We start from the raw sequence: 47,793 nt of genomic DNA, 5'->3' as shown, positions 1-47,793 counted from the left end.
GCCGGCGCCGATCGGCAAGCGGCCGGCCAAGCCGAAGTCGCCGCAGGTCAAGGCGGCCCGCGCCGAGCGCGCGGCGGCCCCGGCCAAGCGTGGCGGCGGTGGTGGCAGCAAGCCGTCGCCGGCGGGGGCGAAACGTACGAAAAAACGGCATTGAGCGGTTCGCGCCGCCGGCATCGCGTGGGCGGCGCGCACAACCTTCCGGTCCGATCGGACCGGGCGAGCGGCGGCGGTGACGCATGGCGGACCGCCGCCGTTTGCTTGCAGAGGCTCGATGCCGCAGGATGAATTAACAGGATGTCACGATGAGTCAATTGAAACTGCTGTTCGGCTTCCATGCCGTGACGGCGCGCCTGCGTCATGACGCAGGCAGCATTGAAGAAATTTTTTTCGACCCGACGCGCCGCGACCGGCGCATGACGGATTTCCTGAAGCACGCGGAAGCATCGAAGGTCCGCCTGATCCAGGCCGATGCGCAGCGCCTGTCCGGCCTCGCGGGCGGCGCTCGCCATCAAGGCGTCGTTGCGCGCGCGCGCGAAGTGTCGCTGGCGCTCAATCTCGACGAATTGCTTGACGGTATTTCGGGGCCGCCGCTGCTGTTGATTCTCGATAGCGTGACGGATCCGCACAACCTCGGGGCGTGTCTGCGCGTGGCTGACGGTGCCGGCGCGCATGCCGTGATCGCGCCGAAGGACCGCGCGGTCGGCCTGAACGCGACGGCCGCCAAGGTGGCGAGCGGCGCGGCGGAAACCGTGCCCTACATCACCGTGACGAACCTCGCGCGCACCCTGCGCGAATTGCAGGAACGCGGGATCTGGGTGGTGGGAACGTCCGACGACGCGCCGCACGACCTCTATCACACCAAGCTGACGGGGCCGCTCGCGATCGTAATGGGGGCGGAGGGCGAAGGCATGCGCCGTCTTGTGCGCGAGAATTGCGATGAGTTGACCAGCATCCCGATGGCGGGCGGTGTGGAAAGCCTGAATGTGTCCGTGGCCAGCGCCGTATGCCTTTACGAAGCGGTGCGTCAGCGCACGGTCACGGCGAGCTAGGCCAGCGAGGGACGCCCCGGCGCGGCACGCCGGCCGGGTTCGTCCACGGGGACAGTCTGGCGCCGCCCGGCGCTCAGCGCAGCGCCGCGATCAATCCTTCGAGCTTGGCCGCGTCGGCCGCAAACAGGCGGATTCCTTCGGCGAGCTTTTCCGTGGCCATTGCGTCGTCGTTCAACTGATAGCGGAACGACGGCTCATCGGTCGCCACGCGCTCGATCGTGGCGTGGCGCGCAGCTTCCGGATCGAGCTGACGCGGCGCGTTGCCTTCGGCCTGCTGGAGTTGTTCGAGCAGGTCCGGGCTGATGGTCAGCAGATCGCAGCCCGCGAGCGCCAGGATCTGGCCGGTCGATCGGAAGCTTGCGCCCATCACTTCGGTGTCGTGGCCGAAATGCTTGTAGTAGCGGTAGATGGCCGCGACGGAGCGAACGCCCGGATCATTGGCGCCGGCATTGGCGGCTTCGTCCCAGTTCGCGCCGGCGGACTTCTTGAACCAGTCGTAGATCCGGCCGACGAAGGGCGAAATCAGCTGCGCGCGTGCTTCGGCGCATGCAGCGGCCTGCACGAGCGAGAACAACAGGGTCATGTTGCAGCGAATGCCGTCGCGCTGAAGGATCTCGGCCGCGCGAATGCCTTCCCACGTGGAGGCAATCTTGATCAGCACGCGTTCGCGCTTCACGCCTTCGGCTTCGTACATGGCGATGAGCTTGCGCGCGCGTGCCACGCTGCCCTCGGTATCGAATGACAGGCGCGCATCGACTTCGGTGGACACGCGGCCCGGTACGATATCGAGGATTTCGCGGCCGAAGGCGATAAGCAGGCGGTCAATGATGTCGTCCGCCGAGGCGCCGCGGTTGGCTTGAACGGTACGCGCCAGTATCGGCTTGTACGCGTCCTTCTGCACGGCCTTGAGGATCAGCGACGGATTGGTGGTGGCGTCTTGCGGCGCGTACGCACGGATGGCCTGGAAATCGCCGGTGTCGGCGACCACGATAGTGCTCTGCTTGAGCTGATCGAGTTGGTTCATGACGACATGCCTGGGTTGCGATGGCCGGTGTCCGGAGGACGTTGGCCGGATAAAAATCGAGCGATGCGACGGAGCGCCCGCACCACGGGATGCATCGAAAGCGGCGACGAAAAGCGGCGCAGCCCCGGCGACTCCGGTAAACTTCCGACTTTACCAAACTTTGCCGGAAATCCCCATGACCCAGGACGAACTCAAGCGCTTGGTCGGCCAGGCTGCCGCCGACTATGTGAAACAACACGTGCCCGAAGGCAGCGTGATCGGCGTGGGCACGGGCTCCACGGCAAACTGTTTCATCGATGCGATCGCCGCCGACCGTGCGCGCTACCGCGGTGCAGTCTCCAGTTCGGAGGCGAGCACGGAGCGCCTGCGCGGCCACGGCATCGAGGTGTTCGACCTCAACCAGATCGACAGTCTGCCGGTATACGTGGACGGCGCAGACGAAATCAACGCGCTCGGCCACATGGTCAAGGGCGGTGGTGGGGCGCTCACGCGCGAGAAAATCGTGGCGTCGGTCGCCATGACGTTCGTGTGCGTCGTCGATGCGTCCAAGCGGGTGCCGGTGCTGGGCCTGTTCCCGCTGCCCGTCGAGGTGATCCCGATGGCGCAGGCGAGCGTGGCGCGCGCATTGACGGCCATGGGCGGCACGCCGCAGGCGCGCGTTCGCGCAGACGGCAGCCCGTACGTGACCGACAATGGCTGCACGATCCTGGATGTGCGCGGGCTGCAGATCCTCGATCCGGTGGCGTTCGAGACGTCCGTCAACCAGATTCCGGGGGTGGTGACGGTCGGCCTGTTTGCGCAACGCGGCGCCGATCTGTGCCTGATGGGCACGACGGCCGGCGTCGAGATGACCGACTATCGCAACTGATCGCTTCGGCGCAACGCGGACGATGAGGTGACCTGATGGCCCAAGCACGCCGACTTCCCGAAACGTGGTTCCGACGCGGTCTCTGGCTGATCGCGATCCTGTTCGCGCTGTTTCTTATCGGCCTGGGCGGTCTGGTGGTGGACCGTCTGCCGGGCGTCGCGCCTGCGCCGACACTCGAATCGTTCATCGACAAATCGCGGGCCGACGCCGCCGATGCGGCGATCAAGACGGCGCAAAAAAGGCTCGAAGACACGGAGGCGTCCCTCGAGACGGCGCGGCTGCAGTTGAAGGCGCGCCGCACGGCGTATCAGGGCGGTCGTGAAACGTTCGACAATTGGGTCGCGACGCGCACAGCGACCGCGCTCGCGAGTCAGGATGCCGAGCTGCTGTCCCGCACGCGTGAGCTCGATGCGCTCAAATCGGCGGAGCGCACATCGCAGGAGGCCGTCGACGCGCTCGAAACGCAGCGTCTGAACGGGCAGCGCGCGCTGCAGGCGGCCCGAGCGGCCCGCTTTGCGCTCGACGCGGCGGCGCGCGAGCAACTCGACGGGGTGCAGCGCACGCGTCAACTCCAGGTGTTCGGGGTGCGTCTGGCGATCACGCTGCCGCTGTTGATTGTGGCGGGCTGGCTGTTCGTGAAGCAACGCAAGAGCCTGTATTGGCCGTTCGTCTGGGGCTTCATTTTCTTCGCGCTTTTCGCGTTTTTCGTCGAACTCGTGCCGTATCTGCCGGATTACGGCGGCTACGTGCGATATATCGTGGGGATCGTGCTGACGGTACTGATCGGGCGGTATGCGATCGTTGCGCTGCAACGCTATCTCGCGGCGCAAAAGGCCGCCGAGCAATTGCCCGATGCCGAGCGGCGCAAAGGGCTCAGCTATGACCTCGCGCAGGCGCGTTTGGCGAAATCAGTGTGTCCAGGCTGCGAGCGGCCGGTCAAGCTGGACGACACGGAACGCAATTTCTGTATGCATTGCGGGATTTGCCTGTTCAATCATTGCGGGGTCTGCAAGACGCGCAAGAACGCTTTCGCGCATTTCTGTCACAGCTGTGGCACTGCGGGCGGGGTGTCGCCGCTGGATGTTTGATGGGGGATGCGGGTTACCGCAAACCGGCGGGGCTTGGGCGGTGTCGCAATGATTTGATGCCCGGAGGCCGCCAACGGGGCTAATTTTGCTTCGCAAAATCAGCCCCGTTACCGGCGTCATGCGCCCGGAATCGCCCACGATTTTTACCGCGTTGGCAGTGATTGACGCGGTGTCGGGCGGGCTTGTTGCGGAGACTTTGCCCTTATTCCTGCGTCGGCGGCACGTAGCCTTGCGCCGTGTCAGCGCCTTCGCCGAAGAAGTACTTTTCCGTCTGCTTGAGCAAATATTGACGGGCGCGCGGATCCGCCATGTTCAGACGGTTCTCGTTGATCAGCATCGTCTGCTGTTTCAACCAGGCAGCCCATGCCTCCTTCGACACGTTCTCCCACAAACGCTTGCCCAACTCGCCGGGCACCGGCGGGAAGTCGAGACCTTCAGCCTCGTGGTTGAGTTTGACGCATTGAACCATGCGTGCCATAACTTGCTCCTTCAGATGATGTGTGGGGTAATAAGGGCGCCTTGCCGCGGCAATCCTTGTCGCGGTGACGCACTCAGAGTTTCTTGATCAGGACGAGCGACCGGCGTTGCCAGTTGTACAAGCGACGGCGGTCGGCCGGCAAGTCGTCTACGCCAGCCTTCACGAACCCGCGCTTGAGGAACCAATGCTCGGTCCGGGTGGTGAGTACAAACAGCCGCTCCAGGCCGCGCGCGCGTGCGCGCTGCTCGATGTGGCGGAGCAACCGTTCGCCGTCGCCGGTGCCTTGCGCTTCCGGGTCAACCGTCAAGCATGCCATTTCGCCGACTTTTTCGCTTGGATACGGATAGAGCGCGGCGCAGCCGAACAGGCGTCCATCGTGCTCGATGACAGAGAAGTGGTCGATGTCGCGTTCCAATTGATGGCGGCCACGGCGTACAAGCGTGCCGTCGGCTTCCAGCGGCTCGATCAGTTGCAAGATGCCGCCGACGTCGTCGACGGTCGCTTCGCGCAGGCTCTCCAGGTTCTCGTACGAGATCATGGTGCCCACACCATCGTGCGAGAACAGCTCGAGCAACATGCTGCCGTCGAGCGCGAACGGCACCACGTGCGCACGGCCCACGCCGGCACGGCAGGCGCGCGTGGCGTATTTGAGGTAGAAGGCCGAATCGTGGTCGAGTTGCCCCAGCGCTTGCATGCGCTGGGCATCTTCAAGCGTCAGTTCGCGCTGCAGTTCGTTGTGTTCGTTGAGAATGCCGGGCGCTTCGGTAATGAATATGAGCTTGTCGGCGCGCAGCGCAATCGCGGCGGACGACGCCACGTCTTCCATCGTCAGGTTGAACGACTGGCCGGTGGGCGAGAAGCCGAGCGGCGAGAGCAGAACGATCTTGCCGTTATTGAGCGACAAACGGATCGATTCGGCATCGATCTTGCGCACGACACCGGTATGCTGGAAGTCGACGCCGTCGAGAATCCCGACCGGGCGGCCCGTGACGAAGTTGCCGGAAACGACGCTGATGCGCGCGTTGCTCATCGGTGTGTTCGGCAAGCCCTGGCTGATGGACGCCTCGATGTCGAGACGCAGCTCGCCGGCCGCTTCCTTCGCGGCCTCGAGCGCGGCCGCATCGGTGATTCGCATCTGCTGGGAAAAATGCGACTCGATATTCCGAAGCCGCATCTGTTCCTCGACCTGGGGCCGCGAGCCGTGTACGAGCACGATGTGCATGCCCATGGCGCGCAACAGGGCGACGTCCTGGATCAAGGAGTCCAGTCCGCCGGCCATGACCAGTTCGCCGCCGAAGGCTACGACGAAGGTCTTGTCGCGAAACGCATGGATGTAAGGGGCGACCGATCGCAGCCAGTCCACGAACTGGGCTTGGCGGGCGGTTTCTTCGTCTTCTATGGCGGGGTCGGGTTCGGTCAGCATGATTGTACGTAGGCAAACATCCGGAGATTATAATGCGCGCCCATGGCAATTGAAGAACGCAATCCACATTCGAAGTCCCCGCGTCCCCACGCGCGTCCGTCCGCGACGCCCGATGGGCAGGCGCCGGCACGCCGGAAAACGCTTGACACCCGCATGCCGCCGGCCGAACGCGCCGCGCGCGACGCCGAACGGCTCGCCGCGCGGCAAGCGGCCGCCAACCCCGTGCGCGACATTACGTTTCCCGAGGCGCTGCCCGTGTCCGGCCGGCGCGATGAGATTGCCGAGGCGATCTCGAAGCATCAGGTCGTGATCGTCTGCGGCGAAACGGGCTCGGGCAAGACGACGCAACTTCCCAAAATCTGTCTGGCGCTGGGCCGCGGGCTGGGGGCCGGCGGTGCAGGGCTGATTGGCCACACGCAACCGCGCCGGATTGCCGCGTCGGCCACCGCACGCCGGATTGCCGAGGAACTGAACTCGCCGCTCGGCGAGATCGTCGGCTTCAAGGTGCGGTTCAACGACACGTTGTCGAGCGGTGCGTCCGTCAAATTGATGACGGACGGGATCCTGCTCGCGGAAACCCAATCGGACCCGTTGCTGCGCGGCTACGACACGCTGATCATCGACGAGGCGCACGAACGCAGCCTGAACATCGATTTCCTGCTCGGCTACCTGAAGCAGTTGCTGCCGAAGCGTCCCGACCTGAAGGTCATCATCACGTCGGCGACGATCGATGCGGACCGGTTCGCCCGCCATTTCGGCAGCGGCGACCGCCCGGCGCCGGTGATCGAGGTCAGCGGCCGGCTGTATCCGGTCGAAGTGCGCTACCGTCCGATTCAGGACGACGCGCGCCAGGCCAACGCGGAAGGCAGCCGCACGGCTGCGCGCGACCGTGATCGCGATCTGCTCGACGGCATCGTCGACGCGGTGGACGAACTGTGCCGCGAAGGACCGGGCGACGTGCTCGTGTTCCTGCCGGGCGAGCGCGAGATTCGCGATACGGCCGAAGCGCTGCGCAAGCATCATCCGCCGCATACGGAAATCCTGCCGCTGTTCGCCCGTCTGTCGGGCGCCGAGCAGGAGCGCGTCTTCAAGCCATCGAATGCACGCCGTATCGTGCTGGCGACGAACGTCGCGGAAACGTCGCTGACGGTGCCCGGCATCCGTTATGTGGTGGATGCCGGCACGGCGCGCGTGAAGCGGTATTCGTACCGCAACAAGGTCGAACAGCTGCAGATCGAGCCGATTTCACAGGCGGCGGCCAACCAGCGCGCGGGCCGTTGCGGCCGCGTCGCCGACGGCATCTGCGTCCGGCTGTACGACGAGGCTGATTTCCAGGCGCGCGTGCGTTTCACGGATCCCGAAATCCTGCGTTCGTCGCTGGCCTCGGTGATTTTGCGCATGCAGGCGCTGCGTTTGGCGAAAGTCGAGGAATTCCCGTTCATCGAGCCGCCGCCGCCGCGGGCGATCGCGGACGGCTATCAGTTGCTCGGCGAGCTGGGCGCGGTCGACGAGGTCAACCGGCTCACGCCGCTGGGCCGGGAGCTGGCGCGTCTGCCGCTCGATCCGCGCGTGGGCCGCATGATCCTTGCCGCGCGCGACCAGCAGGCGCTGCGCGAGGTATTGATCATCGCCAGCGCACTGGCGGTGCAGGATCCACGTGATCGACCGCAAGAGGCGCAAGACGCCGCAGACAACGCACATCGTAAGTTTGCGGATGAAAAATCCGAATTCCTGGCGTGGCTCAAGATCTGGAAGTGGTTTGAAGAGGCCATCGCGCACAAGAAGTCGAACCGGCTCCTGGCGCAGGCGTGCCGCGACAATTTCCTGTCACAACTGCGGCTGCGGGAATGGCGGGACGTCCACAGCCAACTGCTCACGGTGGTGCGCGAGCAGGGCTGGCGCCTCAACGAGGTCGATGCCACCTACGAACAGGTCCATCTGGCGCTCCTCTCGGGCCTGCTCGGCAACATCGGCTGCAAGGCGGACGACGATCCCCATTACCTCGGCGCGCATGGCATCAAGTTTCACATCTGGCCGGGCTCTCCGTTGGTGAAGAAGGCGGGACGCTGGATCGTAGTGGCCGAGCTGGTCGAAACCAGCCGTCTGTTCGGCCGTTGCGTTGCGAAGATCGAGCCGGAATGGATCGAGCGCGTCGGCCGCCACCTTGTGAAGACGTCGCTGTCCGATGCGCATTGGGAAAAGAAGGCGGCGCAGGTTGTCGCCTTCGAGCGCGGTACTTTGTACGGCCTGACCATCTACGGACGCCGCCGCATGCACTTCGGCCCGCGCGATCCGAAGCGCGCGCGCGAAATCTTCATCCGCAGCGCGCTGGTGGAGGGCGAGTGGGAAACGCGCGCGCCATTCTTCGCGCACAACCGCAAGCTGATCGCGGACATCGAACAGCTCGAACACAAATCCCGCCGGCAGGACGTGCTCGTCGACGACGAACTGATCTACGCGTTTTACGACCAGCATTTGCCGGCTGACGTTTACGAGGGCGTCAGTCTGGAGCATTGGTACAAGGAAGCGTCGCGCGGCCATCCGAAACTGCTGTACCTCGTGCGCGATGACCTGATGCGGCACGAGGCCGCCGGCGTCACGACCGATCTGTTTCCGAAGAAGACGTCGATGGCAGGCATCGACATGGCGCTGACGTACCATTTCGAGCCGGGCTCGCCGCGCGACGGGGTGACGCTCGCGGTGCCGCTGTACGCGCTGAACCAGGTGGACGCGCGCCGCTGCGAATGGCTGGTGCCGGGAATGCTGAAGGAGAAAGCGCATCTGTTGCTGAAATCGCTGCCGCAGAAGCTGCGCCGACATTGTGTGCCGCTGCCGGAATATGCGGCGGGCTTCGCCGGGCGTGCGCACTTCGGTGGCGGCGCGTTGCTCGATGCGTTGATTGCCGATGTGCGCGAGCAGGTCACGATCATGCTCAAGCCGAGCGATTTCAAGCTCGAACAGCTGCCCGTGCATTTGACGATGAATTTCAAGATCGTCGACGAGCACGGCCGTCAGCTCGCCATGGGCCGGAACCTCGCGCAACTGCGCGCCGAGCTTGGCCAGCAGGCACAGCGCACATTCCAGCAGATGGCGGCCGATAGCGGGGCGGCCCCGGTGGCGGGCACGGCAGGCACGGTGGGTGCAGCCACCGCAAATGCCGGCGCCGGCGCGGCCAAACTGGCCGCCAATGCCGCCCGGACCGACCGTTCGGGCAACGCGAACGCCATGGCGAAAGGCGGTGCCGCCGGTGCAGGGAGTGGGGCCGCAACGCCTGCCGTCGAGCCGGGGCGTTACGACAGCCTCACGACGTGGAGTTTCGGCGAATTGGCGGAAATGCTCGAGATTCGCCGCGGCGGTCAGACGTTGTTCGGCTATCCGGCGCTCGTCGATCGCGGCGACCATTGCGATCTGGAGGTGTTCGACGATCCGGACGAGGCCCGGCGTCAACACCGCGCCGGCCTGCGCAAGCTGTTCGCGCTGCAATTGCGCGAGCAGGTCAAATACCTGGAAAAGAATATTCCGGGCTTGCAGCAGATGGCGATGCAATATATGACGCTCGGCACGCAGGAAGAGCTGCGCGCCCAGATCATCGATCTGGCGCTCGAGCGGGCCTGTCTGGCCTTGCCGTGGCCGACCGATGCCGCGTCGTTCAATACGCGCAAGGACGAGGGCAAGGGGCGCCTGAATCTGCTCGCGCAGGAGATCGCGCGGCTGGCGGGCCAGATCCTGACGGAATACGCGGCGATTCTGAAGAAACTGCCGCAATCGAAGCCGTTTGCGCAGGCGCATGCAGACCTGACGGCGCAGCTGCAACGCCTGATCGGCAAACGCTTCATGGTTGACACGCCTTATGCCCAGCTCGCGCACTTCCCGCGCTACCTCAAGGCGATGGCAGCACGCATCGACAAGCTCAAGGCCGATTCGGCCCGGGACGCGCGCGCGATGTCGGAAATCGGGCCGTTGCTGCAGAATTGGCAGCGGGCGGCGGCGCAGCGGCGCGATCAGGGCGACGCCCGTCTCGACGAATTCCGCTGGCTGCTGGAAGAATTGCGCGTTTCGCTGTTCGCGCAGGAACTTCGAACCCCGATGCCCGTCTCTGTCAAGCGGTTGCACAAGGTCTGGGAGGCGCTCCAGCGCTGAGGTGTGCGCGAACGGTGGCAGGATTGCCGTTTGCATCGCCGGCGGGTGTCAACGCGAAGGGGGCGCCGGGCGTTGAACACTCAGGCGCCGGGCAGGTGTCCGGTGGCGCTCGCCCGTCGAATTGATCGAAATCGAAGCGCGCGAACGCCGAATCCGGGCCTACAATAGCGGAAGTTCAACGAGAGAATGTGCAATGCGTAAAGTTTTGATCTCCGCCGGGATGGCGTTTTCCCTGGGCCTGGCCGCACTGTCCGGCCAAGTTGCGGCGGCGGCCGCGTCTGACGGCACGGTGGTCGTGCTGAATTCGGGCGACGCAAGCGTCAGCCTGATCGATAAAGACACCCAGAAGGTCATCCAGACGTTTCCTGTGGGCAAGGAACCGCACCACTTGATGGCCACGCCCGACAACCAGTCGTTGATCGTGGCGAATTCCGTCGGCAACAATCTCGTTTTCCTCGATCCCAAGACCGGCCAGGTCCAGCGCAAGATCGACAACATCGAAGATCCGTACCAGATCGGCTTTTCGCCGGACAAGAAGTGGTTTGTTGCGAACGGCCTGCGCCTGGACCGCGTCGATATCTACAAGTTCGACGGCAAGAACCTGACGATCGCCAAGCGCCTGCCGCTGGCGAAGATGCCGAGCCATCTGGTCTTCACCGAAGACAGCAAGACGGTGTTCGTCACGCTGCAGGAATCGAACGAAGTCGCCGCCATCGATCTGGCGACGCAGACCGTCCTGTGGAAGCTGAAGGTGGGCGACAGCCCGGCCGGCGTGTGGCTGACGCCGCATGACAAGTTCATGCTCATCGGCATGACGGGTGCGGATTACGCGGCCGTGGTCGATTGGCGCAACCGCAAGATCGTCAAGACGATTCCGACGGGCAAGGGCGCGCACAACTTCCGCTCGCTCGCCGACGGCCGCCACGTGCTGATCTCGAACCGCGTGTCGAACACGATCAGCATCATCGATCAGGAGTCGCTGACGAACGTCGGTGACATCACGGGATTGCTGGCGGGGCCGGACGACATGGAACTGTCCGCCGATCGCAAGACCCTGTGGGTGACGTTCCGCTGGGCGCGCAAGGTCGGCATCATCGACCTCGCCACGCGCAAGCTGATCAACACGATACCGGTCGGCCGTTCGCCGCACGGCATCTATTTCTATGACCGCGCACCGGTGCTGTAAGAAGCCCGCCGGTCTTCGTGAAGCGACGTAAAGCAGCCTTATGCTCGACACTTTGATCAACGGTTTCAATGCTGCCTTCTCGGCGGTGCAGACCGAGATCTACACCGTTGTGGTGCAGCCTTTGCTGTACCACGTCGGCCTGATGGATTACGACGACGACGCGTACGACGCGGTGCAGTTTTTCATGATCGGCGTGGTGCAGATCGTTCTGATGCTGCTGATCCTGCGCCCGCTCGAAGCATTGCGCCCGGTGGAGGCTTGGAAGGACCGCAAGGCCGTGAGGGTCGACGTCCTTTACACGTTGATTCACCGGTTGGGCCTGTTCAATCTCGTCTTCTTCTTCGCGTTCCAGCCATTGCTCGACAGCCTGCAGGGGTGGCTGAGGCTCGAAGGGTTCGTCAACATCAATATCGAAGATGTGTGGCCCGGCGTGACGTCCCATGCGCTCGTGAGTTTCGCGGTCTATCTCGTGATCCTCGATTTCGCGGGCTATTGGTATCACCGCTGGGAACACGGTTTTCGCTGGTGGTGGGCGTTGCACGCGGTGCATCACAGCCAGCAGCAGATGTCGCTATGGGCGGATAACCGCAATCACCTGCTCGACGATCTGATCCAGGCCGGTTTCTTCGCGTTGATCGCCATCGCGATCGGCGTGACGCCGATACAGTTCGTGTTGCTGATCGCCGTGTCGGAATGGCTGCAAAGCATGCAGCACACGAATGCGCGGCTGCACTTCGGCTGGTTGGGTGAGCGGTTGTTGGTGAGCCCGACATTCCACCGTCGCCATCACGCCATTGGCGCAGGGCACGAGGGCAGGCATCGCGGATGCAATTTCGGTGTCCTGTTCCCGTGGTGGGATGTCCTGTTCGGTACCGCCGATTTCTCCCGGCAATTCGTGGCGACCGGCATTCGCGACCAGCTTGCGCCGCCGGCCGGACGCGGCGTCGAGTACGGGCAGGGTTTCTGGGCCCAGCAATGGTATGGACTGGGCCGGATGGCGTCGGCATTGCGCCCGCGCCGCCGCCGCGAAACACCGCGCACGGAATCGATATGAACGACATCCTTCGCGCGCTTGGCCGCGCGCTGGTCAGCCTGTTGCATCCGCGGATGCTCTGGCTGACCGCGATGCCGTTCGTCGTCTCGGGGCTGATCTGGGGCGCTGTCATCTGGTTCGGCTGGGAACCGTTCACGGATTTCCTGCGGCTGTGGCTCGAGCAGTGGCAATTTACGCACTGGATCTACCGCTTTTTCGGCTATTTTGGTGCCGACAGCGTGCGCATGACGCTGGCGCCGTTCATCCTCGTGGCGTTGCTTGTGCCGCTGATCGTGGTGACCGCGCTACTGTTGATCGCCGGCGGGTCGATGCCGGCCGTGCTGCGGCACTTGTCGAAGCGTCACTATCACCATCTGGAAGCCCGCCGAGGCGGGTCGTTCTGGGGCAGTCTCGGCCAATCGCTCGGCGCCACGGTCATTTTCCTGATCGCGGCGCTTGTCACGCTGCCGTTGTGGCTCGTGCCGCCGTTCTTTGCGATCGTGCCGCCGCTGTTGTGGGGCTGGTTGACTTATCGCGTGATGACCTATGATGCATTGGCGGAACATGCGACAGCCGATGAACGCCGCCGCATCGTCCGCCAGAAGCGCCTGCCGTTGCTGGTGATCGGCGTGGCGACGGGGCTGCTCGGGTCGTTGCCGACATTGCTTTGGGTATCGTCGGCGATCATGGTCGTGCTGTTCCCGGTCATCGCGCTGGTGGCGATCTGGATGTACGTTGTGATTTTCGTATTTTCGGCACTCTGGTTCGCGCATTACTGCCTGCGGGCGTTGTCGCGCCTGCGCGCCGAGGACGCGGCGCGTCACGAGGCGCCCGACGCGACCGTGCTGCCGCTGCCCCGCTAAAAAAAGGAATGGCCATGGCTGTCGGTCTCATCATCATCGGCGACGAAATCCTCTCCGGTCGGCGCCAGGACAAGCATCTGCCGAAGTTTATCGCGCTGCTCGCCGAGCGCGGCATGCAGCTCGACTGGGCCGAGTATCTCGGCGACGACCCCGAACGCATCACCGCGACCCTGCGCCGTACCTTCGCCGGCGACGACGTGGTGTTCGTCACCGGCGGCATCGGCGCCACGCCCGACGATCACACGCGCCAGTGTGCGGCGGCGGCGCTCGAGGTGCCGGTCGCCCTTCATCCGGATGCCGAGAAGTTGATCCTGGAACGGATCGCCGATACGAGCCCGGGCGGCATGCCCGACATGAGCCAGCCCGACAACCGCCATCGTCTGAAGATGGGTGAATTTCCTATCGGCGCGGTGATTCTGCCGAACCCGTACAACAAGATTCCCGGGTTTTCTGTGGCCAATCACCATTTCATGCCCGGTTTTCCTGTCATGGCATGGCCGATGATGGCGTGGGTGCTCGATACGCGTTACGCCGATATGCATCACCTTCGTGCCCACGGCGAGCGTTCCGTGCTTGTGTTCGGCCTGGCCGAATCGACGCTCACGCCGCTGATGGAGACCATTGAAGCGGAATATCAGGGGATCAAGGTATTCAGCCTGCCGAGCGTGGGGGATGCCGAGCGCGGCGAAATCTATGCACGTCGCCACATCGATCTCGGCGTAAAGGGCGATCCATCGCTGCTGGGTGCTGCGTTTGAACGGCTGCTGGCCGGCGTGACGGCATTGGGCGGAGAGATCGTTCATCCGGCCGACGCGGTGCCGGTCCCTGCGGGGACCCTGCCCAAACAGGACTGAGCGCACTCCGGCGGCAAAAAAAGGCGGCGGCCGCCGCAAAGGGCGGCCGGCCAGCCGTGCCGGCTTAATGCAGCCGGTGCGAGTGCGTGCCCGTGGGGGCCGAGTCTTCGTGCCCGATGGCGGGGCTCGCGTGATGGAGCACCAGGCGCCAGCCGTCGGCTTCCTTGAGGTAGACGTTGGTGGCGAGCACGAACGCGAAGCGCAGCGTGGGTTTGCTTTCGACGAGGATCTGCTCGAGCACGTTATGGACCGCGCACAGCGGATTGTCGGCAACGCGCAGATGATTGGCCGTGATTTGCAACCCGCCTTTGTCGAGAATCTGCTCCCAACTGGCGCGTACGGGGGCAGGGCCTACGTGGCGCGGGCCATTCGGGTGGACACAGACAATCTCCTCGTCTTCGGACCAGATCTCCATGACGGCATCGACGTTGCCCGAGCGCAGGGCTTCGTAGAATGCCTGTTCGGCGTCGTCGGGCGTAAGGAACATGACGGAAGGCATGGCGTCTCCCCGGGGCGAGATACGGCAAGCGTGAATCGGTGGATCGGGCAGCGCGCCATCGCGCGGCCACGCATGGCGGCGCATTTGGCGGCGGACGAAGCGATTATGGAGCGTTTGCCGGGCTTTGTCGAATAAGGCGGAGCGCCCCCCAAGACTCGCCGCGGCCCCTGTCAGGGCGTCCTATTGCGAGGTTTCCGATTGTTTTGCAACTTATCAGGGCGATGCCACCATTGCGAACCGCTTTACGGGCGTCGGTGTTTCAGTGATAATTGCGACATACCGGACGTCCGTCATGCCGTATCGAGGCTTGGGCGATCCCGGCAGGTCGTTTCGAAGCATCCAGGTCGCGCCGCCGTCACTACGACCGAACACAAAAGGGCGCGCGCATATGCGAAGTGGTTACGACCGCTTCTAACGTTCCAGCATCTTATTCCTGAGGCCGGGTTGCCAAGCCCCCGGTTTGCTTAGTCGCACATGAATACCCAAGAGGCGAAACTCGTCCTCGAGACCGCGTTGATTTGCGCGCAGGAGCCGCTCAAGGTGAGCGACCTGCGCAAACTCTTCGTCGACACCGTATCGGGCGATACGGTGCGATCGTTGCTGGAAGAGATTCGCGCGGACTGGGACGGTAAAGGCGTGGAGCTGGTGGCATTGGCCACGGGCTGGCGTTTTCAGAGCCGTCCGCGCATGCGTGAGTATCTCGACCGCCTGAATCCGGAAAAGCCGCCGAAGTATTCGCGCGCTGTCATGGAGACGCTGGCGATCATTGCCTATCGTCAACCGGTGACGCGCGGAGATATCGAAGAGATTCGTGGCGTTACGGTGAATACGCAGATCGTCAAGCAACTCGAGGATCGCGGCTGGATTGAAGTGATTGGACATCGCGACGTGCCGGGCCGCCCCGGTCTGTACGCGACGACCAAGACGTTCCTCGACGATCTCGGATTGCGCGCGCTCGACGCCTTGCCGCCGCTCGAAGACCCGGCAGCGCAGGCGCAAATCGATTTGCTGGCGCAGCAGACGATCGAATTTGGTGAGGCTGGCGGCGAGCCGGAAGATGAGGTGGCGCCGACCGGCGAACTCGATGCGGCACCCGAAGCCTTGGCGCGCCTTGCGCAGGTGCGGGCCGATGCGTTGGCGCTGGCCGACGGCATGCCGGCCGATCAGGCGCCTGCGCTGTCCGAGGAGGCTGAACCGGTTGAAGCGGCTCGCCCGATCGAGGCGGCCGAACCGGTCGAAGTGGCTGATGTGGCGGATCCGGCCGAGATGGCCGAGATGGCCGAGACGGCTGAAGTGGCGGAGCCGGTTGCGCTGAGTGAGCGACAAGCATCGAACGATTTTGCTGATCAGGCGTCCGACGAACCGTCGAACGACGAACCGCCCGCTCACGAAGCGGCGGAGGAAGTGCCGGACCATGTTGTCTCCTCCATCGATGAGATGAAGGACACCGCGGCCGGAGAGCATGTCGGCGATCCGGCAATCGAAGCGGCTGCCGTATCCGCTGCCGAAGGGGCGCATGCGGACGATGTCCGTGTGCATGAAGTGACGGCAGAGGAAACGGCTGCCAACGAGCGTCACGCGGCCGGTGACGACGAAGATGACGAAGGCGATGAAGATTTGGTGACCGGCACGTGAGCCAGGCCATCGGTGTGTAAGTGCCGGCCGAGCCACTCGGCATGTGACAAATCGATACCAACGACGCCGTGGCGGGCCACTGCCGCGCGATACAGAATGAACGGACCTGGGGCAGCGCCATTGGGCTGCCCGCGACGGGCCGGTTTTCCAACGAGGTTGTGTTGAAGCAGAACGTAGAATCCCAGGACCCGCACGCGCGCGATGCCGGCGGCGAGCCTCTTGCCACGCCGGACGCCGAAGGCGGCGCCGATGACAAACAATCGCGCCGCGGCTTGCGCCGTGGTCCGCGCAGCTTGATTGCCCGCCGTCGTGCGGCGCAGCAGGCCAAGCGTGAGGGCGACGACGCCGCGCCGGGCGAAAGCGTGTCCGACGACGTGCAGAGCGCGCCGGCAGAGGCGTCCGACGGCGCACCTGCGGCCGCGCAGGCTCGCCCGCGTGGCCGCGCCCGTCCGGCGCCCGCTGCGGATGCTGCGGATGCTGACAAGGATGCCCCTCGCCGTGCCCCCGCCCGCGGCAAGCGCGGCGCCGGCGCCGGCGCCGGTGCGAAGAAGGCCGCCGCAGGTGGCGGCAAGGCTGCTGCGGATAACGACCTGTTCAGCTTCGTGACGTCGGGCGGTTTTGACAGCGACGACGAGGGCGACGCCGACAAGGGCCCGCGCCGTGGGCGCAAGCCGGCCGAGCGGCGCGTGCTGTCGCCGGACGACGAAGCGCCGAAGCTGCACAAGGTGCTCGCGGAAGCCGGTCTGGGCTCGCGTCGCGAGATGGAGGAGCTGATCCTGGCGGGGCGCGTGTCCGTGAACTCGGAACCCGCACACATCGGCCAGCGTATCCTGCCGACCGACCAGGTCCGTATCAATGGCAAGCTGATCAAGCGCCGCATCACAGCCAAGCCGCCGCGCGTGCTGCTTTATCACAAGCCGTCCGGCGAAATCGTCAGTCATTCCGACCCGGAAGGCCGCGCTTCGGTCTTCGATCGCCTGCCGCCGATGAAGACGGCGAAATGGCTGGCCGTCGGCCGTCTCGACTTCAATACGGAAGGCCTGCTGATCCTGACGACGTCGGGCGACCTCGCCAACCGTTTCATGCATCCCCGCTACGGCATCGAGCGCGAGTACGCGGTGCGTACCGTCGGCCAGTTGACCGAAGCATCGCGCCAGCAACTGCTGCGCGGCATTGAGCTCGATGACGGCATGGCGAACTTCCTGCGCGTGCAGGACGGTGGGGGCGAAGGTTCCAATCATTGGTATCACGTCGCGCTGACCGAGGGCCGTAACCGTGAAGTGCGCCGCATGTTCGAAGCGGCCGGCCTCATGGTGAGCCGTCTGATTCGTACGCGCTACGGCCCGCTGACGCTGCCGCGCGGCCTCAAGCGCGGGCGTTATGAAGAGATGGACGACGCACAGGTGCGTGCGCTGTTCAACTCGGTCGGCATGAAAATGCCGGGCGCCGCCGGCGACGATGCGAAGGGTGGCCGTGGCCGGAGCGCCGCAGCCCCCGCGCCGCGCCGTCAACCGGATCCGATGCAGACCGCGCTGGGCGTATTCAGCCGCGAACAGGGCTATGGCCAATCGCGCCGCCCGCGTGCCAACCCGCTCACGGCCTATGTCGGCCCGAGTGGCGAGCCGGGGCAGTCGTCGATGCGAGGCTTGCCGGGCCAGTCGCGCGGCGGGGAAGGCCGCGGCCGCTTCGGCGGCAAGGGCGGTGGCGGCGGCAGCTTTGGCGGCGCCGGCAACAGCTACGGCGGCGGCAACTACGGCAATGGCGGCAATGGCGGCAACGGTGGTGCCAACGGTGGCGGTAACGGTCCGCGCGGTGGTAACCGCGGCGGCCGCGGGGGTCCGCGGGGCGGCAATCGCGGCGGCCAGGGCGGTCAGGGCGGCGCCGGCGGTCAAGGCGGCAATCGGGGTAACCGGTCACGCTGATCTTGCGTTGCAAAACGTGCCAAAAGCATATAAAATCAACGGAATAAGCTAGTTTGCGCGTAGAACATTATTGGGGCGCGCACCTCATGCGCAAAGAGGCTGTAAGAAATGGGCGTTTCCGCCCATTTTTTTTTGCTTCGCGCGTTTCGTCACGGCCTGTCCGCTGACGAACGGCCGCACTGGCGCCGGGCATGCTCCCGGCGAATCTACCCGTGCCGCAAGAACGCCTGAGGTGCGAGGTGCGCCGATGCGCGCGAGTTTTTCAAGGGTGAGTTAATTTGCAACTGCCAGAACTGATCGAGACCACGGTCGTGGGCCTGGGTTACGAGCTGGTCGATCTGGAACGTGCCGGCGGCGGACTGCTGCGCGTTTATATCGACAAGCCGGAGGGCATCACGATTGACGACTGCGAGACGGTGAGCCGTCAGTTGTCGCACGTGCTGACGGTCGAGAACGTCAATTACGACCGCCTCGAGGTGTCGTCGCCGGGGCTTGACCGTCCGCTGCGCAAGCTGTCGGACTTCGAACGCTTTGCCGGCGCCGAAGTGAGCCTGACATTGCGCGTGCCGCTCGATGGCCGCAAGCAGTTCCGCGGCGTTCTGCAGGCGCCGGACGGCGACAAGCTGAGCCTCGAATTCGAAGGCAAGGGTGGTCCTGCGTTGCTGGAATTCACCCTCTCGGATATTGACCGTGCGCGCTTAGTGCCGCAGATTGATTTTAGGAGTCGCAAACGATGAGTCGCGAAGTATTGCTGTTGGTCGATGCGCTCGCGCGCGAAAAGAACGTCGACAAGGACGTCGTGTTCGGCGCGCTGGAAGCGGCGCTGGCTTCGGCCACCAAGAAACGCTACACCGAGGATGTCGATATTCGCGTTGCGATCGATCGTCAGACGGGCGAGCACGAAAGTTTCCGCCGCTGGCTCGTGGTGCCGGACGAGGCCGGTCTGCAAGAGCCGGACAAGCAGATCCTGCATTTTGAAGCGAAGGAAGACATTCCGGAAATCGAAGTCGGCGCGTTCATCGAGCAGCCGGTGGAGTCGGTCGAATTTGGCCGTATCGGCGCGCAAGCCGCCAAGCAGGTGATCCTGCAGCGTATTCGCGATGCCGAGCGTGAGCAGATCCTGTCCGACTTCCTGGAACGCGGCGAGAAGATCATGACCGGCACGGTCAAGCGGCTCGACAAGGGCAACCTGATTGTCGAATCGGGCCGTGTCGAAGCACTGCTGCGCCGCGATCAATTGATTCCGAAGGAAAACCTGCGTATCGGCGACCGCGTTCGCGCGTACATCGTGAAGGTCGATCGTACCGCGCGCGGCCCGCAGATCGAATTGTCGCGCACGGCGCCGGAATTCCTGATCGAGCTGTTCGGCATGGAAGTGCCTGAAATCGAACAGGGCCTGCTCGAGATCAAGTCGGCCGCCCGCGACCCGGGCGTGCGCGCCAAGATCGCCGTCGTGGCTTACGACAAGCGTATCGACCCGATCGGCACGTGCGTGGGCATTCGCGGCACGCGTGTGCAGGCCGTGCGTAACGAATTGGGCGGTGAAAACGTCGATATCGTGCTGTGGTCGGAAGATCCGGCGCAGTTCGTGATTGGCGCGCTGGCGCCGGCGGCGGTACAGTCGATCGTCGTGGACGAAGAGAAGCACAGCATGGATGTCGTCGTCGACGAAAACGAACTGGCGGTGGCCATCGGCCGCAGTGGCCAGAACGTGCGCCTGGCGTCGGAGCTGACGAGCTGGCAGATCAACATCATGACGCCGGACGAATCGGCCGAGAAGCAGAATGAAGAGCGCGGCACGTTGCGCACGTTGTTCATGGCGCGACTCGACGTCGACGAGGAAGTGGCCGACATCCTGATCGAGGAAGGTTTCTCGAGCCTGGAAGAAATCGCCTATGTGCCGCTGGGCGAGATGCTGGAGATCGAGGCGTTCGACGAGGACACCGTGCATGAGCTGCGCAACCGCGCACGCGACGCACTGTTGACCCAGGCGATCGCCACCGAGGAAAAGGTCGAGGGCGTTGCCCTGGATCTGAAGAGCCTGGACGGCATGTCGCCCGAGCTGCTGGCCAAACTGGCCGAGCACAACATTCAGACGCGCGATGATCTGGCCGAACTGGCCGTCGACGAATTGACCGAGATGACCGGTGTCGACGACGAAGCGGCGAAAGTCCTGATCATGAAAGCGCGTGAGCATTGGTTCCAATAATGACCTGCTAATGGCATGCATATGGAACAGTGATTTCGAAGTTAACCGCAAGGCGCGTGGCCTTGCTTGAAGAGGTTTGAATGGCGAGCATCAACGTAGCCCAATTTGCCGCAGAACTGAAAATGCCGGCCGGCGTGTTGCTGGAGCAATTGAAAGCCGCCGGCGTGGACAAACTCAGCGCCGACGATTCCCTGACGGAAGCCGACAAGGCCCGCCTGCTGGAACACCTGCGCCGGTCGCACGGCGCCGGTGACGGCGACAAGAAGAAGATTACCCTGACGCGTCGCCAGACCTCGGAAATCAAGCAGGCCGACTCGACCGGCCGCGCGCGCACCATCCAGGTGGAAGTGCGCAAGAAGCGCGTATTCGTGAAGCGTGACGAGGCGGGCGGCGAAGGTGCCGATGTCGCGGCGTCCGCCGAAGACGAAGCGCTGCGCTTGCGCGAGGAAGAGGCGCGCCTCGAAGCCGAACGCCTGGCCGCCGAAGCTGAAGAGCTCAAGCAACGCCAGGAACAGCTCGAGCGCGAGGAAGCCGAGCGCCGCGCCCGCGAAGAGAAGGAAGCGGAGGAGCGCCGTGCCCGCGAGGAAGCCGAACGTGCCGCTGCACAGGCATTGGCTGCCGAACAGGCCGCTGCCGCAGCCTCCGCGAAGGCGGAAGCCGCGCAGGTGAACGCCGCCATTTCCGACGCCGCCAAGCCCGACACCGCGCAGGCCGATGCCGCCAAGGCCGAAGCCGCCAAGGCCGAAGCCCAAGCCCAAGCGCGTGCCGACGCCGAACGCGAACAGGCCCGCCGCGCCAGCGAGGAAGCGCGTGCCGCTGCCGAGAAGGCCAGCGCCGCAGCCGACAAGGCGCGCGCCGAAGAGGAAGCCATTCGCAAGCGCCGTGCGGCCGCCGAAGCGGAAGCACGCGCCATTCGCGAAATGCTGAACGCGCCGCGCCGCGTGCTGAAGGCGCCGGAACCGGCGCCGGCTGCCGCACCGGCTGCCGCTGCCGCCGCGAAGCCGGAAGCCAAGGGCACGCTGCACAAGCCGGCCAAGCCGGCAGGTGCGGAAGGCGCCAAGCCGGCCGAGAAGAAGGCTGCCGCTGCGCCGTCGACGGCGACGGCCACGGACAAGAAGGACAAGAAGCCCGGCGCATGGGCCAAGGACGACGCCAACCGCAACAAGCGCCCCGGCATGAAGACGCGCGGCGACGCCTCGGGTGGTGCCGACGGCTGGCGCGGCGGTGGCCGCGGCCGCCGCGGCGACCGTCATTCGCAAGACGACCGCAACGCCTTCCAGGCGCCGAGCGAGCCGATCGTGCGTGACGTGCACGTGCCGGAAACCATCAGCGTCGCCGACCTGGCGCACAAGATGTCCGTGAAGGCCTCGGAAGTCATCAAGTTGATGATGAAGATGGGCCAGATGGTCACCATCAACCAGGTGCTCGATCAGGAAACCGCGATGATCGTGGTCGAGGAACTCGGCCACAAGGCGATCGCCGCGAAGCTGGACGATCCGGAAACGATGCTCGACCTGGGCAACGAACAGACCGACGCTGAATTGCTGCCGCGTCCGCCTGTCGTCACGGTCATGGGTCACGTCGACCACGGCAAGACCTCGCTGCTCGACTACATCCGCCGTGCCAAGGTGGCTGCCGGCGAAGCGGGCGGGATCACGCAGCACATCGGCGCGTATCACGTCGATACGCCGCGCGGCACTGTCACGTTCCTCGACACGCCGGGTCACGAGGCCTTTACGGCCATGCGTGCCCGCGGTGCGCAAGCGACGGACATCGTCATCCTGGTGGTGGCTGCCGACGACGGCGTGATGCCGCAGACGAAGGAAGCCATTGCCCACGCCAAGTCGGCCGGCGTGCCGATCGTCGTGGCGATCAACAAGATCGACAAGCCGGATGCCAATCCGGAACGCGTCAAGCAGGAACTCGTCGCCGAGAGCGTCGTGCCGGAAGAATACGGCGGCGACTCGCCGTTCGTGGAAGTGTCCGCCAAGGCCGGTACGGGTATCGATGAACTGCTCGAGAACGTGCTGCTGCAAGCCGAAGTGCTGGAGTTGAAGGCACCGGAGGAAGCGCCGGCCAAGGGTATCGTCATCGAAGCCAAGCTCGACAAGGGCAAGGGCCCGGTGGCCACGATCCTCGTGCAGTCGGGCACGCTTCGCCGTGGCGACATGGTCCTGGCAGGTCAGGCTTACGGCCGTGTGCGCGCCATGCTGGACGAAACCGGCAAGCCGACGAAGGAAGCCGGGCCGTCGATTCCGGTCGAGATTCAAGGTCTGTCGGAAGTGCCGGGTGCCGGCGAAGAAGTGCTGGTGTTGCCGGACGAGCGCAAGGCGCGTGAAATCGCGCTGTTCCGTCAGGGCAAGTTCCGCGACGTCAAGCTGGCCAAGCAACAGGCCGCCAAGCTCGAGAACATCTTCGAGCAGATGGGCGAAGGCGAGGTGAAGAACCTGCCGTTGATCGTCAAGGCGGACGTGCAGGGCTCGCAGGAAGCGCTGGTTCACGCGCTCAACAAGCTGTCGACGCCGGAAGTGCGCGTGCAGATCGTGCACGCAGCAGTCGGCGGCATCAGCGAAAACGACGTCAACCTGGCGACGGCTTCGAAGGCGGTCATCATCGGCTTCAACACGCGTGCCGATGCGCTGGCCCGCAAGCTGGCCGAGTCGAACGGCATCGATATCCGCTACTACAACATCATTTACGACGCCGTGGATGAAGTGAAGGCAGCCATGTCGGGCATGTTGTCGCCGGAGAAGAAGGAAGAGATCACGGGTCTGGCCGAGGTGCGTCAGGTCATCCGCGTGCCGAAGGTGGGTGTGGTCGCCGGCTGTATGGTGCTCGAAGGCACGGTCAAGCGTTCGTCGATGGTCCGCGTGTTGCGTGACAATGTGGTCGTCCACTCGGGCGAACTCGAATCGCTCAAGCGCTTCAAGGACGACGTCAAGGAAGTCAAGCAGGGCTTCGAGTGCGGTATGTCGGTCAAGAACTTCAACGACATCCAGGAAGGCGACCAGCTCGAGGCGTTCGAAATCACCGAAGTCGCGCGCACGCTGTAAGCAGCGCGCGATGCCGGCGGCAGGCTGTCCGGGGGGACCCGGGCAGCCAGTTCCACCGAGTTTTACATGCCCAAGAAACGTAGTATCCCCGATCGTAACCTGCGTATCGCCGACCAGATCCAGCGCGATCTGTCGGCCCTGATCCAGCGTGAGATCAAGGATCCGCGAATCGGCCTCGTCACGCTGCAAAGCGTGGCGCTCACGCCCGATTACGCGCATGCCAAGATTTACTTCACCACGCTTACCGGCGACCCCGACGCGACGCGCGAAGCGCTGACCGAAGCGGCCGGCTATTTGCGTAACCTGCTGTTCAAGCGCCTGCACATCCATACCGTGCCGACGCTGCACTTCCATTACGATCAGTCGATCGAGCACGCGATCCAGATGTCGCACCTGATCGACACGGCCAACGCCGATCGCGCCAAGGATGACGACGGCGCCGACGATGAAGGCACGGCCGACGCCCGCGGCGATAAGTAATTCCATTTCCAGACATGACGGATTCCCGCGCCAATGCGCCCCGCCAGCGCCTGCCGCGCTTCCTGCTCGACGGCGTGCTGCTGCTCGACAAGCCGCTGGGCCTGTCTTCCAACGATGCCCTGATACGGGCCAAGCGTTTGCTGCAGGCCTTGAAGGCCGGTCACACCGGCACGCTCGATCCGCTCGCCACTGGTTTATTGCCGTTGTGCTTCGGCGAAGCGACGAAGTTCTCGCAGGATCTGCTCGAGGCTGACAAGACGTATGAGGCGCGCGTGCGCCTTGGGGCGACGACCACGACCGGCGATGCGGAAGGGGAAATCGTCGAGACCCGGCCGGTGACGTGCGACGCTGCGGCGATCCGCGCCGTGCTGCCGCGTTTCACCGGGCCGATCTCGCAAGTGCCGCCGATGTACTCCGCGCTCAAGCGCGACGGCAAGCCGCTCTATGAGTACGCGAGGGCTGGTCAGACGGTCGAACGCGCCGCGCGTGAGGTCACGATTCATCGCCTCGAAATGCTCGACTGCGCGTTGCCCGAGGCGCCTGAATTCACCTTTCGCGTGACTTGCAGCAAAGGCACCTACGTGCGTACGCTTGCCGAGGACATCGGTACGGCGCTTGGCTGTGGCGCGCATCTCACCGGCTTGCGCCGCACGGCCGTCGGCCCGCTCGATCTGGACGGCGCCGTAACGCTCGAGACGCTTTCGGCGTTGGACCATGCCGATCGCGTCGCGCGCCTCGCGCCCGTCGATGCCTTGCTGAAGACTTTGCCGACCGTCTGGCTCGACGAAGCCTTGGCCAGACGTTTTGGCCACGGCCAACGCTTGCGGCTGGATGGCGCGCGTTGTCCCGATGCACTGCGTGCCCTGGCGGAAGCGGGCGACATCGACGTGCGCGTGTACCGCGAAGCGGGGGGGGACCCCGTCGCCCAGCCGCCGCGTTTGCTTGGCGTTGCCAAGCTCGATACCGAGGCGCTGCTCACGCCGCATCGGCTGCTTGCGACGCAATAATTGGGAGGGGCGCGTCGCCTCGCGCTCAGTGATTGCATGAGGCTTGGCATCCTGCCGTAAATTTGCGGCACCTTAAAGGGTGATCGGGGTGTGCCCCGGGCCCGTCAATTCAAGCGCTCGTAGAATGTCGCGCCTGAAGGGGCCGGCAGGTCACCGAATAACGATGTGGCTTGGTCATTGGGCGCGTAGGTGAAAATCTGGCCGGGCGGCGCATTCATATCCACATGCACGATCGGCAAGAAGCGCCCCGTCGTCGCCAGGTAATCCTGCTGGATGTATTGCGCGCCGGGAAGTTTCGCTCCCGTGTAGAAGATCGCTTCGATCGGGATCTGCGTCGGGATGTCCTGCCGCCAAGGGGTGATGATCAGTTCGTTCCAGCTCTCTTGACGAATGTGCGGCTTGGGGAAAGTTGCCCGGGCTTCGAGACTCAGTTGAAACGCCGCCTGATCGACGTCGAACGAGCATTGCTGCGACCATGTGGTGATGGCGTAATTGGCGCGCCAGGCGTCGAGAGTGGTAATCCCTAGATCCGCACACGGGCGACTGAGGTCTGAGTCTCTGATACCACATCGATCCGCACGAGCATCGGTCGCGCCGTCAGACGGATATATGCAGCGTGCAGTCAGGGGTGTTTGCACGGGGGCCGCCAACTCTCGCATGATCAGACCTACACCACCGGCGTAGGCTATCGCAGTCACGTCGCCGTCAACGCGCAGGTACGAGAACGCCACACCGTTGCGGGCGATCGCGCCTGGGCTCGGATTCCACGAATGGAAGGCCGTCCCGTATCCGGTCACTCGGATCACAACACCATTGCAATAGAGTGATGCGTCACCGCCCGGACACTGGGGTGCCGTGTCGGTATAGCGCGCGTTGAGCCGACCGGCGACCTGATAGCCGTAGTCGAGCTGATCTTTGACGTCATAGCCGAACGACGCTTGACCGTCCTCGGCGAAAAACAGCCGAAGGATCGGTAGCCATTGCCCCGTTGCATCAAAATATTGTTTTTGATAGCGCTGCGGCTGCGATAACTGGCCCCCGTGGCCGATATCATAGAAAAGTGCTTGCACAGGGACTGTCTCGGGATGAACAACATCCCATGCCGTCACAAGCATCGCATTGATGTTCGCGCCGCCCATCTCGGCCACCGCGTTGTGCGCTTCCAGGCTCGATTTGAATTGTCGGGCGTCCAGAGCGCTCAGCGAGCATTGCTTGCCCTGCGCCGCGTAGTAAGCCAGCCACGTCGGTGCGTCGGTCACCCCCAAAGGCGCGCAAGAGCTTGGGTCGACGTTCTGCGCCAGGTTGGCAGACAGTGCACATCCGTGATCGGCCACACCCTCGGTGAGGGTGACGTCCAGCGGATATGCGCATCGTACGTCGAACGGTTTGCCCTGCCCTGCGGCCGTCAAGGTGTCCATGAAGATGAACCCCGCGCTCGACGGCAGCGACGAGATTGCGACATCGCGCCGCAAATAGGTGAACGGCACCGACCCGAGCGCGGTTTCCACTGGCTGCGGCTGCCAAAACACATCGGCCGATCCGCTCCGCAGTGGCCGCAACAGCACGCCTGAACAGTAGTACGCCGGTTTGTTCACGGGGCATGTCGTGACGGCGTTCTGATACCGCGCGTTCACCACTTGTGCGACTTCCGCGCCGGTCAACGACCAGGCGGCGGGCGTGGAAATCCACGTCATCAAGGCGAGTGCCACGGACAGCCACGTCCGCCGTTTGGCCAGCCATCGGTTTGTCGCCATCAACGTCACCTCGCCGTGTTGCCGTTGAGTCAGTGAGACCGTCTTGCACGTTCGCAATGGCGAAAGGCGGGAATCGTGGGGCCGCCCGCCATGCAAATCGATGGCCCGGCCGTCATTGAGTCACGAATGTCGTGCGCATCGCAACTGTCAAAGTTGACAGTTCGGATGTGGGAGCGCGGGGATGGCCGGCGTGGTGCACGCCGGCTTGGCGATCAGTTCGTCACGGTCTCCGGCTTCAGCTCGACGATGGCGTCGAGGGCGGCCTTCACATCCATCGCATACTTGGCCAACGCCTTTTGCTCGTCCGTTTCCGGCACGAATGACGGTACGCCGACCGGATGATTGCTTTCGTCGACGGCCACGAACACCATCAGGCAGTCGGTCGTCTGGCGCAGTTCGCCCCATTTCGGATCGCCTGCGTACACGGATACGTGGATGTGCATGCTCGTGCGGCCGGTTGCCACTACCCGAGCGCGCAATTCGACCAGATTGCCGACGAGGATCGGGCGGCGAAAGCGGATATTGCCAACGCTGACCGTCACGCAGTAGCGGCCGGACCACGTCGCGGCGCATGCATAGGCGACCTCGTCGATCCATTTCATCAGCGAGCCGCCGTGCACCTTGCCGCCGAAATTGACGGCTGCGGGCTCGGCGAGAAAGCGGAAGGTCGTTTCGGACCGAGCCATCGGATTATGTGGATTGTTCATGAAAGCACGCGAGTTTGGGGGGATTGCGGGGAACCTTCGAGTTACCGCGATGATACTTGGATTTTTGCAGGCTTTCCCGTTGCAACAAAAACCCCCGCCCGAATCGGCGCTTCTCTTGACATTTTTGCTCGTGCCGGCCGCTACTGCTACTCTTGCCTATTGGTGCTCGCGCCGGGCGCTACTGCCCGTCTTGCCTACTGGTGCTCGCGCCGGGTGCAACTGCCCGTCTTGCCTACTGATGCTCGCGCCGGCCGCAGCATTGACCCGCTTTCCGCTCCCGACAGAACACACGTACGCGGAAAGCGGGTCAACGCTCCGGCGAACCGCTACCGCTGCGTCGACACACTACCTCACGCCGCCCAATGCTTGCCCCAGTCTGACGCAACAGCCGTCGTCACCAGCCGCTCCGCGCGGCATGCCGATTCCCGGACTCGCTCTCGAGGGACCGGCGTCGACTCCGATAATCGTCATGCCGTGACACCCCGGCGGTCCACACAGCCCCCGCGGCCTCGGGGCCGTAAACCGAACGCGGGTTTCGACGTACCGGCGCCGCGCGACGCACCCCGGTTCGTTGAAACCCTTCGGTGTATTCCAGCCTTATCGCGGAGGTCTGGGCGGTAACGCATCGATAAACGCCCGGATGACATGGCATCCGGGCAAAGCTGCCGCTGCGGGCGGGCGTTATGCGGCAAGCGGCTGCGCACGATCGATAAGGTTGTTCCGCTGCTCGAAGATTTGCGCCGAAAGTTCATGCGCGGTGTTCGCGAGTTCTTCAAGTTGCTCAAAGAACGCATGCACGAATTCCTCATCCAGCGAATCGATCCCGCCTTGGCCACCCACCATCGACAGCGCGACGATCTTGCCAGTCACATTGCGCAGTTCAACCGCGCGTTCATCCTGCTCCCGACGACACTGGGCAATTGCTTCGTCTTCCGGGGAAAGTTGACGCTCAACTTCAGACATAACACCTCCAACACAACAAAGTGGGATTGCGCCCGCTCAGCGCTGTCGTGGGAGTGACGTAAGAGATAGTGCGTTCCGATGGCGAACGGGTGGGCGGGCACCAGGCCGGGGTGAGAAACCGCGCGACCAAATGGAAGAGAACGGCTGACCCGAGGGTCACCCGACCTGTGCCCGCCCAGTGATAGACGTGAACAGTCAGTGCACAACGGACCGTGCGCGAAGCACGGCCGTGTGCCCATTTCATCGCTACCGGGTTCTCACACCCGAGTCGCGCTTGGGGCGCGACAAGGAAAGATTACGCGCGGCACACGGCATGTACAAGGCGATATGCCGCCAATTCTATCGTTTTGCGCGACTTTCGGAATTGTCCGAGAAAATCATTAGGATAACGTGCCGGTTTTCTCGTGACCCCGTGATGACCGGGAGAAACCTTGATACGTGGGAGATAGGCCCGGGTTGGCCTGCAACGCATACGGTGCGTTGCGCCGTGAATCTGGCTCATCCGGTTGTGAGTGTGAAGTGATGGTGCTTTTGAACGGGTGATTTGATACGCGAGAAGCGTGACCGTCGTCGTCGCCGATGAACCGCGTCGCACGATACGCAGTGGCGCGCCGGAAGCTTCGTTCGGTTTACGGCCCCGAGGCCGCGGGGGCTGAGTGGACCGCCGGGGTATCACGGCATGACGATTATCGGAGTCGACGCCGGTCCCTCGTGAGCGAGTCCGGGAATCGGCATGCCGCGTGGAGCGGCGGGTGAAGACGGCGGTAGCGTCAGACTTGGGCAAGCATTGGGTGGCTTGAGGCAGTGTGTCGACGCGACTTGAGCGGTTCGCCGGAGCGTTGACCCGCTTTCCGCGTACGTGTGTTCTGTCGGGAGCGGAAAGCGGGTCAATGCTGCGGCCGGCGCGAGCATCAATAGGCAAGAAGGGCCGTTGCGGCCGGCGCGAGCATGAATAGGCAAGACGGGCAGTTGCAGCCGGCGTGAGCACAGATAGGCAAGAGAAGGCTTCGTGCAGTCAAGCACACACCAGCGGCCCAGTCATCCGTGAAGAACTTAAGAACACAGCCGTTCCGAATGGCTTCGAAACGGCTTCCGTTTTCTTGACTGAACGGCATCAGGCCCTAATGCGCCCCTGCGGCCGCGTCACCGCCACCGCTACCCTTCATCGGCCGCGTGATCCACACCATCGCGATCATCAGCAGGAACAGCACCGCCGAGATCCAGAACAAGTCGTTCGCGCCGAGCATGGCTGCCTGCTGCGTGACGATCCGGTCGATGAAGCCGTTCGCCTGCGGCGCCGAAAGGCCCGCGCTCGACAATGCGTCGACCGACTGGGTGAACGGCGTGTTGTACGGCGTCAGACGCTCGGTCATCTGTGCATGATGCAGGCTGATCCGATTGTCCCAGACCGTCGTCGCGATCGACGTGCCCACGGCGCCGCAAGTGATCCGCACGAAGTTCGACAAGCCTGCGGCCGCCGGAATCCGATGAGCCGGCAGCCCGGACAGGATGATGGCCGTAAGCGGGATGAAGAACATCGACATCGGCACGCCTTGCAGGAACGTCGGAATCATCAACGTCCGCGTGTCCACCAGCGTATTGAAGTGCGAACGCATCACGAACACAAGGGCGAACAGCAGGAATGATACCGTGACGACCCAGCGCGCATCGAGCTTGGGCAACGTCTTCCCGATGATCGGCGACAGGATGATCGCAAACAATCCCACCGGCGCCATGACGAGGCCAGCTTCGGTCGCCGTATAACCCAAGTAGATCTGCAGCCACTGCGGCAGGACCACCAGATTGCCGAAGAACAGCCCGTAGCCGACGGAAATCGCGACCACGCCGCCGGTGAAGTTCACGCGCTTGAACAGTGTGAGATCGACGACCGGATGCTCCTCGGTAATTTCCCAGATCACGAAGAAACAGAACGAGACGAGCGCCACCAGCGCGAGTGCGATGATTGTGCCCGACTGGAACCAGTCGAGTTCCTTGCCCTTGTCGAGCATGACCTGAAGCGAGCCGACCCATACGACAAGCAGGCCCAACCCGACCTTGTCGATCGGCTTGCGCTGGGTCTGCGATTCACGCTTGTGATAGATCAGCCACGTGACATACGCCGCGGCAATGCCGATGGGGATATTGATGTAAAAGATCCACGGCCAATGGTAATTGTCTGAAATCCAGCCCCCCAGGATCGGGCCCATGACAGGCGCGACGAGGGTCGTCATGCCCCACAGCGCGAGCGCCATGGAGCTCTTGTGCGGCGGATAGCTCGACAGCAACAGCGATTGCGACAGCGGAATCATCGGTCCGGCAACGGCGCCTTGCAGCACGCGCGCAGCCAGCAGGATCTCGAGCGTGGGCGCCATGCCACACAGCCAGGATGCCAGGACGAACAGCAGGATCGACGTGATGAACAGACGAACCTGACCGAAGCGTTCGGTGAGCCACCCCGTGAGCGGCACGGAGATGGCGTTGGCGACTGCAAACGAGGTGATGACCCATGTGCCCTGGCTCGACGACACGCCGAGATCGCCCGAGATAGCCGGAATCGACACGTTCGCAATGGATGTGTCGAGCACGTTCATGAACGTGGCGAGCGACAGCGCGATCGTGCCAAGGACCAACTGGCCCCCCGTGAGGGGGGCAGGAGGGGTTTGCGGTTTCATGAATGGGGGGCGGCAGTAAAGTGTTGCGTATCCTGATTACAGGGGACGCGCGCGGGCCGGTTGGTTGCGCGTGTCGGCCGCCGGTGCGCCGTTGGGGCCGCCGGCATTTTCACTGATGATGCGGGCGACGATTTCGTCGGCGTCATGGCCGATTTTGTCGTACACCTCGGTCGAATACACCGGCATGGCGGGCGCCTCGGCCAATTCCTTGCCCTCGGTGCTGCGCACGTTCACCTTGGCCTGCATCGACAGGCCGACGCGCAGCGGATGCTGCTTGAGCTGATCGGCGTCAAGGGCGATGCGCACCGGCAGACGTTGCACGACCTTGATCCAGTTGCCGGTGGCATTCTGCGCCGGCAGCAGCGAGAAGGCGCTTCCCGTGCCGGCCGAGAAACCGGCCACGGTGCCCTTGTACTCCACGCTCGAACCGTACACGTCGGCCGTCAGCGTGACCGGTTGGCCGATGCGCATGTGCGAGATCTGCACTTCCTTGAAGTTCGCGTCGACCCACACTTGATTGAGTGGCACCAGCGCCATCAGCGGGGCGCCCGGCGCGACGCGTTGACCGACCTGTACCGAACGCTTGGCGACGTAACCGTCAACCGGCGCCGGAATCGAGGTGCGAGCGTAGTCGAGGTACGACGCGCGCAACTTCGCGGCGGCCTGCTGGACACTCGGGTGCGTGGTGACCGAGGTCTTGTCTGTCAGCGCCTTGTTTGACACGAGCTGGCCGCGTGCGGCTTCGAGCGCAGCTTGCGCGGTCTTCACGGTGTCCTGGGCATGCGCCAGTTCTTCACGCGACACGGCGCCGCTGGCGGCAGCCATTTCACGGCGTTTCACGTCGGATTGCGCCCGCGTGAGCTCAGCTTCGCGCATGGCGACAGTTGCGGACAATGCGTCGTTGTTGACGAACAGCGTACGCACCTGACGGACCGACTGTGCCAGGTTCGCTTCGGCTTGCAGCAGTGCGACCTTGGCGTCGGTCTGGTCGAGTTCTACCAGCGGTTGGCCCGCCTTGACCATTTGCGTATCGTCCGCCTTCACACCGGTGACCGTGCCGCTGACCTGCGGGGTGATCTGCACCACATTGCCGGCCACGTAGGCGTCGTCGGTATCTTCATAGAAGCGCGCGTACAGGCCGTAGTAGGCGCCATAGCCAATCGCGGCGATCGCGATCACGGCCGTCAGCGTCAACATCATGCGGCGCCGCTTGCCGTTGGTCGGCGCGGGCTGCTGGGCGGGCGCTTGTTGTTGGGTGTCGCTCATCATTTGCTCCGTATCTTTTCAGTGTCTTGACGTTTGTTGTGTGCAGTTCTGCCGGGTCTGTGCCCGGGCTTATTGCGCACTCGGCGCGGTGTCGGTGGACGCGCTCGTGCGTTTATCCGCATCGGGCGACAGTCCGGCGGCGTTGGCATCGAAGCCGCCGCCGAGGGCCTTGATCAAGCCGATCTGCTGATCGCGGCGCGCGCCTTCCAGATTCACGCGCGTGGTTTCCTGCGTCAGGAGGGCGGATTCCGTGTTGAGCACGAGCAATTGCGGCACGAGGCCGGCGCGATAACGCTGCACGGCCAGGTCGTACGCGTGCTGCGCGGCGTCCTGCGCCACGCGTTGCGAGACCAGCTGCTTGTCGTTCGCGCGGATCGACGATACGCGATCGGCGATGTCCGTCAGCGCCTTGTTCAGTGTGGCGTCGTAGTTCGCGACGGCGGCTTCATACGCGGCGTACTGGCCCTTCAGGTTGGCGCGCAGGCGGCCGCCGTCGAAAATCGGCAGGCTGATGGCGGGACCGTACTGGATGTTCTGGCTGCTCGCACTGAACAGCTTGCCCAGGCCGAAGGTCGAGAAGCCGAAGGCCGCATTCAGGTTGACGTCCGGGTAGAAGCGCGCCTTGGCCACGTCGACCCCCTTGAGCTGGGATTCCACGGCCCAGCGCGCCGATACGATGTCCGGCCGGCGTCCGAGCAGCGACAGCGGTACGTTGTCAGGCAACTGCAGTGCGGCTTGTGCATTCAGGCTCGGGCGCGCGATATCGAGGCCGCGGTCCGGACCCTTGCCGAGCAGCGCGCCCAACTGATGACGCGTGAGCAGGATCTGGCCGTCGATCTGCGCGAGCTGCGTATTCGCGTCGGCCGTATTGCTTTCGGCCTGCTTCTGTTCGACTTGCGTATCCAGGCCCGCGCGTACTCGGTCGAGGGTCAACTTGCCGAGCGACTCGCGCTGCTGGATCTGGCGCTCGATCACATCGCGCAGGGCGTATTGCTGGGCGAGTTGGTTGTAGGCGCGCGCGACGGCGGTCGACAATGTCAGGTGCACTTCCTGATCTTCCGCCTCGACCGACTTCTCCTGCGACGTCGCTTGCGAACGGGCGGCGCGGTTCTTGCCCCACAGGTCGAGTTCCCAGTCCAGACTGGCCATCACGTCGCCCTGGGTGAACCAGACGCCGCCGAAACCCGGCGGATAAATGGTGTTCTGGGTGAATTTTTCGCGATAGACCGAGCCCGCGAGATTGACGGACGGCAACAACGCCGCGCCGGCACCCTCGACTTGCGCGCGCGCGGCATTCAGGCGCGCTTGCGCGACGGCGAGGTCGGGGTTGCTCGCGAGGGCTTCGCCGATCAGTTGCGTGAGCTGAGGGTCGCCGAAATGATCGGCCCAGTCGGTGCCGGGCCACTGGCCCCCTTCGTTGGGCAAACTGCGTTGCGTCGCGAAGCTGTCGGCCGAGGCGATCTGTTTGTCGCTATGGATGCCGGCGAAATTGGCGCAACCGGCGAACCCCAGCGTGGCCGCCGCGAGGCAGACGGCACTGAGGGTGCGCAAGCGCGGGAAGAACGGAGAGGCCGCTGTCATCGCAAAACCTTTACTCTGAAATGTTTCCGGAGGCCCGGAGAGGATCTTCAAATCGATTACCTTCAACACTGACATCGCACGCGCACTGGCGCTGCGAATGTCATCGGCGGCGCCTGAACGGTGTCGCCGCCTGGCCGGGGAGCCGTCACCCGGATTCGCCGTTGACGATGATGCGGCGCAGGAGGCTTTTGAGCATGCCGATCTCGTCATCGGAGATGCCGCGCATCAGGTGGTCGGCCGTGTCCAGGAAAATCGAAGGCAAGCGCGCCGTCATGGCCCGGCCTTCATCCGTCGCACGCAGATTGACGGTGCGGCGGTCGGTCAGGCTGCGCTCACGGATCAGCAAACCCTGCTTCTCCAGCCGGTCGAGCAGGCGGGTGACCGCGCTCGCGTCGATGCAATACTCCCGCGCCAGATCGGCCGCGTTATTGCATTTGCCGCTCGCGACCTTGTAAAGCATGGTCGCCTGCGTGCTGGTCAGCCCGAATTTCGACGTTTCCTGCGTCAGTTGATTGAGGAGCAGCTGACGGACACGCGCGACGAGGTAGCCGATCGATTCGTCCATGTCGTAACCCGGATGAGCCAATGGGGCCTTCCTCGTTATGTCGTCCTGTGTCATTTACGTGCCCATGCAATAGTTGACTAGACATGATTATAGTGAACGCTTAAAAATTTGCAAGTGCCGGCAATAATTGACTAGGCAATTATTGCGCTCGACGGTGTTTGCGCAGTGCGGGCAGGGGGATTCGCCTCGTTTTCGGCGGAATCGGGATCGTGCGGCAAAAAAAGATGTGCCGAAAATGCTGCATCGCAGAAGCAGGATGACGGTAGACACGCCGAGGTGGTAGAATTGCAGATTCCCCTAAAGCTGCTCAGCACCTTCTTTTCATGACCCGCGCTCTCCGTAATATCGCCATCATCGCGCACGTCGACCACGGCAAAACCACGCTCGTCGACAAATTGCTGCGCCAGTCCGGAACGTTCCGCGAAAACCAGCAGGTTGCTGAGCGCGTGATGGATTCGAATGACATCGAAAAAGAGCGCGGCATCACGATCCTCGCCAAAAATTGTGCTGTCGAATACGAAGGCACGCACATCAATATCGTCGACACCCCGGGCCACGCCGACTTCGGCGGGGAAGTGGAGCGTGTCCTGTCGATGGTCGACAGCGTGCTGCTGCTGGTCGACGCCGTCGAGGGCCCGATGCCCCAGACGCGCTTCGTCACGCGCAAGGCGCTGGGCCTGGGCCTCAAGCCGATCGTCGTGGTCAACAAGATCGACCGTCCGGGCGCGCGTCCTGACTGGGTCATCAACCAGACCTTCGACCTGATGGACAAGCTGGGCGCGACCGACGAGCAACTCGATTTCCCGGTGGTGTACGCGTCGGCGCTGAACGGTTTCGCGAGCCTCGACTCGGACGTTCGCGAAGGCGACATGCGTCCGCTGTTCGACGCGATCCTCAAGCATGTGCCGGTCCGCGAAGCGGACGTCGACGGCCCGCTGCAGTTGCAGATCAGTTCGCTCGACTACTCGACGTTCGTCGGCCGTATCGGTATCGGCCGCATTACGCGCGGCCGCATCAAGCCGGGTCAACCCGTCGTGATGCGCTTTGGTCCCGAAGGCGAAGTCCTGAACCGCAAGATCAACCAGGTGTTGACGTTCGAGGGCCTCGATCGCGTGATGTCCGATGGCGCGCAAGCGGGCGACATCGTGCTGATCAACGGCATTGAAGACGTCGGCATCGGCGCGACGATCTGCGCGGCCGATACGCCTGAAGCACTGCCGGTGCTCACCGTCGACGAGCCCACGCTGACCATGAACTTCTGCGTGAACACGTCTCCGTTGGCCGGCCGTGAAGGCAAGTTCGTGACGAGCCGTCAGATTCGTGACCGTCTGCACAAGGAACTGAATCACAACGTCGCGCTGCGCGTGAAAGACACCGACGAAGACTCGATCTTCGAAGTGTCGGGCCGCGGCGAACTGCACCTGACGATCCTGATCGAAAACATGCGCCGCGAAGGCTATGAACTGGCCGTGTCGCGTCCGCGTGTGGTGCTCAAGGAAATCGACGGCGTGAAGCACGAGCCGTACGAAATGCTGACGATCGACCTGGAAGACGAACACCAGGGCGGGGTCATGGAGGAAATCGGCCGCCGCAAGGGCGAAATGCTGGACATGGTGTCTGACGGCCGTGGCCGTACGCGCCTCGAGTACCGCATTCCGGCGCGTGGCTTGATCGGCTTCCAGGGCGACTTCCTGTCGATGACGCGTGGCACGGGCTTGATGAGCCACATTTTCGACGCGTACGCGCCGCTTAAGGACGGTGCGCTCGGCGAACGTCGTAACGGCGTGCTGATTTCGCAGGACGACGGCGCGGCCGTGGCCTATGCCCTGTGGAAGCTGCAGGATCGCGGCCGCATGTTCGTGAAGCCGGGCGATGCGCTGTATGAAGGCATGATCATCGGCATTCACAGCCGCGACAACGACCTCGTCGTCAACCCGATCAAGGGTAAGCAGCTGACGAACGTGCGCGCTTCAGGTACCGATGAAGCCGTGCGCCTTGTGCCGCCGATCGCCATGAGCCTTGAATACGCCGTCGAATTCATCGACGACGACGAACTCGTGGAAGTGACGCCGCAAACGATCCGCCTGCGCAAGCGTTTCCTGAAGGAACACGAACGCAAGCGCGCATCGCGCGAAACAGCGTAAGCTCACGACGGTAGCGACATCCATTCCTGCGAATGGCTTGCCGCCCGGGCGTGCGCAGCGAGAGAGCCGGTGCCCAGCGCCGGCTTTTTTGCATTGTGGCGTGCCGCATCGATTTGCCTGCGTGCGATTGTCCGATTTCGACTGCCATCTTCGATTGCCATGACTGAATTCGTTCATACCGACATCCGGGGCCGCATCGGCTTCATCACCCTGAATCGCCCGAAGGCGCTCAATGCGCTTTCGAAAGATATGATCCTCGCATTGACGGAAACGATCGAGGCGTGGCGCGAGGACGAAAACGTCGTGGCCGTGATATTGCAAGGCGCGGGCGAGAAGGGCCTGTGCGCCGGCGGCGACATCCGTTACTTCCACGAGGCGGTGCAGGCGGGGGCGACGGATGTGATGGATTTCTTCGTCAAGGAGTACGCCCTCAACTATGCCGTCGCCACCTATCCGAAGCCGTATATCGCCTTGATGGACGGCGTCGTGATGGGCGGGGGCATGGGCATCTCCCAGGGCGCCGCGCTGCGCATCGTGACCGAGGCCACGCGCATGGCCATGCCCGAGACCCAGATCGGCCTGTTTCCGGATGTGGGCGGCGGCTATTTCCTGTCGCGGCTTGCGGGCCGCCTCGGCGAATACCTGGGCGTCACGGGGACGGTCATCGGCGCCGAAGACGCGCTGTACGCAGGACTTGCCGACGTCCTTGCGCCGCGTGGCACGTTGCCTGCGTTGCGCGAAATGCTGGCCAACGGCGATTGGGAGGATGGCGAGGCGGTGTTGTCATCCGTGCGCGAATTCGTGGCGCGTCAGCCCGTGCTTGCCGATTTGCGCAAGGGCAGGCTGGCGGCGCTCCAGCCGGCGATCGATGCGCATTTCGCCTTGCCCGACATGCCCGCCATCATCGCCGCGCTCGACGCCGAGGCGGGGAGCGAGTATGCCGAATGGGCACAGGAAACCGCGGCGGCGCTGCGAAAGCGTTCCCCGCTGATGGTGTGCGTCACGCTCGAGCAGGTGCGCCGCGCGCGCGACCTGTCGCTCGCGGACGAACTGCGTGACGAGCTGCACATGATGGAATGCGTATTCGACGTGGCGGGCGGCGGCGAAGGCGTGGAGGGGATTCGCGCGTTGGCGGTCGACAAGGATCACGCGCCGCGTTGGCGGCATGCACGCATCGAAGACGTCACGGCTGCCGATATCGGGCGTTTCTTTGCCGGTGACCGAACGGCAGCCGATCATCCGCTGGCGGGTCTTGGCGGCGCCTGAAGTCGTGCACGCCCGGGCGGCGCTGCGTCAGCAACGCGTTGCACGCCGGGGCGTTTGCGGCGATCAACCCTCGATCTGGCTGTATCGGTCGCCGACTGCCTGATCGAGCTTGCGGCAGATGTCGGCGATTGAGCCGACCATCACGATGTGCGACGTATCGCGGTACATGCGTACCGGCCGATGCGGTTGCGCAGCGTTCGCGTGACGGGCGCTTCGCGCGCGCCGGATAGCGGGCAGCGCGGGCATCGAGCGTGCGACGGCGGGCGCCGCTGCGAACGGACCCGACAGCGCCGACAAGCCATAGAGCGCGGTGATCGAAGCGGCGGCCGGGCGGCCAAGCGAAGCACGGAACAATCCAAGCAGTCGAGCCATGATGCGGTTCCTCGGAAGCATTGCCTTTGCGGCGGGTAGCATGCCTTCATGACGTTCGCGCAAGATGCTGAGTGATGCTGATCGACAAATCGCGGGCGCAAGAGGGCACGGGCGCCGGGCATTGGCCGGCGCAGGGGATTTACAACATGGGAAATCGGGGCGCCGTCAGCCGCCTTGGCGGCCCGGCGCATCGCTTTTGCCAGTGGACTAAAGGTCGGTATTGCGGATCAAGCCCACAGCAATGCCTTCGAGCGCGAAATCGCCGCTGCTCATGTCAACGTGAATATTCGGGAAGTCCGGATTCTCGGCGATCAGTTCTACGCCGTCGGACAGGCGGTGGAAACGTTTCACAGTGACGTCGTCGCCGATACGCGCCACGACGATCTGGCCCTCGCGCGCGTCTGCCGCGCGTTGCACTGCCAACAAATCGCCATCGAGAATGCCTGCGTCGCGCATACTCATGCCACGCACCTTCAGGAGGTAATCGGGCTGTCGCGCAAACATGTTGGGATCGCACTGGAAGTGCGACTCGATGTGCTCCTGCGCCAGGATCGGGCTGCCCGCGGCGACGCGGCCCACAAGCGGCAACGACAGTTGCATGAGCGCCATGTGGGGAAGGGTGAACTGATGCGCGCCGCCGGCTTCGTCGAGACGTTTCAGACGAATGCCCCGCGATTGGCCCGCGGCGAGCTCGATGACGCCTTTGCGCGCCAGCGCACGCAAATGCTCTTCGGCAGCATTGGCTGACGAAAAGCCCAGCTCGGCAGCGATCTCGGCGCGCGTGGGCGGAAAGCCCGTGCGCTCGATGGCCTGGCGGACAAGTTCGTAGACCTGTTGTTGGCGGGCAGTCAGTTTGATCATGGCATCACTGTATAGAAGTACAGATGACTGTATTTTTGTACAGTACTTGCCGTTTGGCAAGCGAAAACTTCAAGCGGTGCATGAAGTTTTCCGTTTCATGCCGTCCCGCCCCACCATTTTCACACCCTTTTTCGCCGTAACGCCAAGCTGCACCGCGTTTCCCGCTACGAAAGCAGAAATTCGCTAATCCCTATTCCTGTATAAACAAACGAGAAATAATTATTTTTAATTATTTAGGCTTTTCCCTAGACTGGGCTCCCAGAACAAAGCAAACAAGGGGCGTTTGTCATGAGCAAAGCTGCACGGGGTTGGAAAGCTGACAAGCTGGCTGCCGCATTGGGCGGGCTTGCATTGATCGTCGGGCTTACGTCGCAGGCGCACGCCGCGAGCGTCTCGCTGTTGAACGTTTCCTACGATCCGACGCGCGAACTTTACGCCGACTTCAACAAGGCGTTCGAGAAGTATTACAAGCAGGCCGGCGGCGACGCCGTCAACGTAAAGGCTTCGCACGGCGGCTCGGGCAAGCAGGCGCGCACCGTCCTGGACGGCGCGCCGGCCGACGTGGTGACGCTCGGCATTTCGGCGGACATTGATGAACTTGCCCAGGCCGGGCTCGTGAACAAGGACTGGCAGAAACGTCTGCCGGACAACGCCACGCCGTACACCTCGACCATCGTGCTGCTCGTGCGCCGAGGCAATCCGAAGCACATCAAGGATTGGGACGATCTCGCCAGGCCGGGCATCAGCGTCGTGACGCCGAACCCGAAGACGTCGGCCGGTGCACGCTGGAACTATCTCGCCGCGTGGCTGTTTGCGCTCAAGCAGCCGGGCGGCAGCGAGGCGAAGGCGCAGGATTTCGTGAGGGCGCTCTACAAGAATGTCGCAGTGCTCGATTCGGGCGCGCGGGGCGCGACGACCACGTTCGTCGAGCGCGGCATCGGCGACGTGCTGATTGCCTGGGAAAACGAAGCCCTGCTGTCCGTCAAGGATCTGGGGCCGGACAAGTTCGATATCGTCGTGCCGTCCTCGTCGATCCTGACGGAGCCGCCGGTGGCCGTTGTCGACAAGAACGCGGACAAGCACGGTACGCGCAAGGTCGCCGAGGCGTATCTCAATTACCTGTATTCGCCGGAAGGGCAGGAAATTGCCGCGAAACATTTCTACCGTCCCCGTTCGTCCGCGATCGCGAAGAAATACGCCGCGCAATATCCGAAGCTGAAGCTGTACACCGTTGACGCCGACCTGGGCGGCTGGCCAAAAACGCAGGCCCGGCATTTCGCCGACGGAGGCATTTTCGACCAGATCTACACCAAAAAATAACGAACCAGGCTGACCGTCATGACTGCCGCATTGATTCCTTTCTGGCGCAAGCCGAGTGCACTGCCGGGATTTGGGCTGACGATGGGGTATACCGTCGCCTACCTGAGCCTCGTCGTGCTGATTCCGCTGCTTGCGGTGTTCGTCAAGGCAAGCTCGCTCGATTGGGGCGGCATCGTGGGGGCGGTGGCGTCGCCCCGCGTGCTGGCCTCGTACCGGCTCACGTTCGGTTTGTCGTTGGCGGCCGCGGCGCTCAATGCCGTGTTCGGCTTCGTGCTCGCCTGGGTGCTGGTGCGCTATGCGTTCCCCGGCAAACGTTTCGTCGACGCGTTGATCGATTTGCCGTTCGCGCTGCCGACGTCGGTTGCCGGCATCGTGCTGGCGGCGATCTATGCACCGAACGGGTGGGTCGGCCGCTGGTTCGCGCCGTTCGGCGCGAAAATCGCCTTCACGCCGTGGGGCATTTTGGTCGCGCTGACCTTCATCGGCTTGCCCTTCGTGGTGCGCACCCTTCAGCCCGTGCTCGAGGCATTCGAGCGCGAGCAGGAGGAAGCCGCCGCTTGCCTGGGCGCGAGCCGTTGGCAGACCGTGCGCTACGTTATCGTGCCTGCCGTATTGCCGGCACTGCTGACAGGTTTCGCGTTAGCCTTTGCGCGCGCGGTGGGTGAGTACGGCTCTGTCATCTTCATTGCGGGCAACATCCCGATGGTGTCCGAAATCACGTCGCTCCTGATCGTGACCAAACTCGAGCAGTTCGACTATGCGGGCGCCGCGGCGCTGGCTGTCGTGATGTTGCTGATTTCCTTCGTGCTGTTGTTGCTGATCAATACGCTGCAATGGTGGTTGCAACGCCGGCACGCCGGCAAGCGATCCGCCGCCTGAGACGCCCGGGAACCGACCATGTCCGACGTATTGACGTTCAAAACACGGCTGCCATCCGTGGCCACGCGCCGGCCCGCCGATCCGACCGACGAGCATCCCGTCGTCAAGGCCGCGCTGATCGGCATCGCGCTCGTCTTCTTCGCCCTGTTCCTCCTGCTGCCGCTGGCGTCCGTGTTCGCGACCGCGTTCGGCAAGGGGTTCGACGCTTACCGGGACGGGCTCGGCAATGACGATGCCTTGTCGGCCATTCGCCTGACGGTGTTGATCGCGTTGATCGCCGTGCCGCTGAATCTCGTGTTCGGCGTTGCCGCATCGTGGGCCATTGCCCGTTTCGACTTCAAGGGCAAGCGCCTGCTGACAACGCTGATCGATCTGCCGTTTTCCGTCTCGCCGGTGATTGCCGGCATGACCTTTCTGCTGCTGTTCGGCCGTCAGGGGCCGCTGTGGGACTGGCTCGACGCGCACGATCTGAAGATTGTGTTCGCAACGCCGGGCCTGGTGCTTGCGACGATCTTCGTGACGTTCCCGTTCGTCGCGCGCGAACTGATTCCGCTGATGCAGGCGCAGGGCAGTGAAGAGGAGGAAGCCGCGCGCGTGCTGGGGGCCAGCGGCTGGCAGGTCTTTACGCGCATAACGTTGCCCAAGATCAAATGGGGGCTCCTGTATGGCGTGATCCTGTGCAATGCCCGTGCGATGGGCGAGTTCGGGGCAGTGTCGGTCGTCTCCGGCCACATTCGCGGTGAGACGAACACGCTGCCGCTGCATGTCGAGATCGAATACAACGATTACCACACCGTCGGCGCCTTCGCCGCCGCCTCGATCCTGGCCTTGCTCGCGTTGCTGACGCTGGGTCTCAAACTCTGGGCCGAGCACAAACTCGCGCAGGATCGTAACGAGCGACGCAAAGCGGCCGTCGTAGAGGAGTAAGTCATGAGCATTCTGGTGCAACAGGTTTCCAAGCGCTTTGGCGATTTCGCGGCGCTCGATGACGTCAGTCTCGAATTCCCGACGGGCGAGCTGGTGGCATTGCTCGGGCCGTCAGGCTGCGGCAAGACCACGCTTTTGCGGATTGTCGCCGGATTGGAGTTCGCCGATGCGGGGCGGATCGTGCTGGGCGGCGAGGACGTCGCAAGCATTGGCACACGCGAGCGGCAGGTCGGCTTCGTTTTCCAGCATTACGCACTGTTCCGCCACATGACGGTGTTCGAGAACGTGGCTTTCGGCTTGCGCGTGAAGGCCAGGCGTGAGCGCATCAGCGAGCCGCAGATTCGCGCAAAGGTGCATGAGTTGCTGGGTCTCGTGCAGCTGGATTGGTTGGCCGACCACTATCCGGCCGAGCTGTCGGGCGGCCAGCGCCAGCGCATTGCATTGGCGCGGGCGCTGGCGGTCGAGCCGAAGGTGCTGTTGCTCGACGAACCCTTCGGCGCGCTCGATGCAAAGGTGCGCAAGGAGCTGCGCAGCTGGCTGCGTCGGCTGCACGACGAGCTGCACATCACGACGATCTTCGTCACGCACGATCAGGAAGAGGCGTTGGAGGTTGCCGACCGGATCGTGCTGATGAACCGCGGCCAGGTGGCGCAGATTGGCGCGCCGCAGGACGTCTACGACGCCCCGGAAAGCGCGTTCGTATACGAATTCCTCGGTGCGGCGAACCGGCTCGCCGGCCGCTTGGAGACGCGCGATTTCGTGGCCGATGCCGGCGGGTACCGTGTGAGCGTGCCGGACGGCGATTTGCCGGCACGGCCGCAGGACGGGCGGGCCGTTGCCTACGTGCGTCCGCACGATCTGGCGTTGCAGCCGGCCAGCAGCGGCGAGCACGGGATCAACGTGTCGGTGCGCCGTGCGATTCCGTTGGGCGGCACGGTGCGGGTGGAATTGGCGGCGCCGGACGCATCCGTGTGGGAAGTGGAACTCGATCGCGCAGGATGGCGCGCCTTGAACGCGTCGCCGGGGCAAGCACTGCGCGCCGTGCCGCGGTCATTGCGCGTATTCCCGCTGCAGGACAGATAAGCAGGATGAACCGGCCCGGAGCGGGCAATCGTCGCAAGACGGACAGTCAAGACACAAGAAGAGGCGAATTCCAACATGAATTTCCAGCAATTGCGCTATGTGCGCGAAGCAGTGCGTCAGAACCTGAATCTGACGGAAGCGGCGAGTGCGCTGTATACCTCGCAATCGGGGGTATCCAAGCAGATCAAGGATCTGGAGGATGAGCTTGGCGTGGACGTATTCGTGCGGCGCGGCAAGCGGCTCACGGGCCTGACCGAGCCGGGCCGCGCGGTGTTGCAACTGATCGAACGTATGTTGCTTGACGCCGAGAATCTGCGTCGCGTGGCGCGTCAGTTCGCGGATCAGGACAGCGGCCACCTGGTCGTGGCGACGACGCATACGCAGGCGCGTTACGCGTTGCCTCAGGTGATCAAGCAGTTCACCGAAATCTATCCGAAAGTGCATCTCGCACTTCGGCAGGGCAGCCCGCGCCAGATTTCCCAAATGGTGATCGACGGCGAGGCGGATATCGGGATTACGACCGAGGCGCTGGACCGGTTCCCGGACATCGTGACATTCCCGTGCTACTCGTGGCATCACGTGGCCGTGGTGCCGAAGGATCATCCGTTGGTCGGGCGGCAGAACCTCACGCTCGAGGATCTGGCGGAGTTTCCGATCATTACCTACGATGGTGAGTTCACGGGGCGTTCGCACGTGGACAAGGCCTTCGCCGATCGGGGCCTGGTGCCGGATATCGTGCTGACGGCGCTCGACACGGACGTCATCAAGACCTATGTCGAAGTGGGCCTGGGTGTGGGCATCGTCGCGGCGATGGCGGTTGATCCGCGCAAGGACTCGGACCTGGCGGTGCTGGCACTTGGCGATCAGTTCGAGCCGAATACGACGCGGATCGGGTTGCGCCGCGGGGCGTTCCTGCGCGCTTACGCGTACCGCTTCATCGAAATGCTCGCGCCGACGTTAAACGAGCAGGAAATCTCGACCCAATTGCGCGAGGCGCTGGAGTTCGCGGCCTAGGGCCTGAACAGGCCCTGGCGATTGCATTGTGCCGGATGCGCGTGCGGGGGCCATTGGGAACCCGTGCGGGATTGGTTACAATCGGGGCATGACTGCTACTTCTCACACCGCATCGCCGCGCTATGTGGCGCCGGCCGCCGAACTGCCGCGTATCGCCTTGCTGGCGACGGGCGGCACCATCGCGGGCAGCGCACCGGACGCGACCCGCACGGCTGGCTACCAGGCCGGCATCCTCGGCATTCAGGATTTGCTGTCGGCCGTGCCGGCGTTGGGCGGCATTGCCCATATCCATGCCGAGCAGGTCGCGCAGATCGACAGCAAGGACATGAGTTGCGCGCTCTGGCAAAAATTGGCAGCGCGGCTCAATGCCGTGCTCTCGCAGCCGGACGTCGCCGGCGCCGTGATTACCCACGGCACCGACACGCTCGAAGAGACGGCATATTACCTCCACCTCACGCTCAACAGCCACAAGCCGGTCGTCATCACTGCGGCCATGCGGCCTGCAACCGCGCTGTCTGCGGATGGCCCGCTGAATTTGCTCAATGCCGTGCGCGTCGCCGCCGATCCGATCTCCGGCGGCCGTGGCGTGCTCGTGGCCGTCAATAATCAGATCCATTGCGCTCGCGACGTGGTGAAGACGAGCACTTACGCGGTCGACGCCTTTCATTCGCCTGAAGTCGGCGTGCTCGGTTGGGTGCAGGACGACCGTGTCGCCTTCCAGCGGATGCCGCTGCAATTTCATTCGGTGGAGAGCGAGTTCGTCGGCATCACGGGCGAGTTGCCCGCCGTGGAAGTCGTTGCCAGCTATGCCGGCGTGTCGCGTATCGCCGTCGACGCACTCGTCGAAGCCGGCGTGCGCGGTATCGTCGTCGCAGGCACCGGAAATGGCTCGTTGCATGTCTCGCTGCAGCAGGCGCTCGACGAGGCCGTGCAGCGCGGGGTCACCGTCGTGCGCGCATCGCGCGTCGGCAGCGGCCATGTCATGCACAACGGCGCCGCGCCGGACGACCAGTACGGCTTCGTCAGCGCCGGCAATCTGCCGCCGTTCAAGGCGCGTGTCCTGCTGATGCTCGCGCTGCAGGCGGGCGTGCCGGCCGAGCGCATGCAATCGCTGTTCGAAAACTACTGATGCAAAAAAGCGGATGCAAAAAAAAAGCGCCCGGCCGAAACCGGGCGCTGCTGACCGCGAAGACGGCGTCTTGCGGTCCGTCGTAATGCTTCAGGCGACCGTGTGGTTCGCCATGATTTCCAGCGCGCGCACCAGACCCGAGTGATCCCATGCCGAGCCGCCGTTCGCGGCGCACATGTTGAACAGCTCCTGGCAGGTCGCCGTGTTCGGCAACGCAACGCCCAGCGCCTTCGCGCTTTGCAGTGCCAGATTCAGGTCCTTCTGGTGCAGGGCGATACGGAAGCCCGGTTCAAAGTTGCGCTTGACCATGCGCTCGCCGTGCACTTCGAGAATCCGCGACGAGGCGAAACCGCCCATCAGCGCCTCACGAACGCGCGCCGGATCGGCGCCTGCCTTCGATGCGAACAGCAGCGCTTCACCCACGGCTTCAATCGTCAGCGCGACGATGATCTGGTTGGCCACCTTGCACGTCTGACCCGCGCCCGAATCGCCGACGAGCGTGATGTTCTTGCCCATCAGTTCGAACAGGGGCTTGACGTCGTTGAACGCTTCCTGCGTGCCGCCGACCATGATCGTCAGCGACGCAGCCTTGGCGCCCACTTCGCCGCCCGACACCGGCGCGTCCAGGTATTCGCAACCCAGCGCCTTGATCTTCTTGGCGTATTCCTTCGTTTCGATCGGTGAGATCGAGCTCATGTCGACCACGATCTTGCCGGCGGTCAGACCTTCGGCCAGGCCGTCTTCGCCGAACAGCACGGTGCCCACGTCCGGCGTGTCCGGCACCATCACGAAAATGATGTCGGCGCGCTTGGCCACTTCCTTGGCCGACGTACAGCACGTAGCCTGACCGTCGATCAGGTCCTGCGGGGGCGTGCGGCGCTCGTACAGGAACAGCTTGTGGCCGCCGTTCTGCAGATGCTTCGCCATCGGTGCGCCCATGATGCCCAGGCCAATGAATCCTACTTGTGCCATGTTGTTACTCCTCTGTCTCGATGGATAAATCGCGCGGGGCAGGGTCGTCCGCCGTGTGGCTCACGATGGCCCACGATTCCCGTGGGCCCGGCCGCATGCCCCCCAGCACGCGGCCGGCGGGACCCTCTCTCCTCGTCGATCCGGGGGCGGCGACAGGTTCATCGCCGTAAATCCTGTTTCGGTTTCTGTCGGGGAAAACCGTGTATCAATGCAATGCGGGCGGCGGCTTACGCGGCTTCGCGCAGCCCCGCGGCCTTGAACCAGCCCAGGCCGTCGACGGTGTTCGTCGCGGGCTTGTACTCGCAGCCGATCCAGCCGTCGTAGCCGATGCGGTCGAGCAACGCGAAGAGATACGCGTAGTTGATCTCGCCCGTGCCCGGCTCGTTGCGGCCCGGATTGTCGGCCAACTGGACGTGAGCGATGCGCGACAGGTTCGTCTCGATCGTCTTGGCCAATTCGCCTTCCATGCGCTGCATGTGATAGATGTCGTACTGCAGGAACAGGTTGTCCGAACCGACTTCGTCGAAGATGCCGAGCGCCTGCTTCGTGCCGCTGACGTAGAAGCCCGGAATGTCGAAGGTGTTGATCGGCTCGACCAGCAGGCGGATGCCCTCGGCCTTCAACTGTTCGGCGGCGAAACGCAGGTTGCCGACAAGCGTTTCACGCGCCGTCTCGTTCGACAGATCGGCGGGCTGCTTGCCGACGAGGCAGTTCAACTGCTTCACGCCAAGCGCCTTGGCATAGACAATCGCTTCGCCCACGCCTTCGCGGAACTCCGACACGCGCTCCGGCAGGATCGCGATGCCGCGCTCGCCTGCCTCCCAATTGCCGGCCGGCAGGTTGTGCAGCACCAGATCCAGTTGGTACTGGTTCAGCTTGTCGGCGATCTGGTCGCGATGGAACGCGTACGGGAACAGGAACTCCACGCCCCGGAAGCCCGCTGCAGCGGCCGCCTTGAAGCGGTCGAGAAACGGAACCTCGTTGAACAGCATGGTCAGGTTGGCGGCGAACTTCGGCATTGCTTACTCCTCGATGATTGGCTTGGGGGGTGGAAGCCCGGTCTCGGCGATTGCGCTTGCGCGCCTTATGCCGACACCGTGTTGTCTTCCTCGACCACGTCGACGATTTCTTCGAATTCGGTCACGTTGTTGATTTCGGTGCCCATCGCGATGTTCGTCACACGCTCCAGGATCACTTCGACCACCACCGGCACCGAGAACTCGGCCATCAGCTTGCGCGCTTGTGCAAACGCCGGCTGAATGTCGTTCGGCTGGAACACGCGGATCGCCTTGCAACCGAGGCCCTCGGCAACCTTCACGTGGTCGACGCCGTAGCCGTTCAGTTCAGGCGAATTGACGTTCTCGAACGCGAGCTGCACGCAGTAATCCATGTCGAAGTTGCGCTGCGCCTGACGGATCAGGCCGAGGTACGAGTTGTTTACCACGAGGTGGATGTACGGCACCTTGAACTGCGCGGCGACGGCCAACTCTTCGATCATGAACTGGAA

39 protein-coding genes (1 of these 39 running past the window's edge) are annotated in these 47,793 nt (G+C 63.8%); 23 read left to right on the top strand and 16 right to left on the bottom strand.

The features are described from left to right. Positions 1 to 302: 302 nt before the first annotated feature. Positions 303 to 1,049 carry a 23S rRNA (guanosine(2251)-2'-O)-methyltransferase RlmB gene (gene rlmB / locus PTE30175_RS17155; protein WP_150698282.1) on the top strand — a complete coding sequence of 249 codons (747 nt, stop codon included), beginning with the start codon at positions 303 to 305 and terminating at the stop codon, positions 1,047 to 1,049. A gap of 73 nt (positions 1,050 to 1,122) precedes the next feature. Here the strand turns inward: rlmB and tal are convergent, their stop codons facing one another. After that, positions 1,123 to 2,073 carry a transaldolase gene (tal, locus tag PTE30175_RS17150; protein ID WP_150698281.1) on the bottom strand — a complete coding sequence of 317 codons (951 nt, stop codon included), beginning with the start codon at positions 2,071 to 2,073 and terminating at the stop codon, positions 1,123 to 1,125. A gap of 175 nt (positions 2,074 to 2,248) precedes the next feature. On the opposite strand from tal, the gene rpiA reads away from it, so the two are divergent. After that, the gene (rpiA, locus tag PTE30175_RS17145) at positions 2,249 to 2,941 is read left to right on the top strand and encodes a ribose-5-phosphate isomerase RpiA (RefSeq protein WP_150698280.1); all 693 of its coding nucleotides are present in this window, start codon (positions 2,249 to 2,251) and stop codon (positions 2,939 to 2,941) included. A gap of 35 nt (positions 2,942 to 2,976) precedes the next feature. Continuing rightward, positions 2,977 to 4,029, top strand: coding sequence for a zinc ribbon domain-containing protein (locus PTE30175_RS17140; RefSeq protein ID WP_150698279.1), 1,053 nt, complete (start codon positions 2,977 to 2,979; stop codon positions 4,027 to 4,029). 202 nt (positions 4,030 to 4,231) lie between these two features. Here the strand turns inward: PTE30175_RS17140 and PTE30175_RS17135 are convergent, their stop codons facing one another. Beyond that, positions 4,232 to 4,507, bottom strand: coding sequence for an oxidative damage protection protein (locus PTE30175_RS17135; RefSeq protein ID WP_150698278.1), 276 nt, complete (start codon positions 4,505 to 4,507; stop codon positions 4,232 to 4,234). Between the two features lie 73 nt (positions 4,508 to 4,580). Then, positions 4,581 to 5,930 (bottom strand): amino-acid N-acetyltransferase, encoded by a 1,350-nt coding sequence (gene argA / locus PTE30175_RS17130; RefSeq protein ID WP_150698277.1) that lies wholly within the window; start codon positions 5,928 to 5,930, stop codon positions 4,581 to 4,583. A 42-nt stretch (positions 5,931 to 5,972) separates the two neighbouring features. Here argA and hrpA point away from each other — a divergent pair, with 42 nt between their 5' ends. The 5 genes from hrpA to PTE30175_RS17105 all read left to right on the top strand — a co-directional run bounded on the left by hrpA (position 5,973) and on the right by PTE30175_RS17105 (position 14,006). Further along, entirely contained in the window at positions 5,973 to 10,070 is a 4,098-nt protein-coding gene (gene hrpA / locus PTE30175_RS17125; protein ID WP_150698276.1) for an ATP-dependent RNA helicase HrpA, read from the top strand. Positions 10,071 to 10,263: 193 nt separating this feature from the next. Further along, positions 10,264 to 11,256: a YVTN family beta-propeller repeat protein gene (locus PTE30175_RS17120; RefSeq protein ID WP_460940660.1), complete on the top strand. Its 993-nt coding sequence runs from the start codon at positions 10,264 to 10,266 to the stop codon at positions 11,254 to 11,256. Between the two features lie 40 nt (positions 11,257 to 11,296). Next, positions 11,297 to 12,310, top strand: coding sequence for a sterol desaturase family protein (locus tag PTE30175_RS17115; RefSeq protein ID WP_150698275.1), 1,014 nt, complete (start codon positions 11,297 to 11,299; stop codon positions 12,308 to 12,310). Then, positions 12,307 to 13,152, top strand: a complete 846-nt coding sequence (locus tag PTE30175_RS17110) for an EI24 domain-containing protein (protein ID WP_150698274.1) — start codon at positions 12,307 to 12,309, stop codon at positions 13,150 to 13,152. The genes PTE30175_RS17115 and PTE30175_RS17110 overlap by 4 nt, the downstream gene beginning before the upstream one ends. Positions 13,153 to 13,166: 14 nt before the next feature. Further along, positions 13,167 to 14,006, top strand: a complete 840-nt coding sequence (locus tag PTE30175_RS17105) for a competence/damage-inducible protein A (RefSeq protein ID WP_150698273.1) — start codon at positions 13,167 to 13,169, stop codon at positions 14,004 to 14,006. A gap of 64 nt (positions 14,007 to 14,070) precedes the next feature. Here PTE30175_RS17105 and PTE30175_RS17100 read toward each other — a convergent pair whose 3' ends face one another. Continuing rightward, the gene (locus tag PTE30175_RS17100; RefSeq protein ID WP_150698272.1) at positions 14,071 to 14,505 is read right to left on the bottom strand and encodes a YybH family protein; all 435 of its coding nucleotides are present in this window, start codon (positions 14,503 to 14,505) and stop codon (positions 14,071 to 14,073) included. A 474-nt stretch (positions 14,506 to 14,979) separates the two neighbouring features. Between PTE30175_RS17100 and scpB the strand changes: the two genes are divergently transcribed. From scpB to truB, 7 genes are all read left to right on the top strand, one after another. Continuing rightward, positions 14,980 to 16,140 carry an SMC-Scp complex subunit ScpB gene (gene scpB, locus PTE30175_RS17095; RefSeq protein WP_150698271.1) on the top strand — a complete coding sequence of 387 codons (1,161 nt, stop codon included), beginning with the start codon at positions 14,980 to 14,982 and terminating at the stop codon, positions 16,138 to 16,140. A 161-nt stretch (positions 16,141 to 16,301) separates the two neighbouring features. Further along, positions 16,302 to 18,062: a pseudouridine synthase gene (locus tag PTE30175_RS17090; RefSeq protein WP_224788817.1), complete on the top strand. Its 1,761-nt coding sequence runs from the start codon at positions 16,302 to 16,304 to the stop codon at positions 18,060 to 18,062. A gap of 278 nt (positions 18,063 to 18,340) precedes the next feature. Further along, positions 18,341 to 18,799 (top strand): ribosome maturation factor RimP, encoded by a 459-nt coding sequence (gene rimP, locus PTE30175_RS17085; protein ID WP_150698269.1) that lies wholly within the window; start codon positions 18,341 to 18,343, stop codon positions 18,797 to 18,799. After that, complete coding sequence (gene nusA / locus PTE30175_RS17080) at positions 18,796 to 20,271, top strand: transcription termination factor NusA (protein WP_150698268.1); 1,476 nt, start codon at positions 18,796 to 18,798, stop codon at positions 20,269 to 20,271. The genes rimP and nusA overlap by 4 nt, the downstream gene beginning before the upstream one ends. 80 nt (positions 20,272 to 20,351) lie before the next feature. Continuing rightward, positions 20,352 to 23,324 carry a translation initiation factor IF-2 gene (gene infB, locus PTE30175_RS17075; protein WP_150698267.1) on the top strand — a complete coding sequence of 991 codons (2,973 nt, stop codon included), beginning with the start codon at positions 20,352 to 20,354 and terminating at the stop codon, positions 23,322 to 23,324. 66 nt (positions 23,325 to 23,390) lie between these two features. Further along, on the top strand, positions 23,391 to 23,804 hold the full coding sequence (gene rbfA / locus PTE30175_RS17070; protein ID WP_150698266.1) for a 30S ribosome-binding factor RbfA: 414 nt from the start codon (positions 23,391 to 23,393) through the stop codon (positions 23,802 to 23,804). A 14-nt stretch (positions 23,805 to 23,818) separates the two neighbouring features. Further along, the gene (gene truB / locus PTE30175_RS17065; RefSeq protein WP_150698265.1) at positions 23,819 to 24,811 is read left to right on the top strand and encodes a tRNA pseudouridine(55) synthase TruB; all 993 of its coding nucleotides are present in this window, start codon (positions 23,819 to 23,821) and stop codon (positions 24,809 to 24,811) included. A gap of 104 nt (positions 24,812 to 24,915) precedes the next feature. Here truB and PTE30175_RS17060 read toward each other — a convergent pair whose 3' ends face one another. From PTE30175_RS17060 to PTE30175_RS17030, 7 genes are all read right to left on the bottom strand, one after another. Further along, entirely contained in the window at positions 24,916 to 26,406 is a 1,491-nt protein-coding gene (locus tag PTE30175_RS17060; protein WP_150698264.1) for a hypothetical protein, read from the bottom strand. Between the two features lie 371 nt (positions 26,407 to 26,777). Further along, on the bottom strand, positions 26,778 to 27,272 hold the full coding sequence (locus PTE30175_RS17055; protein ID WP_150698263.1) for an acyl-CoA thioesterase: 495 nt from the start codon (positions 27,270 to 27,272) through the stop codon (positions 26,778 to 26,780). A 681-nt stretch (positions 27,273 to 27,953) separates the two neighbouring features. Next, the gene (locus PTE30175_RS17050) at positions 27,954 to 28,235 is read right to left on the bottom strand and encodes a hypothetical protein (protein WP_150698262.1); all 282 of its coding nucleotides are present in this window, start codon (positions 28,233 to 28,235) and stop codon (positions 27,954 to 27,956) included. Between the two features lie 1,121 nt (positions 28,236 to 29,356). Then, the gene (locus tag PTE30175_RS17045) at positions 29,357 to 30,907 is read right to left on the bottom strand and encodes a DHA2 family efflux MFS transporter permease subunit (protein WP_150698261.1); all 1,551 of its coding nucleotides are present in this window, start codon (positions 30,905 to 30,907) and stop codon (positions 29,357 to 29,359) included. A gap of 36 nt (positions 30,908 to 30,943) precedes the next feature. Continuing rightward, on the bottom strand, positions 30,944 to 32,173 hold the full coding sequence (locus tag PTE30175_RS17040; protein ID WP_150698260.1) for an HlyD/EmrA/EmrK family protein: 1,230 nt from the start codon (positions 32,171 to 32,173) through the stop codon (positions 30,944 to 30,946). A 69-nt stretch (positions 32,174 to 32,242) separates the two neighbouring features. Next, positions 32,243 to 33,754: an efflux transporter outer membrane subunit gene (locus PTE30175_RS17035; RefSeq protein WP_150698259.1), complete on the bottom strand. Its 1,512-nt coding sequence runs from the start codon at positions 33,752 to 33,754 to the stop codon at positions 32,243 to 32,245. 145 nt (positions 33,755 to 33,899) lie between these two features. Continuing rightward, on the bottom strand, positions 33,900 to 34,373 hold the full coding sequence (locus tag PTE30175_RS17030) for a MarR family winged helix-turn-helix transcriptional regulator (RefSeq protein WP_150698258.1): 474 nt from the start codon (positions 34,371 to 34,373) through the stop codon (positions 33,900 to 33,902). A gap of 269 nt (positions 34,374 to 34,642) precedes the next feature. Here PTE30175_RS17030 and typA point away from each other — a divergent pair, with 269 nt between their 5' ends. Both typA and PTE30175_RS17020 read left to right on the top strand, forming a co-directional pair. Continuing rightward, positions 34,643 to 36,463, top strand: a complete 1,821-nt coding sequence (typA, locus tag PTE30175_RS17025) for a translational GTPase TypA (protein ID WP_150698257.1) — start codon at positions 34,643 to 34,645, stop codon at positions 36,461 to 36,463. 159 nt (positions 36,464 to 36,622) lie between these two features. Beyond that, positions 36,623 to 37,729 (top strand): enoyl-CoA hydratase/isomerase family protein, encoded by a 1,107-nt coding sequence (locus PTE30175_RS17020; RefSeq protein ID WP_150698256.1) that lies wholly within the window; start codon positions 36,623 to 36,625, stop codon positions 37,727 to 37,729. A gap of 63 nt (positions 37,730 to 37,792) precedes the next feature. On the opposite strand, the gene PTE30175_RS17015 is transcribed toward PTE30175_RS17020, so the two are convergent. Continuing rightward, a complete protein-coding gene (locus PTE30175_RS17015; RefSeq protein ID WP_150698255.1) occupies positions 37,793 to 38,101 on the bottom strand; it encodes a hypothetical protein in 309 nt (102 codons plus the stop codon). Between the two features lie 207 nt (positions 38,102 to 38,308). Further along, positions 38,309 to 38,962 (bottom strand): transcriptional repressor LexA, encoded by a 654-nt coding sequence (lexA, locus tag PTE30175_RS17010; RefSeq protein ID WP_150698254.1) that lies wholly within the window; start codon positions 38,960 to 38,962, stop codon positions 38,309 to 38,311. Between the two features lie 288 nt (positions 38,963 to 39,250). On the opposite strand from lexA, the gene PTE30175_RS17005 reads away from it, so the two are divergent. The 6 genes from PTE30175_RS17005 to PTE30175_RS16980 all read left to right on the top strand — a co-directional run bounded on the left by PTE30175_RS17005 (position 39,251) and on the right by PTE30175_RS16980 (position 45,314). Further along, positions 39,251 to 40,282 (top strand): sulfate ABC transporter substrate-binding protein, encoded by a 1,032-nt coding sequence (locus tag PTE30175_RS17005; RefSeq protein ID WP_150698253.1) that lies wholly within the window; start codon positions 39,251 to 39,253, stop codon positions 40,280 to 40,282. A gap of 18 nt (positions 40,283 to 40,300) precedes the next feature. Beyond that, the gene (cysT, locus tag PTE30175_RS17000; protein WP_150698252.1) at positions 40,301 to 41,161 is read left to right on the top strand and encodes a sulfate ABC transporter permease subunit CysT; all 861 of its coding nucleotides are present in this window, start codon (positions 40,301 to 40,303) and stop codon (positions 41,159 to 41,161) included. Positions 41,162 to 41,179: 18 nt separating this feature from the next. Next, entirely contained in the window at positions 41,180 to 42,088 is a 909-nt protein-coding gene (gene cysW, locus PTE30175_RS16995) for a sulfate ABC transporter permease subunit CysW (protein WP_150698251.1), read from the top strand. 3 nt (positions 42,089 to 42,091) lie between these two features. Further along, complete coding sequence (locus PTE30175_RS16990; RefSeq protein ID WP_150698250.1) at positions 42,092 to 43,171, top strand: sulfate/molybdate ABC transporter ATP-binding protein; 1,080 nt, start codon at positions 42,092 to 42,094, stop codon at positions 43,169 to 43,171. A gap of 75 nt (positions 43,172 to 43,246) precedes the next feature. After that, complete coding sequence (locus PTE30175_RS16985) at positions 43,247 to 44,185, top strand: CysB family HTH-type transcriptional regulator (RefSeq protein ID WP_150698249.1); 939 nt, start codon at positions 43,247 to 43,249, stop codon at positions 44,183 to 44,185. Positions 44,186 to 44,273: 88 nt separating this feature from the next. Further along, the gene (locus PTE30175_RS16980) at positions 44,274 to 45,314 is read left to right on the top strand and encodes an asparaginase (protein WP_150698248.1); all 1,041 of its coding nucleotides are present in this window, start codon (positions 44,274 to 44,276) and stop codon (positions 45,312 to 45,314) included. A 90-nt stretch (positions 45,315 to 45,404) separates the two neighbouring features. On the opposite strand, the gene glxR is transcribed toward PTE30175_RS16980, so the two are convergent. The 3 genes from glxR to gcl all read right to left on the bottom strand — a co-directional run. Next, positions 45,405 to 46,286 (bottom strand): 2-hydroxy-3-oxopropionate reductase, encoded by an 882-nt coding sequence (glxR, locus tag PTE30175_RS16975; protein WP_150698247.1) that lies wholly within the window; start codon positions 46,284 to 46,286, stop codon positions 45,405 to 45,407. 227 nt (positions 46,287 to 46,513) lie between these two features. Continuing rightward, positions 46,514 to 47,305 (bottom strand): hydroxypyruvate isomerase, encoded by a 792-nt coding sequence (hyi, locus tag PTE30175_RS16970; protein WP_150698246.1) that lies wholly within the window; start codon positions 47,303 to 47,305, stop codon positions 46,514 to 46,516. A gap of 65 nt (positions 47,306 to 47,370) precedes the next feature. Then, positions 47,371 to 47,793: the end of a glyoxylate carboligase gene (gene gcl / locus PTE30175_RS16965; RefSeq protein WP_150698245.1), read on the bottom strand. The gene runs 1,344 nt beyond the window's last position; 423 of the gene's 1,767 nt are visible here — the last part of the coding sequence; the start codon falls outside the window, past its right edge; it ends in the stop codon at positions 47,371 to 47,373.

This window comes from Pandoraea terrae (genome assembly GCF_902459695.1).
Classification (GTDB): domain Bacteria; phylum Pseudomonadota; class Gammaproteobacteria; order Burkholderiales; family Burkholderiaceae; genus Pandoraea; species Pandoraea terrae.
This window is presented reverse-complemented; position numbering and strand designations above follow the sequence as displayed.

Coding starts and splice junctions, on each gene's coding strand:
- rlmB (WP_150698282.1), top strand. CDS start 303: ATGAGTCAATTGAAACTGCTGTTCGGCTTCCATGCCGTGACGGCGCGC.
- tal (WP_150698281.1), bottom strand. CDS start 2,073: ATGAACCAACTCGATCAGCTCAAGCAGAGCACTATCGTGGTCGCCGAC.
- rpiA (WP_150698280.1), top strand. CDS start 2,249: ATGACCCAGGACGAACTCAAGCGCTTGGTCGGCCAGGCTGCCGCCGAC.
- PTE30175_RS17140 (WP_150698279.1), top strand. CDS start 2,977: ATGGCCCAAGCACGCCGACTTCCCGAAACGTGGTTCCGACGCGGTCTC.
- PTE30175_RS17135 (WP_150698278.1), bottom strand. CDS start 4,507: ATGGCACGCATGGTTCAATGCGTCAAACTCAACCACGAGGCTGAAGGT.
- argA (WP_150698277.1), bottom strand. CDS start 5,930: ATGCTGACCGAACCCGACCCCGCCATAGAAGACGAAGAAACCGCCCGC.
- hrpA (WP_150698276.1), top strand. CDS start 5,973: ATGGCAATTGAAGAACGCAATCCACATTCGAAGTCCCCGCGTCCCCAC.
- PTE30175_RS17120 (WP_460940660.1), top strand. CDS start 10,264: ATGCGTAAAGTTTTGATCTCCGCCGGGATGGCGTTTTCCCTGGGCCTG.
- PTE30175_RS17115 (WP_150698275.1), top strand. CDS start 11,297: ATGCTCGACACTTTGATCAACGGTTTCAATGCTGCCTTCTCGGCGGTG.
- PTE30175_RS17110 (WP_150698274.1), top strand. CDS start 12,307: ATGAACGACATCCTTCGCGCGCTTGGCCGCGCGCTGGTCAGCCTGTTG.
- PTE30175_RS17105 (WP_150698273.1), top strand. CDS start 13,167: ATGGCTGTCGGTCTCATCATCATCGGCGACGAAATCCTCTCCGGTCGG.
- PTE30175_RS17100 (WP_150698272.1), bottom strand. CDS start 14,505: ATGCCTTCCGTCATGTTCCTTACGCCCGACGACGCCGAACAGGCATTC.
- scpB (WP_150698271.1), top strand. CDS start 14,980: ATGAATACCCAAGAGGCGAAACTCGTCCTCGAGACCGCGTTGATTTGC.
- nusA (WP_150698268.1), top strand. CDS start 18,796: ATGAGTCGCGAAGTATTGCTGTTGGTCGATGCGCTCGCGCGCGAAAAG.
- infB (WP_150698267.1), top strand. CDS start 20,352: ATGGCGAGCATCAACGTAGCCCAATTTGCCGCAGAACTGAAAATGCCG.
- rbfA (WP_150698266.1), top strand. CDS start 23,391: ATGCCCAAGAAACGTAGTATCCCCGATCGTAACCTGCGTATCGCCGAC.
- truB (WP_150698265.1), top strand. CDS start 23,819: ATGACGGATTCCCGCGCCAATGCGCCCCGCCAGCGCCTGCCGCGCTTC.
- PTE30175_RS17055 (WP_150698263.1), bottom strand. CDS start 27,272: ATGAACAATCCACATAATCCGATGGCTCGGTCCGAAACGACCTTCCGC.
- PTE30175_RS17050 (WP_150698262.1), bottom strand. CDS start 28,235: ATGTCTGAAGTTGAGCGTCAACTTTCCCCGGAAGACGAAGCAATTGCC.
- PTE30175_RS17045 (WP_150698261.1), bottom strand. CDS start 30,907: ATGAAACCGCAAACCCCTCCTGCCCCCCTCACGGGGGGCCAGTTGGTC.
- PTE30175_RS17040 (WP_150698260.1), bottom strand. CDS start 32,173: ATGAGCGACACCCAACAACAAGCGCCCGCCCAGCAGCCCGCGCCGACC.
- PTE30175_RS17035 (WP_150698259.1), bottom strand. CDS start 33,754: ATGACAGCGGCCTCTCCGTTCTTCCCGCGCTTGCGCACCCTCAGTGCC.
- PTE30175_RS17030 (WP_150698258.1), bottom strand. CDS start 34,373: ATGACACAGGACGACATAACGAGGAAGGCCCCATTGGCTCATCCGGGT.
- typA (WP_150698257.1), top strand. CDS start 34,643: ATGACCCGCGCTCTCCGTAATATCGCCATCATCGCGCACGTCGACCAC.
- PTE30175_RS17020 (WP_150698256.1), top strand. CDS start 36,623: ATGACTGAATTCGTTCATACCGACATCCGGGGCCGCATCGGCTTCATC.
- PTE30175_RS17015 (WP_150698255.1), bottom strand. CDS start 38,101: ATGGCTCGACTGCTTGGATTGTTCCGTGCTTCGCTTGGCCGCCCGGCC.
- lexA (WP_150698254.1), bottom strand. CDS start 38,962: ATGATCAAACTGACTGCCCGCCAACAACAGGTCTACGAACTTGTCCGC.
- PTE30175_RS17005 (WP_150698253.1), top strand. CDS start 39,251: ATGAGCAAAGCTGCACGGGGTTGGAAAGCTGACAAGCTGGCTGCCGCA.
- cysT (WP_150698252.1), top strand. CDS start 40,301: ATGACTGCCGCATTGATTCCTTTCTGGCGCAAGCCGAGTGCACTGCCG.
- cysW (WP_150698251.1), top strand. CDS start 41,180: ATGTCCGACGTATTGACGTTCAAAACACGGCTGCCATCCGTGGCCACG.
- PTE30175_RS16990 (WP_150698250.1), top strand. CDS start 42,092: ATGAGCATTCTGGTGCAACAGGTTTCCAAGCGCTTTGGCGATTTCGCG.
- PTE30175_RS16985 (WP_150698249.1), top strand. CDS start 43,247: ATGAATTTCCAGCAATTGCGCTATGTGCGCGAAGCAGTGCGTCAGAAC.
- PTE30175_RS16980 (WP_150698248.1), top strand. CDS start 44,274: ATGACTGCTACTTCTCACACCGCATCGCCGCGCTATGTGGCGCCGGCC.
- glxR (WP_150698247.1), bottom strand. CDS start 46,286: ATGGCACAAGTAGGATTCATTGGCCTGGGCATCATGGGCGCACCGATG.
- hyi (WP_150698246.1), bottom strand. CDS start 47,305: ATGCCGAAGTTCGCCGCCAACCTGACCATGCTGTTCAACGAGGTTCCG.